Source organism: Micrococcus sp. 63XJN7_6_ISO-PGPR-S23-444, assembly GCF_058072765.1.
This window is the reverse complement of the sequence record NZ_CM176516.1, coordinates 1,698,299-1,754,792: the sequence shown is the minus strand read 5'-3', so window position 1 is coordinate 1,754,792 and position 56,494 is coordinate 1,698,299. Positions and strand designations below refer to the sequence as shown.

At 74.4% G+C, this 56,494-nt stretch carries 52 protein-coding genes and 1 pseudogene (2 of these 53 cut by a window edge); 39 read left to right on the top strand and 14 right to left on the bottom strand.

Going from position 1 to position 56,494, the window contains the following annotated elements; all coding sequences use genetic code 11:
* From AC3RJ9_RS07985 to ppk2, 4 genes and pseudogenes are all read left to right on the top strand, one after another.
* On the top strand, positions 1–107 hold the final stretch of the coding sequence (locus AC3RJ9_RS07985; RefSeq protein WP_044659555.1) for a tRNA pseudouridine synthase A. It extends 787 nt beyond the left edge of the window; the window shows 107 of its 894 coding nt (coding positions 788–894); the start codon falls outside the window, past its left edge; the stop codon is at positions 105–107.
* 277 nt (positions 108–384) lie between these two features.
* Entirely contained in the window at positions 385–828 is a 444-nt protein-coding gene (gene rplM, locus AC3RJ9_RS07980; protein ID WP_002857519.1) for a 50S ribosomal protein L13, read from the top strand.
* 41 nt (positions 829–869) lie between these two features.
* A complete protein-coding gene (gene rpsI / locus AC3RJ9_RS07975; protein WP_036317791.1) occupies positions 870–1,358 on the top strand; it encodes a 30S ribosomal protein S9 in 489 nt (162 codons plus the stop codon).
* Positions 1,359–1,558: 200 nt separating this feature from the next.
* Positions 1,559–2,549: pseudogene (ppk2, locus tag AC3RJ9_RS07970) on the top strand (polyphosphate kinase 2).
* Between the two features lie 68 nt (positions 2,550–2,617).
* Here the strand turns inward: ppk2 and AC3RJ9_RS07965 are convergent.
* Positions 2,618–3,418: a peptidoglycan recognition protein family protein gene (locus AC3RJ9_RS07965; RefSeq protein WP_044659421.1), complete on the bottom strand. Its 801-nt coding sequence runs from the start codon at positions 3,416–3,418 to the stop codon at positions 2,618–2,620.
* A 160-nt stretch (positions 3,419–3,578) separates the two neighbouring features.
* On the opposite strand from AC3RJ9_RS07965, the gene glmM reads away from it, so the two are divergent.
* Entirely contained in the window at positions 3,579–4,934 is a 1,356-nt protein-coding gene (gene glmM, locus AC3RJ9_RS07960) for a phosphoglucosamine mutase (protein WP_180949557.1), read from the top strand.
* Positions 4,935–4,942: 8 nt separating this feature from the next.
* Positions 4,943–5,170, top strand: a complete 228-nt coding sequence (locus AC3RJ9_RS07955; protein WP_010080407.1) for a hypothetical protein — start codon at positions 4,943–4,945, stop codon at positions 5,168–5,170.
* A 94-nt stretch (positions 5,171–5,264) separates the two neighbouring features.
* Here the strand turns inward: AC3RJ9_RS07955 and mscL are convergent, their stop codons facing one another.
* From mscL to coaA, 3 genes are read right to left on the bottom strand one after another with little or no spacing between them, the layout of a single operon-like run.
* Entirely contained in the window at positions 5,265–5,687 is a 423-nt protein-coding gene (gene mscL, locus AC3RJ9_RS07950; protein ID WP_044659423.1) for a large conductance mechanosensitive channel protein MscL, read from the bottom strand.
* A gap of 59 nt (positions 5,688–5,746) precedes the next feature.
* Complete coding sequence (locus AC3RJ9_RS07945; RefSeq protein ID WP_123243874.1) at positions 5,747–6,496, bottom strand: M15 family metallopeptidase; 750 nt, start codon at positions 6,494–6,496, stop codon at positions 5,747–5,749.
* Positions 6,497–6,499: 3 nt separating this feature from the next.
* On the bottom strand, positions 6,500–7,510 hold the full coding sequence (coaA, locus tag AC3RJ9_RS07940) for a type I pantothenate kinase (protein WP_044659424.1): 1,011 nt from the start codon (positions 7,508–7,510) through the stop codon (positions 6,500–6,502).
* 74 nt (positions 7,511–7,584) lie between these two features.
* Here coaA and galE point away from each other — a divergent pair, with 74 nt between their 5' ends.
* From galE to AC3RJ9_RS07880, 12 genes are all read left to right on the top strand, one after another.
* Positions 7,585–8,640 carry a UDP-glucose 4-epimerase GalE gene (galE, locus tag AC3RJ9_RS07935; RefSeq protein WP_044659425.1) on the top strand — a complete coding sequence of 352 codons (1,056 nt, stop codon included), beginning with the start codon at positions 7,585–7,587 and terminating at the stop codon, positions 8,638–8,640.
* 50 nt (positions 8,641–8,690) lie between these two features.
* Entirely contained in the window at positions 8,691–10,562 is a 1,872-nt protein-coding gene (glmS, locus tag AC3RJ9_RS07930) for a glutamine--fructose-6-phosphate transaminase (isomerizing) (protein ID WP_044659426.1), read from the top strand.
* Between the two features lie 157 nt (positions 10,563–10,719).
* Positions 10,720–12,849 carry a glycogen debranching protein GlgX gene (glgX, locus tag AC3RJ9_RS07925; RefSeq protein ID WP_063190075.1) on the top strand — a complete coding sequence of 710 codons (2,130 nt, stop codon included), beginning with the start codon at positions 10,720–10,722 and terminating at the stop codon, positions 12,847–12,849.
* Positions 12,846–13,577 (top strand): hypothetical protein, encoded by a 732-nt coding sequence (locus AC3RJ9_RS07920; RefSeq protein ID WP_101967419.1) that lies wholly within the window; start codon positions 12,846–12,848, stop codon positions 13,575–13,577. Before glgX ends, AC3RJ9_RS07920 begins: the two co-directional genes overlap by 4 nt.
* Entirely contained in the window at positions 13,574–13,954 is a 381-nt protein-coding gene (locus tag AC3RJ9_RS07915; RefSeq protein WP_010080417.1) for a holo-ACP synthase, read from the top strand. The genes AC3RJ9_RS07920 and AC3RJ9_RS07915 overlap by 4 nt, the downstream gene beginning before the upstream one ends.
* Positions 13,951–15,528: an NAD(P)H-hydrate dehydratase gene (locus AC3RJ9_RS07910; RefSeq protein WP_101967420.1), complete on the top strand. Its 1,578-nt coding sequence runs from the start codon at positions 13,951–13,953 to the stop codon at positions 15,526–15,528. Before AC3RJ9_RS07915 ends, AC3RJ9_RS07910 begins: the two co-directional genes overlap by 4 nt.
* On the top strand, positions 15,525–16,730 hold the full coding sequence (gene alr, locus AC3RJ9_RS07905) for an alanine racemase (protein WP_101967421.1): 1,206 nt from the start codon (positions 15,525–15,527) through the stop codon (positions 16,728–16,730). The genes AC3RJ9_RS07910 and alr overlap by 4 nt, the downstream gene beginning before the upstream one ends.
* Positions 16,727–17,353, top strand: coding sequence for a tRNA (adenosine(37)-N6)-threonylcarbamoyltransferase complex ATPase subunit type 1 TsaE (gene tsaE, locus AC3RJ9_RS07900; protein WP_122054536.1), 627 nt, complete (start codon positions 16,727–16,729; stop codon positions 17,351–17,353). The genes alr and tsaE overlap by 4 nt, the downstream gene beginning before the upstream one ends.
* A gap of 10 nt (positions 17,354–17,363) precedes the next feature.
* Complete coding sequence (gene tsaB / locus AC3RJ9_RS07895; RefSeq protein WP_044659434.1) at positions 17,364–18,035, top strand: tRNA (adenosine(37)-N6)-threonylcarbamoyltransferase complex dimerization subunit type 1 TsaB; 672 nt, start codon at positions 17,364–17,366, stop codon at positions 18,033–18,035.
* Positions 18,032–18,619, top strand: coding sequence for a GNAT family N-acetyltransferase (locus tag AC3RJ9_RS07890; RefSeq protein ID WP_123243873.1), 588 nt, complete (start codon positions 18,032–18,034; stop codon positions 18,617–18,619). The genes tsaB and AC3RJ9_RS07890 overlap by 4 nt, the downstream gene beginning before the upstream one ends.
* A 26-nt stretch (positions 18,620–18,645) precedes the next feature.
* Positions 18,646–19,737: a tRNA (adenosine(37)-N6)-threonylcarbamoyltransferase complex transferase subunit TsaD gene (gene tsaD, locus AC3RJ9_RS07885; protein ID WP_049160281.1), complete on the top strand. Its 1,092-nt coding sequence runs from the start codon at positions 18,646–18,648 to the stop codon at positions 19,735–19,737.
* Between the two features lie 50 nt (positions 19,738–19,787).
* Complete coding sequence (locus AC3RJ9_RS07880; protein WP_123243872.1) at positions 19,788–20,318, top strand: hypothetical protein; 531 nt, start codon at positions 19,788–19,790, stop codon at positions 20,316–20,318.
* 8 nt (positions 20,319–20,326) lie between these two features.
* Here AC3RJ9_RS07880 and AC3RJ9_RS07875 read toward each other — a convergent pair whose 3' ends face one another.
* From AC3RJ9_RS07875 to AC3RJ9_RS07855, 5 genes are all read right to left on the bottom strand, one after another.
* Complete coding sequence (locus tag AC3RJ9_RS07875) at positions 20,327–21,358, bottom strand: cation diffusion facilitator family transporter (protein WP_095346372.1); 1,032 nt, start codon at positions 21,356–21,358, stop codon at positions 20,327–20,329.
* On the bottom strand, positions 21,355–21,849 hold the full coding sequence (locus AC3RJ9_RS07870) for a transglycosylase SLT domain-containing protein (RefSeq protein WP_123243871.1): 495 nt from the start codon (positions 21,847–21,849) through the stop codon (positions 21,355–21,357). The genes AC3RJ9_RS07875 and AC3RJ9_RS07870 overlap by 4 nt, the downstream gene beginning before the upstream one ends.
* A 5-nt stretch (positions 21,850–21,854) precedes the next feature.
* Positions 21,855–22,886, bottom strand: coding sequence for an NAD-dependent epimerase/dehydratase family protein (locus AC3RJ9_RS07865; RefSeq protein WP_036315887.1), 1,032 nt, complete (start codon positions 22,884–22,886; stop codon positions 21,855–21,857).
* On the bottom strand, positions 22,883–24,058 hold the full coding sequence (locus AC3RJ9_RS07860) for an alcohol dehydrogenase catalytic domain-containing protein (RefSeq protein WP_489727628.1): 1,176 nt from the start codon (positions 24,056–24,058) through the stop codon (positions 22,883–22,885). The genes AC3RJ9_RS07865 and AC3RJ9_RS07860 overlap by 4 nt, the downstream gene beginning before the upstream one ends.
* 82 nt (positions 24,059–24,140) lie before the next feature.
* Positions 24,141–25,337 (bottom strand): glutamate--cysteine ligase, encoded by a 1,197-nt coding sequence (locus AC3RJ9_RS07855; protein ID WP_123243869.1) that lies wholly within the window; start codon positions 25,335–25,337, stop codon positions 24,141–24,143.
* Between the two features lie 69 nt (positions 25,338–25,406).
* Here AC3RJ9_RS07855 and AC3RJ9_RS07850 point away from each other — a divergent pair, with 69 nt between their 5' ends.
* From AC3RJ9_RS07850 to AC3RJ9_RS07830, 5 genes are all read left to right on the top strand, one after another.
* A complete protein-coding gene (locus AC3RJ9_RS07850; RefSeq protein WP_134377078.1) occupies positions 25,407–26,738 on the top strand; it encodes a THUMP-like domain-containing protein in 1,332 nt (443 codons plus the stop codon).
* Positions 26,739–26,908: 170 nt separating this feature from the next.
* Entirely contained in the window at positions 26,909–27,973 is a 1,065-nt protein-coding gene (locus AC3RJ9_RS07845) for a siderophore ABC transporter substrate-binding protein (protein WP_123244478.1), read from the top strand.
* Positions 27,970–29,028 carry an ABC transporter permease gene (locus AC3RJ9_RS07840; RefSeq protein WP_080981700.1) on the top strand — a complete coding sequence of 353 codons (1,059 nt, stop codon included), beginning with the start codon at positions 27,970–27,972 and terminating at the stop codon, positions 29,026–29,028. Before AC3RJ9_RS07845 ends, AC3RJ9_RS07840 begins: the two co-directional genes overlap by 4 nt.
* Positions 29,021–30,109: an iron chelate uptake ABC transporter family permease subunit gene (locus tag AC3RJ9_RS07835; RefSeq protein ID WP_123244479.1), complete on the top strand. Its 1,089-nt coding sequence runs from the start codon at positions 29,021–29,023 to the stop codon at positions 30,107–30,109. Before AC3RJ9_RS07840 ends, AC3RJ9_RS07835 begins: the two co-directional genes overlap by 8 nt.
* Positions 30,106–30,861 carry an iron ABC transporter ATP-binding protein gene (locus AC3RJ9_RS07830; RefSeq protein WP_123244480.1) on the top strand — a complete coding sequence of 252 codons (756 nt, stop codon included), beginning with the start codon at positions 30,106–30,108 and terminating at the stop codon, positions 30,859–30,861. The genes AC3RJ9_RS07835 and AC3RJ9_RS07830 overlap by 4 nt, the downstream gene beginning before the upstream one ends.
* A 205-nt stretch (positions 30,862–31,066) precedes the next feature.
* Here the strand turns inward: AC3RJ9_RS07830 and AC3RJ9_RS07825 are convergent, their stop codons facing one another.
* Positions 31,067–32,044 (bottom strand): hypothetical protein, encoded by a 978-nt coding sequence (locus AC3RJ9_RS07825; RefSeq protein WP_070708754.1) that lies wholly within the window; start codon positions 32,042–32,044, stop codon positions 31,067–31,069.
* 637 nt (positions 32,045–32,681) lie between these two features.
* Here AC3RJ9_RS07825 and groES point away from each other — a divergent pair.
* From groES to AC3RJ9_RS07810, 3 genes are all read left to right on the top strand, one after another.
* Positions 32,682–32,978, top strand: a complete 297-nt coding sequence (gene groES / locus AC3RJ9_RS07820; protein WP_002857590.1) for a co-chaperone GroES — start codon at positions 32,682–32,684, stop codon at positions 32,976–32,978.
* Positions 32,979–33,086: 108 nt separating this feature from the next.
* Entirely contained in the window at positions 33,087–34,694 is a 1,608-nt protein-coding gene (gene groL / locus AC3RJ9_RS07815) for a chaperonin GroEL (RefSeq protein ID WP_123244326.1), read from the top strand.
* 447 nt (positions 34,695–35,141) lie between these two features.
* Complete coding sequence (locus AC3RJ9_RS07810; RefSeq protein WP_345798939.1) at positions 35,142–36,773, top strand: BCCT family transporter; 1,632 nt, start codon at positions 35,142–35,144, stop codon at positions 36,771–36,773.
* A 1-nt stretch (position 36,774) separates the two neighbouring features.
* On the opposite strand, the gene AC3RJ9_RS07805 is transcribed toward AC3RJ9_RS07810, so the two are convergent.
* Positions 36,775–38,208, bottom strand: coding sequence for a dicarboxylate/amino acid:cation symporter (locus AC3RJ9_RS07805; RefSeq protein ID WP_123244325.1), 1,434 nt, complete (start codon positions 38,206–38,208; stop codon positions 36,775–36,777).
* Between the two features lie 185 nt (positions 38,209–38,393).
* Between AC3RJ9_RS07805 and guaB the strand changes: the two genes are divergently transcribed.
* The 7 genes from guaB (at position 38,394) to AC3RJ9_RS07770 (ending at position 48,453) form a co-directional block, all read left to right on the top strand.
* Positions 38,394–39,938: an IMP dehydrogenase gene (guaB, locus tag AC3RJ9_RS07800; protein ID WP_248086555.1), complete on the top strand. Its 1,545-nt coding sequence runs from the start codon at positions 38,394–38,396 to the stop codon at positions 39,936–39,938.
* 92 nt (positions 39,939–40,030) lie between these two features.
* Positions 40,031–41,167: a GuaB3 family IMP dehydrogenase-related protein gene (locus AC3RJ9_RS07795; RefSeq protein ID WP_036317609.1), complete on the top strand. Its 1,137-nt coding sequence runs from the start codon at positions 40,031–40,033 to the stop codon at positions 41,165–41,167.
* Between the two features lie 47 nt (positions 41,168–41,214).
* On the top strand, positions 41,215–42,180 hold the full coding sequence (locus AC3RJ9_RS07790) for an SURF1 family protein (protein ID WP_163721357.1): 966 nt from the start codon (positions 41,215–41,217) through the stop codon (positions 42,178–42,180).
* The gene (locus tag AC3RJ9_RS07785; protein WP_036340922.1) at positions 42,177–42,725 is read left to right on the top strand and encodes a DUF3817 domain-containing protein; all 549 of its coding nucleotides are present in this window, start codon (positions 42,177–42,179) and stop codon (positions 42,723–42,725) included. Before AC3RJ9_RS07790 ends, AC3RJ9_RS07785 begins: the two co-directional genes overlap by 4 nt.
* 22 nt (positions 42,726–42,747) lie before the next feature.
* Entirely contained in the window at positions 42,748–44,367 is a 1,620-nt protein-coding gene (gene guaA / locus AC3RJ9_RS07780) for a glutamine-hydrolyzing GMP synthase (RefSeq protein WP_345798940.1), read from the top strand.
* Positions 44,368–44,465: 98 nt separating this feature from the next.
* Complete coding sequence (locus AC3RJ9_RS07775; RefSeq protein ID WP_248086556.1) at positions 44,466–48,224, top strand: DUF4011 domain-containing protein; 3,759 nt, start codon at positions 44,466–44,468, stop codon at positions 48,222–48,224.
* The gene (locus AC3RJ9_RS07770; protein ID WP_061867087.1) at positions 48,214–48,453 is read left to right on the top strand and encodes a hypothetical protein; all 240 of its coding nucleotides are present in this window, start codon (positions 48,214–48,216) and stop codon (positions 48,451–48,453) included. The genes AC3RJ9_RS07775 and AC3RJ9_RS07770 overlap by 11 nt, the downstream gene beginning before the upstream one ends.
* Positions 48,454–48,473: 20 nt before the next feature.
* Here the strand turns inward: AC3RJ9_RS07770 and AC3RJ9_RS07765 are convergent, their stop codons facing one another.
* Together AC3RJ9_RS07765 and AC3RJ9_RS07760 are read right to left on the bottom strand one after the other, a co-directional pair.
* Positions 48,474–48,743 carry an FmdB family zinc ribbon protein gene (locus AC3RJ9_RS07765; RefSeq protein WP_061867086.1) on the bottom strand — a complete coding sequence of 90 codons (270 nt, stop codon included), beginning with the start codon at positions 48,741–48,743 and terminating at the stop codon, positions 48,474–48,476.
* A gap of 88 nt (positions 48,744–48,831) precedes the next feature.
* Positions 48,832–49,497: a 5-formyltetrahydrofolate cyclo-ligase gene (locus AC3RJ9_RS07760; RefSeq protein WP_231862062.1), complete on the bottom strand. Its 666-nt coding sequence runs from the start codon at positions 49,495–49,497 to the stop codon at positions 48,832–48,834.
* Between the two features lie 57 nt (positions 49,498–49,554).
* On the opposite strand from AC3RJ9_RS07760, the gene AC3RJ9_RS07755 reads away from it, so the two are divergent.
* The 3 genes from AC3RJ9_RS07755 to AC3RJ9_RS07745 all read left to right on the top strand — a co-directional run bounded on the left by AC3RJ9_RS07755 (position 49,555) and on the right by AC3RJ9_RS07745 (position 52,430).
* Complete coding sequence (locus AC3RJ9_RS07755; protein ID WP_248086557.1) at positions 49,555–50,181, top strand: GNAT family N-acetyltransferase; 627 nt, start codon at positions 49,555–49,557, stop codon at positions 50,179–50,181.
* A gap of 76 nt (positions 50,182–50,257) precedes the next feature.
* Entirely contained in the window at positions 50,258–51,172 is a 915-nt protein-coding gene (locus tag AC3RJ9_RS07750; protein WP_134377069.1) for a hypothetical protein, read from the top strand.
* A gap of 22 nt (positions 51,173–51,194) precedes the next feature.
* Positions 51,195–52,430, top strand: coding sequence for a phosphotransferase (locus tag AC3RJ9_RS07745; protein ID WP_134377068.1), 1,236 nt, complete (start codon positions 51,195–51,197; stop codon positions 52,428–52,430).
* Positions 52,431–52,489: 59 nt separating this feature from the next.
* Here the strand turns inward: AC3RJ9_RS07745 and AC3RJ9_RS07740 are convergent, their stop codons facing one another.
* Positions 52,490–54,325 (bottom strand): hypothetical protein, encoded by a 1,836-nt coding sequence (locus tag AC3RJ9_RS07740; RefSeq protein ID WP_488763997.1) that lies wholly within the window; start codon positions 54,323–54,325, stop codon positions 52,490–52,492.
* A 158-nt stretch (positions 54,326–54,483) separates the two neighbouring features.
* Between AC3RJ9_RS07740 and AC3RJ9_RS07735 the strand changes: the two genes are divergently transcribed.
* The 3 genes from AC3RJ9_RS07735 to AC3RJ9_RS07725 form a co-directional block, all read left to right on the top strand.
* Positions 54,484–54,960 carry an NUDIX hydrolase gene (locus AC3RJ9_RS07735; protein WP_101965826.1) on the top strand — a complete coding sequence of 159 codons (477 nt, stop codon included), beginning with the start codon at positions 54,484–54,486 and terminating at the stop codon, positions 54,958–54,960.
* Positions 54,957–56,105, top strand: a complete 1,149-nt coding sequence (locus tag AC3RJ9_RS07730) for a type 2 periplasmic-binding domain-containing protein (RefSeq protein WP_489727627.1) — start codon at positions 54,957–54,959, stop codon at positions 56,103–56,105. The genes AC3RJ9_RS07735 and AC3RJ9_RS07730 overlap by 4 nt, the downstream gene beginning before the upstream one ends.
* A gap of 83 nt (positions 56,106–56,188) precedes the next feature.
* Positions 56,189–56,494: the start of a pyridoxal phosphate-dependent aminotransferase gene (locus tag AC3RJ9_RS07725; RefSeq protein WP_159833379.1), read on the top strand. 933 nt of this gene lie beyond the right edge of the window; 306 of the gene's 1,239 nt are visible here — the first part of the coding sequence; it begins with the start codon at positions 56,189–56,191; its stop codon lies beyond the right edge, outside the window.

Below are 56,494 nucleotides of genomic sequence, written 5' to 3'. Positions count from 1 at the left end.
GCCTCGCCCCGCCCGGGGGGCTGACGCTGCTCGCCGTCGGCTATCCCGACGAGGCGGAGGAGCTGCACCGGCGCGCCGAGGGCACCCGGGCGAAGCGGACCCTGTGAGCCGGGGTGGCCCGCGGTGGCGGCTTTTGGCTCCGGGGCCCGCGTTCGGTAGGATGGGTGGACGTTGCGCATGCCCGCACCCGGATGCGTCGTGCCGCGAGTGGCTCAGTTGCATGGCCTTCAGCTCGCGCCGCACCCCCGGGGCATCGGGCCCGGACGCCTTCCAGCCCTCACCTGGGGGACCGGCGCGCACGGAGAACTGACAGCGCGAGCGCGCCGGAATCACGACCCGGCGGGCAGGTGCTGTGGACCACCACCGACCCTGAAGGCAGACAACGTGCGTACGTACTCTCCCAAGCCTGGCGACGCCGACCGTCAGTGGCACATCATCGATGCCACCGACGTCGTCCTCGGCCGCCTGGCCTCCCACACCGCCACCCTCCTGCGCGGCAAGCACAAGCCGACGTTCGCCCCCCACATGGACATGGGCGACTACGTCATCATCGTGAACGCCGAGAAGGTCGCCCTCACCGGCGCCAAGCTCGAGAAGAAGCGCGCCTACCGCCACTCGGGCTACCCGGGCGGCCTGAAGTCGCAGTCCTACGCCGAGCTGCTCGAGACCAACCCGGTCCGCGCCGTGGAGAAGGCCGTCAAGGGCATGCTCCCGAAGAACTCGCTGGCCGCCCAGCAGCTCTCCAAGCTGAAGGTGTACAAGGGCGCCGAGCACCCGCACACCGCCCAGCAGCCCCAGACCTTCGAGATCGGCCAGGTCGCCCAGTGACCCCGGCGGGCCACTGACGCAGACCTTCCCTGAGGAGAACCATGAGCATCAACGAGAACGACGACGTGGAGCTGACGAGCTACACCTCTGAGTCCACCGCCGCCGCCGAGGCCCCCGTCGCCTCCGAGCGCCCGGCCCTGACCGTGCCCGGCTCCGCCGTCGGCCGCCGCAAGGAGGCCGTGGCCCGCGTGCGCCTCGTCCCCGGCTCCGGCCAGTGGACCATCAACGGTCGCGCCCTGGAGAACTACTTTCCGAACAAGCTGCACCAGCAGGAGGTCTCCGACCCCTTCACGCTGCTGGAGCTGACCGGCGCCTACGACGTGATCGCCCGCATCCACGGCGGCGGCCCCTCCGGCCAGGCCGGTGCGCTGCGCCTGGGCATCTCCCGCGCCCTCAACGAGATCGACCGCGAGCACAACCGCCCGGCGCTCAAGAAGGCCGGCTTCCTGACCCGCGACGCCCGCGTCATCGAGCGCAAGAAGGCCGGCCTCAAGAAGGCCCGCAAGGCCTCGCAGTTCTCGAAGCGCTGATCCTGCGCCGCACGGTGTCCCCACCGTGCCCCCGCCGACGCCCCGTCCCGCTCCTCACGAGCGGGGCGGGGCGTCCGCCGTCTCCGTGGGCCGGCGGCACCTGACCCAGGGGTAATATGAAGGCGCATGGCGACGACGCCATGACGGGCCGCTCGCCCGTCCGGTGCGCGGTCCGATCGGAGACACCCTCGGGAGCCGCCGTGGCCGAGAACACGAGTCCCACGCCCGACCCCCGCACCCGTGGCGAGCACGGCACGGAGCACGCCGCGCAGGCCCCCTTCGCCGTGACCCGTGACTACGCCGCCGAGGTGGACGAGATCCGGGAGCTGGGCCGCAAGCTCGGCGGGGAGAAGAAGACCCCCCACCCCGGACCCGCAGGCCTGGCGTGAGGGCTACCCGTACAAGACCAAGCTCAGCCGCAAGAGCTACGAACGACGCAAGCGCGAGCTGCAGATCGAGCTGCTGAAGATGCAGCTCTGGGTCAAGGAGACCGGCCAGAAGGTCCTGATCATCTTCGAGGGCCGCGACGCCGCCGACAAGGGCGGCGCCATCAAGCGCTTCAACGAGCACCTCAACCCCCGCGGCGCCCGGACCGTGGCCCTGGAGAAGCCCACGGAGGAGGAGGCCTCGCAGTGGTACTTCCAGCGCTACATCCAGCACCTGCCCTCCGGCGGTGAGATCGTGATGTTCGACCGCTCCTGGTACAACCGGGCCGGCGTCGAGCGCGTCATGGGCTACTGCACGGCGCAGCAGTACCTCGAGTTCATGCGCGAGACCCCTGAGCTGGAGCGCATGCTCGTCAACTCCGGCGTGCACATCATCAAGTTCTGGTTCTCCGTGTCCCAGCGCGAGCAGCTCAACCGCTTCGCCGCGCGGGAGACCGACCCCGTGCGTCGCTGGAAGCTCTCGCCCACCGACCTGGCCTCCCTGGACAAGTGGGACGACTACACGAACGCGAAGGAGGCCATGTTCTTCTACACGCACACGGCCGACGCCCCGTGGACCGTCGTGAAGTCGAACGACAAGAAGCGCGCCCGCCTCGAGGCCATCCGCCATGTGCTGCACACGCTGCCCTACCCGGACAAGGACGAGCGCATCGTCCACCGCCCCGACCCGCAGATCTGCGGCCCGGCCAACGAGCTGGCCGAGTACGGCGAGGTCTCCGGCGGATCGTTCCCGCGCGTGCGCTGACCGGGCCGCGCACGACGGCGCCCCTCACCGTCCGGTGAGGGGCGCCGTCGTGGGGAGCGGGGGCGGGTTCAGCCGCGCTCCTCCTCCACGTACTCCGGGGTGACGTGTGCGTCGTCGAAGAGGTTGTCCGCCCCGAAGCCCTCCGAGACGTGGTACTCGCCCGAGGCCAGGGAGAGGCGGACGTCCTCGCGCAGGATCGGCAGCTTGGCGTAGAACGCGTCGCCGCAGCAGCTGGTGGCGGTGACGTCGCGGTGGCCGATGATGCGGGACGGCGGCAGCTCGTACTGCTGGCAGATGTAGGCGACGAGCGGCACCAGGCCGGCGTAGAGGCTCTGCGGCGGCGGGTTCAGCATGTACAGCCCCTCGCACTCGATGCCGAGCGCATACGCGTTGAACCCGAGCGCGTGGACGCCGAGCATGAACGTCTGTCCGCCCTCGAGCGCGTGCCGGGAGCCGTGGCGGCCCTCCATCGCGAAGCCGCCGCGGGAGACGGTGAAGTGCTGCCCGGTGTCGCCCCAGTCGTTCGCGGGGCTCATGTGCGCGTTCTGGACCACCTGCGCGATGCTCTCCGCCGCCTCCCGGGAGCCGTCCGTGACGTTCGGCGTGGTGGTGTGGTGGATCACCAGGTAGGAGGGGCGCTCGTTCAGGGTCTGCAGGTAGTAGTTGGGCTGCATGGCGCCCCACTGCGCGGTGGTGATGATGTCCGGGGCGGGCAGGCGGGTGGCCTGCTCGTCGCCCTCCGAGCTCTGCTCGGCCTGCTCATCACGCCCGCAGCCGGCCACGCCGGCAGCGATCGCCAGGCCCGTGCCGCCCAGCACGCTGCGGCGCGTCCAGGAATGGGGGAGCGGGGGCGGGGTCACGTCGGGCATGGATCGAGGTCCTTCGGGTTCGGGGCGGGGCCTCCCGGGCGGATGTGAGCGGACGGGCGCGGCCGCGGGGGCTCGACCGGTCCGATGCTACCGCCCCCCGGCCCGTTTCGTGACCCTCCCGTGATGCAGGCCGCAGGGGCGGCCCCTACACTGACTGATCATGTCGAGATTGTTCGGAACCGATGGCGTCCGTGGCCTGGCCAACGAGACCCTCACCGTGGAGTTGTCCGTCCAGCTGGCCCAGGCCGCCTCGCCCGTCCTCGGCGCGGAGGCCTTCGACGCCGGCCGACGCCCGGTCGCCGTCGTGGCCCGGGACCCGCGCATCAGCGGCGAGTTCATCACGGCCGCCGTGCAGGCGGGCCTGGCGTCCTCGGGCGTGGACGTGTGGGACGCCGGCGTGCTGCCGACCCCCGCCGCCGCCTATCTCGTGGGGGACCTGGACGCCGACTTCGGCGTGATGATCTCCGCCTCCCACAACCCGGCCCCGGACAACGGCATCAAGTTCCTCGCGCGCGGCGGCGAGAAGCTGACCGACGCGCAGGAGGACGAGATCATCCGCCACCTCGAGGGCGTGACGCCGCGACGGCCCCAGGGCGCGGACGTGGGCCGCGTGCGCGTCTTCGCGGACGCCGAGGACCGCTACGTCCTCCACCTCCTGCAGACCCTCCCGCACCGGCTGGACGGGCTCAAGGTCGTCCTGGACTGCGCACACGGCGCGGCCGCCGGCTGCTCGCCCGAGGCGTTCCGCGCCGCCGGCGCGGAGGTCGTGGTGATCGGCGCGTCCCCGGACGGGCTCAACATCAACGACGGCTACGGCTCCACCCACCTCGAGAAGCTCCAGGCGGCCGTGCGCGAGCACGGCGCGGACCTCGGCATCGCGCACGACGGCGACGCCGACCGGTGCCTCGCCGTGGACGAGCACGGCGAGGTCGTCGACGGCGACCAGATCATGGGCGTCATGGCCGTGGCCCTCAAGGACCGCGGCGTCCTGCGGGATGACACCCTGGTCGTGACCGTCATGTCCAACCTGGGCCTGAAGCTGGCCATGGGCCGGGAGGGCGTCCAGCTCGTCGAGACCCAGGTGGGCGACCGCTACGTCCTGGCCGGCATGAAGCTCGGCGACTACTCGCTCGGCGGCGAGCAGTCCGGCCACGTGATCTTCTCGGACCACGCCACCACCGGTGACGGTGTCCTCACCGGCCTGCAGCTCGCCTCGCGCGTCGCCGAGACCGGCACCCCGCTCTCCGAGCTGGCCGCGGTGATGGACCGGCTGCCCCAGGTCCTCGTGAACGTGCGCGGCGTGGACAAGTCCCGCGCCGCCGAGGACGAGGCCGTCCAGGCGGCGGTGGCCGAGGCGGAGGCCCGCCTCGGCGAGACCGGCCGCGTGCTGCTGCGCCCGTCGGGCACGGAACCGGTCGTGCGCGTCATGGTCGAGGCCCCGGACGAGGAGACCGCCGGCCGGGAGGCCCAGGTGCTGGCCGACGTCGTGCAGCGCGAGCTGCGCCTGCACGACTGACCGGACCGATGACGTCGGACGCGGCCCCCCGGCCCCGCCGCTGGACCCTGTTCGCGGGGCTGCTCGCGGGGCTGGCGGTCCTGTGGTCGGCCGCGTTCCTCGCCGTGGACGCGCCCGTGTGCGCGCGGCAGAGCGCCCCCGTGGAGTGGTTGCCGTGCCTGGATCCGGACCGGCAGGACTCGGAGGTCGCCCCGGACGCCGGGTCCAGCGCGGACCGGACGACGTCGCGGCCCTGAGGGCACGGCCCCGGTGCCGCCGAGGGCATGAAGGAAGGGCCCGGGGCGACTCGTGTGAGTCGTCCCGGGCCCTTCGGCGTCGGACAGGGGGAGATCAGAGGGTGGTGGTCCCGGAGGTGGGGCCGCCGCGGCGCTCGGCGAGCAGGTCGCGGATCTCGGTGAGCACGGCGACGTCGGCGGCCACCTCCTCCTCGGCGGGGTCGATGCCGAGGCGGCGGTTGCGGGCCTCGATCATCTTGTTCATCGGCATCACGATGGCGAAGTACACGGCCGCGGCGATGAGAAGGAAGTTGACGATCGCGGTGAGCAGCACACCGAACTTCACGTCGTTGCCGTTGACCGTCAGCACGGCGAACGAGTCGAAGTTCGGCGAGCCCACGGCGGCGGCGATGAGCGGCATGAGGACCGCCTCGACGAGCGCGTTCACGATCTTGCCGAAGGCGGCGCCGATGATGACGGCGACGGCAAGGTCGAGGACGTTGCCCTTCATGATGAAGTCTTTGAATCCCTGGAGCATGGGGAGAATCCTACGTGTCACGAAGGCGGCGGGGTACAGGGTCGAGCGAGTCGTGCGTCTCAGTCCGTGTAGTCCGGCGCCGGCGGCAGACCCCACGCGGTCTCGAGGACGCCGCCGGCCGCCTCGACCCGGGCCGCCTCCGCGGACCCGACGTAGCGCAGATGCCAGGGCTCGTGGGCGAAGCCCGTCACGTCCTCGGCCCCGGCGGGGTAGCGGATGACGAACCCGTACTCGGCGGCGTGCGCGGCCACCCAACGGCCCGCGGCGGTGTCGCCGAAGCACGCTTCCAGGTCACACGCGGGGGTCGCGGCGTCGCCCACGTCCCAGGCCAGGCCGGTCTGATGCTCGGAGTACCCCGGACGCGCGGAGACGCGGTCGGCCTCGGCGCGGCCCAGCTCGTCGACCCAGTGGCCGTACGTCCGGACCTGGTAGTCGTACGAGCGGTAGGCGCTCAGGGTGGTGAGGCGGTGGCCCGCCGCCGCGGCGGCATCCAGCAGGTCAGCGGCCGCCGTCGCGGCCTCCGCCCGCAGGGGCAGCTCGCTGCCGGGCACGGCCACCAGATCCGAGGGCGCCCAGTCGGGCGGGGCCACGGGGCGGGTCTTGTTCACGACGACGTCGAGGGTGGCCGGGTCGGCGTGCGTGCCCGACGACGGCGCCGTGCTCGAGGCGGCGCGGGACGACGCGGCCGCGCTCGCGGAGCCGGACGTCGGCGTCGTCGGCGTCGAGGACGGGCCCGCGGCGGGCGTGCCGCAGCCGGCCGCGAGCAGCGCGAGCGCGGCCAGCGCGGCGAGCGGGAGGGGGCGACGCATGGGTCAGACCTTCCTCAGCAGCACGCGGGTCACCTCGTGTTGCGCGTTCTTCGTGAGCACCAGCCGGGCGCGCCCGCGGGTCGGGCGCACGTTCTGCTCGAGGTTCGGGCCGTTGATGGAGTCCCAGATGGACTCGGCCGTCGCCTGAGCCTCGGCGTCCGACAGGGAGGAGTACCGGTGGAAGTAGCTGCGCGGGTCGGCGAAGGCCCCCGAGCGCAGACCCATGAACCGGTCGATGTACCAGGACCGGATCCAGGACGCGCGCGCGTCCACGTACACCGAGAAGTCGAAGAAGTCGGAGACGGAGAGCCCGGCGGTGCCGTCGGCCCGGGTGCGCGGCGGGGCCAGCACGTTGAGTCCCTCCACGATCAGCACGTCGGGACGGTGCACCACCTGTTCCTCGCCCGGCACGATGTCGTAGGTGATGTGCGAGTACACGGGCGCGCGCACCTCCTGCGCCCCGGACTTGACGTCCGCCATGAAGCGCAGCAGCGCGCGGCGGTCGTAGGACTCGGGGAAGCCCTTGCGGGACATGATGCCGCGCTCGTGCAGCACCGCGTTGGGGTGCAGGAAACCGTCCGTGGTGACCAGCTCGACGCGCGGCGTCGTCGGCCAGCGGCGCAGCATCTCCTGGAGCACGCGCGCCGTCGTCGACTTGCCGACGGCGACCGACCCGGCCACCCCGATCACGTACGGGGTGCGCCCCGTCCGCTCGCCGAGGAACGCGTTGGTCGCGCTGCGCAGGGCCGCGGAGGCCTCCACGTTGATGCTCAGCAGGCGCGAGAGCGGAAGGTAGACCTCGGCGACCTCGCGCAGGGACAGATGCTCGCCGAGGCCGCGCAGACGCTCCACGTCCGCCTGGTCGAAGGGCTGCGCCATCTCCGAGGCGAGACGGGCCCAGGTCTGGCGGTCCAGCTCCACGAAGGGGGAGCGCTGGTGGCCGTCGGGCACGGCGTCCGCGGGCTCCTCGGGGCCCACGAGGGGCAGCTCGGAGGTCGGGGGGGTGTAGGTCACCCGATCCATTATGGCCGCGGCCCGCCCGGAGCGGGCCCCCGCGTGACGTCACAGGGCCCGGATAGGATCGGCCCATGCGCGTTCTCGTGACCGGCGGTGCCGGATACCTCGGATCCCACACCGTGCTCACGCTGCTCGAGGCGGGCCACGACGTCCTCGTCCTGGACAGCCTGGTCACGGCGACGACGACGTCGCTCGAGCGCGTCGCCGAGCTCGCCGGAACGCGTCTGGGCGGGTCGCGGCTGCGCCTGCACGTGGCCGACATCCGCCGCCCCGAGGACTACCGCGGGGCGCTCGCGGACTTCGGCCCGGCCGCACTCGTGCACTTCGCCGGGCTGAAGTCGCCCACCGAGTCGATGACCCGCCCCGCCGCCTACTACGACGTGAACGTGGGCGGCACGGCCGCCGTCGCCGAGGCCGCGCTCGCGGCCGGCGTCCGCACGGTCCTGTTCTCCTCCTCCGCGACCGTGTACGGCGACCGCGCGCCGGTGCCGGTCGCCGAGGACGCGGCCACGGACCCGGTCTCGCCCTACGGACACTCCAAGCTCATGGCGGAGCAGGTGCTGCGCGACGTCTGCGCCACGGTCGACGGCGGCGGGCTGGCGATGCTGCGCTACTTCAACCCGGTCGGCGCGCATCCCTCCGGGCGGCTGGGCGAGGACCCGAGCGGGGTGCCGGCGAACCTCATGCCCTTCGTGGCGCGGGTGGCCTCCGGCGCGTACCCCGAGCTGCGGGTGTTCGGCGCGGACTTCGACACGCGCGACGGCAGCGCCGTGCGCGACTTCATCCACGTGATGGACCTCGCGGAGGCGCACGTGGCCGGGCTCGACTGGCTCGCGGCCCGCGTGGCGGCCGGGGGCGGTGCGACGACCCGGGTCTGGAACATCGGCCGGGGCGAGGGCGTCACCGTGTTCGAGATGGTGCGCGCCTTCGAGGCGGTCACGGGCGGCCGCATCCCGTACCGCGTGGTCGAGCGCCGGCCCGGGGACATCGCCGAGTCGTGCGCCGCCGTGGACGCGATCGGCGCCGAGGTGGGCTGGCACGCCCGGCGCGATGTGACCGCGATGGTGCGGGACCTCTGGGCCTGGCAGGAGGCCAACCCCGCGGGGTTCTCGTCCCGGACGGAGTGACCCGGCCCGCCGTGCGCCGAAGTCGGGTCCGGCCCGGTATTCTCGTGCGCATGTGCGGAATCGTCGGATACATCGGCCAGCCCCAGTCGGATCGTGAGCACGGCGCTCTCGACGTCCTGATGGAGGGCCTGCGCCGTCTCGAATACCGCGGATACGACTCCGCCGGTGTGGCCGTGGTGGACGGCGGTCAGCTGTACCACCGGAAGAAGGCGGGCAAGCTCGCCAACCTCGCCGAGGAGCTCGCCGAGCACCCCATCCCCACCGGCCTCGTCGGCATCGGCCACACCCGGTGGGCCACCCACGGCGGCCCCACCGACCGCAACGCCCACCCGCATGTGGCGGACGAGGGCCGCCTGGCGCTGATCCACAACGGCATCATCGAGAACTACGCCGAGCTGCGCGAGGAGCTGCTCGCCAAGGGCGTCGAGTTCCTCTCCGAGACGGACACCGAGGTGGCCGCCCACCTCCTCGCCGACGTCTACCGGAACGCGGCCGGCCAGGACCTGACCCGCGCCATGCAGCTGGCCTCCCAGCGCCTCGAGGGTGCCTTCACCCTGCTGGCCGTGCACGTGGACCACCCGGACCGCGTGGTGGCCTCGCGCCGCAACTCGCCGCTCGTCGTCGGCCTGGGCGAGGGGGAGAACTTCCTCGGCTCGGACGTCTCCGGCTTCATCGACTTCACCCGCGAGGCCATCGAGCTCGAGCAGGACCAGGTCGTGACGATCACGGCCGACGCCGTCGAGATCTCGGACTTCCGGGGCGGCCCCGCCGAGGGCAAGCGCTTCACCGTGGACTGGGACGCCTCGGCCGCGGAGAAGGGCGGCTTCGAGACCTTCATGGAGAAGGAGATCCACGACCAGCCCCAGGCCGTGCAGGACACCCTGCTGGGCCGCACGGACGCCGCCGGCGCCCTGATGCTGGACGAGCTGCGGATCGACCCCGAGGAGCTCAAGGCCGTCGACAAGATCATCGTCCTGGCGTGCGGCACGTCCGCCTACGCGGGCACGGTGGCCAAGTACGCCATCGAGCACTGGTGCCGGATCCCCGTGGAGGTGGAGCTCTCCCACGAGTTCCGCTACCGCGACCCGATCATCGACCCGCACACCCTCGTGGTGTCCATCTCCCAGTCCGGCGAGACCATGGACACCCTCATGGCGGTCCGCTACGCCAAGGAGCAGGGCGCCCGCACCGTGTCCATCTGCAACACCAACGGCTCCACGATCCCGCGCGAGTCGGACGCCGTGCTCTACACGCACGCCGGCCCCGAGATCGCCGTCGCCTCCACCAAGGCGTTCCTGGCGCAGATCACCGCCGCCTACCTGCTGGGCCTGTACCTGGCCCAGCTGAACAAGAAGCTGTTCAGCGGCCAGATCAAGGACATCCTGGCGGACCTCGGGGCGATCCCCGGCAAGATCGAGGAGATCCTCGCCGCCAAGGACCAGGTCAAGGAGCTCGCCCGCTCCATGGCCGACGCCACCTCCGTCCTGTTCCTCGGCCGCAACGTGGGCTACCCGGTGGCCATGGAGGGCGCGCTCAAGCTCAAGGAGCTCGCGTACATCCACGCCGAGGGCTTCGCCGCGGGCGAGCTCAAGCACGGCCCGATCGCCCTGATCGACGACGGCCAGCCGGTCTTCGTGGTCATGCCCTCGCCCATGGACCGTCACTCGCTGCACGCCAAGGTGGTCTCGAACATCCAGGAGGTCCGCGCCCGCGGCGCCCGCACCTTCGCGGTCGCCGAGCGCGGCGACGCGGCCGTGCGCGGCCAGGCCGAGGTCGTCTTCGAGGTCCCCGAGACCCAGCCGATGCTCATGCCGCTGCTGACCACGGTCCCGCTGCAGATCTTCGCCCTCGAGCTCGCCACGGCGAAGGGCTACGACGTGGACCAGCCGCGCAACCTCGCCAAGTCCGTCACGGTGGAGTGATCCGCCGCTGAGGCCACCGAGACCTCTCCTGCCGGGCCCGGCCGCCACACAGCGGCCGGGCCCGCGACGCGTCCGGGACGGTGTCCTCCCGCCCCAGTAGACTCCCCGAGGAGGCCCGCCGCACCCGGCGGGCCGCACGACGAGACCCCGGAGAGCCATGCACACAGTGGAGATCGGCCAGCCGTACCCCCTCGGGGCCACCGTGGACGAGACCGGCACCAACTTCGCCCTCGCGGTCTCCCGCGAGGTGGAGGCGGTCGAGCTGTGCCTCGTCGCCGACGACGGCACGGAGACGCGCATCCCTCTCGAGGAGCGGCACGGCACCACATGGCACGCCCACGTGGCGGGCATCGGCCACGGGCAGCGCTACGGCTACCGCGTGCACGGCCCCTGGGACCCCGCCCGCGGCCTGTGGCACAACCCGGCCAAGATCCTCGTGGACCCGTACGCGCGGGCGTTCACCGGCGACTACGAGTGGGGCCAGCAGCACCACTCGTACGACTTCGACGAGCCGGACCGCATCGACACCTCGGACAACCTGGGCACGAGCATGCTCGGCGTCGTCGTCGCCGAGGACTTCGACTGGGGCGATGACGCCCCACCCGCCGTCGAGCTCACGGACACGGTGATCTACGAGACCCACGTCAAGGGCATGACCAAGCTGCACCCCGCCGTCCCCGAGGAGCTGCGCGGCACCTACGCGGGCATGGCCCACCCGGAGGTGGTCCGCCACCTGACCGAGCTCGGGGTGACCGCCGTCGAGCTGATGCCCGTGCACCAGTTCGTCAACGACGCCACCCTGCAGGAGAAGGGGCTGAGCAACTACTGGGGCTACAACACGCTCGGCTTCTTCGCCCCGCACGCCGCCTACGCCTCCTCCTCGGAGGTGGGCGGCCAGGTCCGCGAGTTCAAGCAGATGGTGAAGGACCTGCACGCCGCTGGTCTCGAGGTGATCCTCGACGTGGTCTACAACCACACGGCCGAGGGCAACGACAAGGGCCCCATGCTCAGCCTGCGCGGGCTGGACAACGCCGGCTACTACCACCTCGTCGAGGGCGACGAGCGGCACTACATGGACTACACGGGCACCGGGAACTCGGTGGACCTCTCCAGCCCCAAGGCCCTCCAGCTGGTCATGGACTCCCTGCGCTACTGGGTCACCGAGATGCACGTGGACGGCTTCCGGTTCGACCTGGCCACCACCCTCACCCGGGTGGAGGGGGAGCAGGGCCCGGACATGTTCTCCGGGTTCTTCGACGTGGTCCGCCAGGACCCGGTGCTGCGCACCGTCAAGCTCATCGCCGAGCCGTGGGACGTGGGCTGGGGCGGCTACCAGGTGGGCAACTTCCCCGGCCTCTGGTCCGAGTGGAACGGCATGTACCGGGACACGGTGCGCGACTTCTGGCGCGGCGAGCCCGGCACCCTCGGCGAGTTCGCCACCCGCCTGACCGGCTCGGCCGACCTCTATGAGGGGGACGGGCGCGGCCCCGGTGCGTCCGTGAACTTCGTCACGGCCCACGACGGCTTCACGCTGCGCGACCTCGTCTCCTACAACGAGAAGCACAACGAGGCCAACGGCGAGGACAACAACGACGGTGAGGCGCACAACCGCTCGTGGAACTGCGGCGTGGAGGGGGAGACCGACGACCCCGAGGTCGTGACGCTCCGCGCCCGCCAGCGCCGCAACTTCCTGGCCACCCTGCTGATCAGCCAGGGCGTGCCCATGATCAGCCACGGCGACGAGCTGGGCCGCACCCAGGGCGGCAACAACAACGTCTACTGCCAGGACAACGAGATCTCGTGGATCGACTGGTCCGCCATGGACGACTCGCTCGTGGCGTTCACCCGCGACCTGATCGCGCTGCGCCGTGACCACGCGGTGTTCCGCCGTCGCCACCACTTCGACGGTCGCCCCGCGGCCCGCGACGTCGAGGCGCCCCTGCCGGACATCGTGTGGCTCGAGCCGGACGCGACCGCCAAGACGGAGGACGACTGGGGCGCCGAGGCCCGGTCGATCGGCTTCTACCTCAACGGGCACATGCTCACCCGCGGGGACGAGGAAGGGGAGGAGCCCTACCGGGACTTCTACGTCCTCATGAACGCGTGGTGGGAGCCCGTGCCGTACACCCTGCCCGGGCCCACGTTCCCGGCGGAGTGGGAGGTCGTCGTGGACACCTCGTCCCACGTCGCCCCGGACGGCACCCGCCCCCGCGTGCGTGCCGGGGACGTGCTTGAGCTCCCGGCCCGCTCCACCGTCGTGCTGCGGCAGGTGCCCGAGGGCGCATGAACGAGCGGGTCGACCGGGGGCGCGTCCGCCGTGGCCTGCCGCGGTGGGCGCGGGCCCTCTGCGCCACCGTGGCCACCCTGGCGGCGCTGGCACTGGCCTTCGGCGCGGGGTGGGCCACGCACGCCGTGACGGACCCGCACCCGGACGACGCACCGCGTGTGGACGCCCTCCTCGTCCTCTACAGCCAGCCCCGCGTCTACGACGCCGCGATCGAGCTCGCCGCGTCCGGCCTCACCGACCGGCTCTTCGTCTCCGCGTACCTGGGGCCGGACGGGCACGAGAAGCTGTGCGGCGGCCCGGAGGAGCGCGACCCGCGGCTGGCCGGCGTCACCGTCGAGTGCTTCGCGCCCGATCCGGTGACCACCCAGGGCGAGGTCATCCACGCGGGCGACCGCATGCGCGAGCTCGGCCTGCACCACCTGGGCGTGCTCACCTTCCACCAGCACGTGGAGCGCGCGCGGCTGCTGGCGGAGCGGTGCTTCACCCCCGAGGAGGGCCGTGTGTCCCTGTACGCGTTCGACGCCGGCTTCGACCGGCTCGGCCGCCTGCAGCACGGCGTCTACGGCGTGCTGGCCTACGGGAAGGCGATGCTCACGCCGGGCTGTGACCAGCAGCTGCCCGGCGTGCTGCAGTGGCCGCTGGACCTGGCCAAGCGACTGCGCGGGCAGCCCGTCGGGGACGAGGCCGGCGCCGTCGTCGTGGGCGCTCGGCGGGCGGGGGCGACGTGATCGTCGGCGTGGGGGTGGACGTGGTGGACGTCCCGCGGTTCCGGGCGCAGCTCGAGCGCACGCCGGCGCTGCGCGCACGCCTGTTCACCGAGGACGAGCGGGACCTGCCGCTGCGCTCGCTGGCCGCGCGCTTCGCCGCCAAGGAGGCGATCGCCAAGGCCATGGGCGCCCCGCCCGGGATGATGTGGCACCACTGCTGGATCCCGCGCCCGGACCACGGCGACGGCCGCCCCACCGTGCACCTGACCGGCACCGTCCAGGCCCAGGCCGAGGCCCTGGGCATCACCCACTGGCACCTCTCCCTCAGTCATGACGGGGACGTCGCCACCGCCTACGTGGTCGCCGAACGCCGCGCGGCCGAGGAGGAGTCCGCATGACCGCCGATGACCTGACCCGCATCGCCGTGACCGGCTCGGCCGTGCGCACGGCCGAGGAGCCCCTGCTCACGGCCGGCCGCGGCCCGGAGCTGATGCGCGCCGCCGCCTGGGCCCTGGCCGAGCACGCCGCCGCCCTGCTGCGTGAGCGCGGCCCGGTGGCCGGGGCGACCGTGGCCGCCCTCGTCGGGCCCGGCAACAACGGCGGGGACGCGCTGTTCGCCCTCGCCTTCCTGCGCGGCCGGGGCGTGGCCGCGGTCGCCGTGCCCGTCCGCCGGGACGACGACGGCGCCCCGCGCTGGCACGCCGAGGGCTGGGCTGCGCTGCGAGCGGCCGGGGGACGCCGCGCCGACGCGGTGCCGCCCGAGGCCGCGCTCGTGGTGGACGGCGTGCTCGGCACGGGCTTCACCGGCGAGTATGAGCTGCCCGCTGCGGCGCGCGCGCTGCCGGCGGAGGCGCTCGTGCTGGCGTGCGACGTGCCCTCCGGCGTGGACGCGGACACCGGCGAGGTGCGGGGGGAGGCCCTCCGCGCGGACACGACCGTGACGTTCGGCGCCCTCAAGTCCGGTCTCGTCCTCGGGGAGGGGGCGGCGCGCGCGGGCACCGTGCACGTGGTGGACATCGGGCTGGGACCGCACCTGCCGACGTCGCCGGCCGCGCGGCTGGGCGTGATGGACGAGGCCGCCGCACGGACCGCCCACCCGGCCCCCGCGGCCGAGGCCCACAAGTACACGCGCGGCGTGGTGGCCGTCGTCGCCGGATCGGAGCGCTACCCGGGGGCCGCCGTGCTCGCGAGCGCGGGCGCGCTGCACACGGGCGCGGGCATGGTGCACCACGCCGGGCCGCAGACCACCCGGGACCTGGTGCTCGCCGCCCACCCCGAGGCGCTGGTCTCGGCGGAGGGGCCCGAGCCGTCGCGCGCGGACGCCTGGGTGGCCGGCCCCGGCCTGGACACCGAGCACGACGCGCGGCGGCGCTGGGCCGGCGTCCTCGCCGCGCTCGAGGAGCGGCCGGAGGCGGCCCTGGTCGCCGACGCCTCGGCCCTGGACCTGGTCACCGCCGCCGAGCTGCGGTCGCTGCGCGCGGCCGGCACGCCCGTGGTCCTGACGCCGCACGCCGGGGAGTGGTCCCGCCTGCGCGAGCGCGTCCCCGCGGACGGTGCCGACGCCGCCGACCCGCTCGCCGCGCTGCGGGCGTGGACGTCCGAACACGGCGCCACGGTCCTGTTCAAGGGCCCGCGCACCCTCGTGGTCGCCCCGGACGGCGAGGCGTGGGTCGTGACCGGCGGCGGGCCCGACCTCGCGATGGGCGGCACCGGCGACGTGCTCTCCGGGGCGATCGGTGCCGTCCTGGCCGCGGACGTGGCGCGGCGCTCGCGGGCGCGCCGGGCCGGGGAGGATCCCGGCCCGGCGCCCACGGCCCGGCTCGCGGCCGCCGCCGCCTGGCTGCACGCCCGGGCCGGGGCCGACCAGGCCCGCGCCGGGCGGATCACCACGGCCACGCTGCCGACCGCGCTGGGCGCGCGCGTCGCGCACCTGTGGTGGCCGGACGACGCCGAGCCGGAGGCCGTCCGATGAGCCGCGCCGACGTCAACCCGGCGGACACCGAGCGCGCCGCACGCATCGACCTGGCGGCCGTCCGGCACAACGTGGGCGTGCTGCGGGAGCGGATCCGGCGCCCCGACGGCGGCCGGCCGCTGCTGACCGCCGTCGTCAAGGCCGACGCCTACGGCCACGGCGCGGTGGCCGTCGCCCGCGCCGCCGCGGCCGCCGGCGCGGACCGGCTCGGGGTGGCCCACGTGCGCGAGGCCCTGGCCCTGCGCGCGGCGGGGGTGCCCCTGCCCGTGCTCGCGTGGCTGCACACCGGGGCCACGGACTTCGCCGCCGCGGTGGAGGCGGAGGTGACCCTCGGCGTCTCGGGCTGGGACCTCGACGCCGTCGCCGACGCCGTCCGCGGGCTGCGGGCCCGTGGCGGGGCCGGACCCGAGGCCCGCGCGGTCCTGCATCTGAAGGCGGACACCGGCCTGGGCCGCCACGGCTGCACGCCCGAGCGGTGGCCCGCGCTCGTCGCGCGCGCCGCCGAGCTCGAGGCCGCGGGCCTCGTGCGGGTGGAGGGCGTGTTCTCCCACCTCGGCGTGGCGGACGAGCCGGACCGGGCCGCCGAGACCACGGCGCAGCTGCTGCGGTTCGAACGGATGGCCGCCGAGGCCGCCGAGACGCTCGGCCACCCGCTGCTGCGCCACCTGGCCAACACGCCCGCCGCCCTCGCCCGGCCGGACACGCACCTGGACATGGTGCGCGTCGGCCTGGGCCTGTACGGGCTCTCCCCGTTCGCGGACGTCACCGCGGCCGAGTTCGGACTGCGCCCGGCCATGTCCTTCGTCACCGTCCTGGCCAACGTCAAGGCCGTCCCCGCCGGGCAGGGCGTGTCCTACGGGTTCCGCCACGTTACGGCGGAGCCCACCACCCTCGGGCTCGTGCCCCTCGGCTACGCCGACGGCGTCCCGCGCGTCGTCGAGGGCACGCGCGTCCACGTCGGCGGCCGGACCGTCCCCGTGGTGGGCCGCATCGCGATGGACCAGTTCGTGGTGGACCTCGGCCCGGACGCCGCGGACGCGCCCGGCGACGCCGTCGAGCTGTTCGGACCGGCCTCCGGCATTCCGGTGGAGGAGTGGGCCGCGGCCGCCGGGACGATCAACTACGAGCTGGTGACCCGCATCGGAGGCCGCGTGGACCGGCAGCACGTGGACCCCACGCCGACCCAGGAGGCCCGCCCATGAGCGACCACGCGATCCCCGCCCCCGGCGCGACCCTGCCCGAGCCCGTGCTGACGGCGACGGTCCCGCTCGAGGGCGCCGACGGCACCCGGGCGTTCGGCCGCGCCCTCGCCGGGGTGCTCCGCGCCGGCGACGTGCTGATCCTCACGGGCGACCTCGGCGCGGGCAAGACGACCTTCACCCAGGGGCTGGCCAGCGGATTCGGCGTGGCCTCCGGCGTGGTCTCGCCGACGTTCGTCCTCTCCCGCGTCCACCCCGCCCCGGCCGACGCCCCGGCGGGCACCCCGGACCTCGTGCACGTGGACGCGTACCGGCTGCGCTCGGCGGGGGAGCTCACGGACCTCGACCTCGACGCGAGCGTGGACCGCTCCGTGACCGTCGTCGAGTGGGGCCGGGGCATGGCCGAGTCCCTCGCCGGGTTCCCCGAGGACCCGGACGCCTCGTGGCTGGACATCGAGATCGTCCGGGCCCGCGGGGGTGAGGACGCCCCCGCGGCCCCGGCGGGGGAGGGCGAGGACGGCATCGTCACCGACTTCTCCGACGAGGACGGGGGCCAGGCCGAGGAGCTGCGTTCGGCCGTCGTGACCGGCCGCGGCCCGCGCTGGGTCGGCGTCGTGCTTCCGTAGACTGGCGGCCATGGCCCTGCTCCTCGCGATCGACTCCTCCGCCGCCGCCTCCGTCGCCGTCCTGCGGGACGGTGAGGAGCTCGCGCACTGGGCCACGGACGACACCCACGCCCACGCCGAGGTGCTCGCCCCCGCGGTGCAGACCGTGCTCGGCGAGGCCGGCGTCACCGGCACCGCGCTGGACGCGCTCGCGGTCGGCGTCGGCCCCGGACCCTTCACGGGGCTGCGCGCGGGTCTGGCGACCGCGGCCGCCCTCGGCCTGGCGTGGGACGTGCCCGTGCACGGGGTCCGCAGCCTCGACGCGCTCGCCCACGCGGCCGGCGTCGACGCCTTCCGCCACGGGATCGAGGAGTTCGTGGTCGCCACGGACGCCCGCCGCCGCGAGGTCTACTGGGCCCACTACGCGCAGGTCGGCGGGCAGCCGACGCTGCTGCACGGCCCCTTCGTCTCGCCGGCGGACGAGGTCACCCCGCTGCCCGTCTACGGCGCGGGGGCCGGGCTCTACCCCGAGGCGCTGCGCGCGGTGCCGGACTGGGAGACGGCCACGCCGTCCGCCGTCGGGGTGGGGCAGGTGGCCGAGCTCGCCCTGCGGCGCGGCCGCGGCCTCGTGCCCGCCGAGCCGCTCTACCTGCGCGAGTCCGACGCCAAGGTCCCCGGCCCCCGCAAGCGGGCAGGCGCGTGAGCCCGGCCGAGCCGGCCCCGACCGACGACGGGCGCCCCGCCGAGGACGAGCACGGGCTGCCGCCCGGATACCTGCTGCGCCCCATGACCGTGTGGGACATCCCCGAGGTGCTCGCCCACGAGGCCACCCTCTTCCCGCTCGACGCCTGGCCCGCGCACTTCTACGAGGAGGAGCTCGCCCAGACCGGCCCCGCCGGCGGACGGGACGCGCACGGCCGCCCGCCCACCCGGGACTACCGCGTGGTCGTCCGCGACGTGCCCGCGCCCGGCTCCGCGGACGACGACGGCCCCGCCCCCGGCGAGATCGTCGGCTACGGCGGGATCATGGTGGTCGGCGACGTCGCCGACGTGCAGACCGTGGGCACGGTCGCGGCGGCGCAGGGGCGGGGGATCGGGGCGGCCCAGCTGCGCTGGATGGCCGCGGAGGCCGCGGCGCGCGGTGCGAGCTCGCTCATGCTCGAGGTCCGGGCCTCCAACGCCGCCGCCCGGCGACTCTACGCGCGCCACGGATTCGAGGAGCTGCATGTGCGCCGCCGCTACTACCCGGGCGGCGAGGACGCCGTGATCATGCGCAAGGCCCTGTGACCGGGCCGCTCACTAGACTGGAGCCCATGCCCACCGCCACCGCAGCCCCCCTCGTGCTCGGCATCGAGTCCTCCTGCGACGAGACCGGCGTCGGCGTCGTCCGCGGCACCGCCCTGCTGGCCCACGAGGTCGCCTCCTCCGTGGAGGAGCACGTGCGCTTCGGCGGCGTGATCCCGGAGATCGCCGCCCGCGCCCACCTCGAGGCCCTCGTGCCCACGATCCGCCGCGCGCTGGACACCGCCGACGTCACCCTCGCGGACCTCGACGCGATCGCCGTCACCTCCGGCCCGGGTCTGGCGGGCGCGCTCATGGTGGGGGTCGCGGGGGCGAAGGCGCTGGCCACGGCCCTCGGCACGCCCCTCTACGGCATCAACCACCTCGTGGCGCACGTGGGCGTCGGCATGCTGGACGGCGTGCGGCCCGCGCAGTGGGACGACCTGCCCGCGGACCTGGGCGCGCTGCTCGTCTCCGGCGGGCACACCGAGATCCTGCGCGTGGGCCGGATCAGCTCCGAGGTCGAGCTGCTGGGCTCGACCATCGACGACGCGGCCGGCGAGGCGTACGACAAGGTCGCCCGGCTCATCGGGGCGGGCTACCCCGGGGGCCCCGTGATCGACCGGCTCGCCGCCCAGGGCGACCCGACGGCCTTCCGCTTCCCTCGCGGGCTCACCGCGGGCAAGTTCGTCGGCAGCGCCGAGGAGCCCGGCCCGCACCGGCACGACTGGTCCTTCTCCGGGCTGAAGACCGCCGTCTCCCGCGCCGTGGAGCAGTTCGAGGCCCGCGGCCTCGAGGTGCCGCGCGCGGACATCGCCGCCTCCTTCCAGGAGGCCGTCGCGGACGTGATCACCGCCAAGGCCGTCCGCGCCTGCCGCGAGCACGGGCTCACCCACCTGATGCTCGGCGGCGGCGTCGCGGCGAACTCGCGCCTGCGCGCCCTGCTCGCCGACCGGTGCCGCTCCGCCGGCATCGAGCTCACCGTCCCGCCCGTGAACCTGTGCACCGACAACGGGGCGATGGTCGCCGCGCTCGGCGCACGCCTGGTGCGCGACGGCGTCGCCCCCTCCGACGCGTGGTTCGGCGCGGACCCGGGACAGCCGGTCGAGGTCGTCAGCGTCTGAGCGCGCCCGGCCTCTTGCCGCCACGCCCACGCGTTCCGTAGGCAGGGCCCATGACCGGTCATGATCACCCCCGCCCCGAGTCCATCTCCGCCGCCGTGGACGAGCAGATGCTGGAGGACTTCCTCAATCAGCACCTGCTCGGCTCCCGCTCCGGTGTGAAGGCGTTCCGCGCCGCCGAGCAGACCTGGGCCGGCACCTCGCAGGAGGCCGCGCTGCGCCGCCTCGGCGACGCCGTCCAGGACGACCAGGACCGCCTCGAGGCGCTCATCGGCGAACTGGGTCTCCGCACCCCGCTGGTGGACCGGGCCGCCGGCGCGGCGGCCGAGGTCGGCGGACGCCTCAACCCCGTGAACGCGCTGCGCACGCGCGGCTCCGGCTGGACGCAGATCGAACTGGACCTGCTGCAGGGCATGCTCCAGGCCAAGCTCGCCATGTGGCGCGTCCTCGAGCAGCTGGCGCCGCACCTGCCGGCGATCGACGCGGAGGAGATGCGCGGGCTGTGTGAGAAGACCGCGGAGCAGCGGCGTGGGGTCGAGCGCATCACCTCCGCCACCCTCGAGGGACGGTTCCTGGCCGGCTGAGGCCCGGGCTACTCCTCGCCCGTCTGATGCTCCCCGGACCGACCGCCGTGCACCTCGGCGGGCAGCTCGTCCACCGGCGCGACGACGACGTCCTGCAGCTTCCAGTCCAGCGCGGCGATCGCGTCCCGCAGCGCGCAGCAGCGGGCCACCGTCACGTCCGCCCCCTCGTGCGGCACCACGAACATCTCCACGTGGAACACGTGGCCCTCATCCCGGACGCGGGCGCCCGCATGGCGCACCCACGGCTCCGCCCAGGCGACCCGCTCGGCACGGTCGATGAGCGGGTGCGGCCGGGCGCCGTCGATCGTGGCGGCGCGGCGATCCGCCAGGTTCGTGACGGCCTCCTTGAGGTTCTTCCAGCCGTCCAGCACGATGCTCACGCCCACGAAGATCGCCGCAGCGGAGTCCGCCCACCACCAGCCCAGGCCGATGCCGGCCACGCCGACGATGGTCGCCACGCCCGTCTGCCAGTCCGCCTTGTTCATGTCCGCGTCCGCGTACAGCACGCGGTCGTGGAGCTGCTCGGCCAGCTTGAGCTTCTTGTGGCCGAGGATCATGGGCCCGGGCACGGACAGGGCCATCACGGCCATCATGAACCAGCCCTGCCACACGGTGTGCCCGAACAGGTCGAACGTGCCGATGGGCGGGTGCTCCGCCGTCACCAGGCCCAGCACGGAGTCGCCGACGAGGACCACGCCCATCACGGACAGGGCGACGGCGGCCACGAGGTGCCCCACCCCGACGGACCGGTGAGAGCCGTAGGGCCGGGCCCGCGTCGGGGCCATGCGGGCCACGCGCAGGGCGACGAGGAACACGATCGGTGGGATCAGGGAGAGCAGGTCCTCGATCCACGCGGCCCGCATGGCCTGCGAGGAGCCCATCACGATCGCCACGAGGACGATCGTGACCACGATCACCCCCAGCGTCGCCCATTCGAGCCGCTTGGCCTGCTGGACCACGCGCTCGATCTCCGGGGGCAGCTCCGTGGCGCCGAACCGGCGCCCGCTCGGCCCCGTCTCCCGGGTGTCCCGCCGCGTCATCGGGCCTCCTCCGCTGCGCGCTGGTCGAAGTACGCCTCGAGGGCCGTGAGCATCTGATTCTCACCCAGGGGCACGGCCATCACGAGCTTCACCGGCTCGCCGTCCGGGCCCTCCGCCTCGGCGTAGTCGCGGGTGATGCTCGCGTGCGACGTCCACGGGGACGCCGACGTCAGGCCGCCGGCCACCAGGTCCACGTCGCCCTTCTCCAGCGCGGTCATGAGCGCCTCCTCCCCGGCCACGGTCCACTCGACGCGTGCGTCGTGCGCCGCCGCGAACCCGCGGATCAGGTCGGGCTCGGGGCCGACGGGCTCGGCGCCCGAGGCGTCCACGTGGGGCGGGTGGTGCACGACGCCGGCGCGCAGCACCCCGCCCGTGACGCGGTCCAGGGTGCCGTCCGGGTCGGCGGGGTAGCCGGAGGAGGTGCAGGCGGTGAACCCGAGGGCGGCGCCCCCGAGCAGGCCCGTCAGGGCGGCCCGGCGGGTGAAGGTCATCGCCCTCATTCCGTGGGCGAGTGCGAGCGGTGCCCGGCGTTGCCCAGACCTTCGGCACCGTCGAGATGGTCGAGCACGAGGCGGACCGCCTCCCGGGCGTCGGTGGTCTCGGACCAACCGGTCGCGGCGCGCAGGGCCGTGGTGTCCATGATGGGCACCGCTGCGGCCATGTCCACCCACCCCGGGTCGGTGGGCTGCAGCCGTGCCCGGTAGCTCAGCGCCGCGGCCGCGCGGAATAGGCCCACGGGCAGCTCCAGGATGCGGCGCGCCCCGAGGACGGTGCCCATGGTGTGCGCGTCCAGCACGGGGTCGGCGGCCACATTGAAGGCGCCGCCCGCCCGGTGGACGATCACGCGCCAGTACGCGTCCGCCACGTCCTGGGCCGTGAGCGCCTGGAATCGCAGGCCCCGCGGGAACGGGAGCACCGGAGTGCGCAGGCGGGCGACCAGCCGGGCGGGGACGAGGTCGCCCAGGAAGTAGTCCTTGATCTCGGGCCCGGCGGCGGACTGGAAGATCAGCCCGGGGCGCAGCCGGGTCACGAGCAGCTCGGGGTGCTCGGCCTGCACGCGGTCGAGGATCGACTCGACCTCGGCCTTCTGCGCGGCGTAGTGCGAGGTGGGGACCCCGGTGGTGGGATGGGACTCGGGCACGGCGCGGCCCTTCGGCCCGGGCCCGTACGCGCCCACCGAGGACGCGTAGACCAGGTGGGGCACGCCCGCCTCGGCCACGGCCCGGAACACCCGCTCGTTGCCGGCCACGTTGACGGCGCGCAGGTGGTCGCGGTCGCGGTTGGGGCGGATCACCCACACCAGGTCGACGACGGCGTCGGCGCCGGCCACGATCTCGCGCAGCCGCCCCGCCGCCGTGGGCTCCGCCACGTCCAGGCGGTGCCACTCGACGCCGTCGTAGGGCGCTCCGGCCCGGTCCGGGCCGCGCCGGCTCACGCCCACGATCGAGCTCACCTCGTCCGCGGCCTGGAGGCGGTGCAGGACAGCGGTGCCGACGTTGCCCGTCGCGCCCAGGACGACGATCCTCACGGCTTCAGGACCACCTTGATGCAGCCGTTCTCCTTCTTCTGGAACGTCTCATAGAGGGCGGGCGCGTCCTCGAGCGGGGCGGTGTGCGTGGTCAGGTCGAGCACGCCGAGGGGGTCGGACGGGTCGTCGAGCAGGGGCAGCAGGTCGTCCACCCAGCGACGGACGTTGCACTGGCCCATCGTCAGGGTGACCTGCTTGTCGAACAGGGTGAGCATCGGCATCGGGTCCTTCATGCCGCCGTAGACCCCGGAGAGCGACACCGTGCCGCCACGCCGGACCGCGTCGATCGCGGTGTGGAGGGCGCTCAGGCGGTCGACGCCGGCGGTCTTCATGGCCGCCCGGCCGAGCGCGTCGGGCAGCAGGCCCACGGCGGTGTGGGCCGCATGCCCCGCCGGGGAGGCGTGCGCCTCCATGCCGACCGCGTCCACGACCCCGTCGGGGCCGCGGCCGCCGGTGCGCTCGCGGAGCACCTCGGCCTCGCCGCCGTCGGCGTCCAGGACCTCGATGCCGTGCCGGGCCGCCATCGCGCGGCGCTCGGGGACCGGGTCGACGCCGATCACCCGGTACCCCAGGTGCACGCCGATGCGTGCCGCCAGCTGGCCGATGGGGCCGAGGCCGAGCACCGCGAGCGTGCCGCCGTCGGGGACGTTCGCGTACTGGACCCCCTGCCAGGCGGTGGGGACGACGTCCGAGAGGAACAGCCACTGCTCATCCGGGCCGGTGTGCGGCACCTTCACGGGGCCGTAGTCCGCGTGGGGCACGCGCAGCAGCTCGGCCTGCCCGCCGGGGACGGAGCCGTAGAGCCGGGAGTAGCCGAAGAGTGCGGCGCCGGAGCCCTGCTCCCGCACCTGGGTGGTCTCGCACTGGGACTGCAGCCCGCGCTGACACATCCAGCACCGCCCGCAGGAGATGGTGAAGGGCACGACCACCCGGTCACCGGGCCGGATGTGGGTGACCTCGGACCCGACCTCGCGGACGATGCCCATCGGCTCGTGGCCGATCACGTCCCCCGCGTCCATGAACGGCCCCAGGACCTCGTACAGATGCAGGTCCGACCCGCAGATGCCGGTCGAGGTGACCTCGATGATCGCGTCCGTCGGCTCCTGGATCCGCGGATCCGGGACGTCCTCGACGGCGACGTTGCGCTTTCCCTGCCATGTGAGTGCTCGCATGGTGCGACCGTAGACGCGCCGGACGGGCCGGGGGAAGCATGGAGACGCGGCAGGGCCGCCACCTCGCCGGGGGAGCGGCCGCTCAGCCGGTGCGGCCGTCCAGCGACGCGCGGGTGCGGGCGGCGGCGTCCAGCACGACCGCGCGCAACGGGGCCACCGCGTCATCCGTGTCCTCACCCGCGGCCGGCGGGCCGGCCAGGGCCTGTGCCTCCACGCGACGCTGACGCGCGGCGCCACCGTCGTCGATCATCGCCTGGACGCCGGCGAGCTCCGCCGCGCAGCCCAGCCGCTCGGCGACCGGGGTCAGTCGCTCGATCTCCGCCGGCAGGTGCTCCGCCAGCGGGACCTGGGTGCCCCGGGCGTCCACGATCACGGTGGCGTCCATGCCGTACCGGGCGGCGCGCCACTTGTTCTCCTGCACGTGCCACGGCGGCAGGACCTCGACCGTCTCACCGCGCTCCAGGCTCGCGGACAGGTCATCCACGAGGCACTGCGTGTAGGCGGTCACGGCGGCGATCTCCTCGAGCGTGGCCAGGCCGTCGCACGCGCGCATCTCCACCGTGCCCAGGCGGGGCACGGCCCGCACGTCCCAGCGGCACTCGGTGACGTCCGCGATCATGCCCACCTGCTCCATCTGGGCCACGCAGCGCTCGAAGCCCTCCCACTCCTGGAACTGGAACGGCAGGCCGGCCGTGGGCAGCTGCTGGAACAGGAGGGTGCGCTGGGACTGGTAGCCCGTGTCCGTGCCCGCCCAGAAGGGGGACGAGGCCGAGAGTGCGAGCAGGTGCGGCACGCGGTTGACCAGGCCGTTCACCACCGGCATGGCCTTGGAGACGTCGTCCAGGCCCACGTGCACGTGCACGCCGAAGATCAGCAGCTGCCGACCCCAGTACTGGGTGAGATCCAGCATGCGGTCGTAGCGCTCACTGGGCGTCGAGGGCTGCGCGATCGCTTCCGCGAACGGGTGCGTGCCCTGGCAGAACAGGGAGATGCCCCGCGCAGCCGCGGCGTCGGCCACGCGCGCGGCGATCCGGCCGAGGTCCGCCGTCGCGGCGTCGACGCGCTCGTGCACGCCCGTGACGAGCTCCACCGTGTTCTGCAGGAGCTCGCTGGTCATGTGCGGGTTCACGTCGTCTTCGGCGAGGCCCTCGGCCGCATGCAGGGTGCGCAGCAGGTCCGGGGCCTCGGAGCGCAGCTCGCCGGACACGGCATCCACGAGCGCGAGCTCCCACTCGATTCCGAGAGTGGACTGCGCGGAGTCGGCGAAGGGCAGAGTCATGCCGCCCATCCTAGAAGCCCCGGCCCGGTCTGTGCCCGGTGTCCACGCTTCGGACCTAGGGTGGGGCGCATGGCCCGCCCCCGCCCCGCCTCCCGCCCGCCGCGCCCCACGGCCGCCGCCTCGGAGGCGGACGCCACCGCCCTGGCCCCCGTCCTCGAGCCGGGGGGCCGCGCGCTGCTCGACTCCCTCGCCGGGTACCGCGAGGCCGACGCGCTCGCGGTCTCCTCCCGCCTGCGTGCGGCCGGGCATCCTCCGGAGCGCGTGGCCGCCGCGCTGACCCAGGCCGCGCTGCGGTCCCGGGCGGAGGCCCGCCTCGGGCGGCAGGCGCGCCGGATGCTGTTCACCCGCGACGGCCTGGAGCAGGCCACCCGCCCGCTGGTCGCGGGCCTGCACGCGGACCGGCTGGCGGCCGCGGGGGCCCGGCGCGTCGCCGACCTCGGCTGCGGTCTCGGCCTGGACGCGCGCGCCTTCGCCGACCGGGGCCTGGACGTCGTGGCGGTGGAGCGGGACGCCGTCGTCGCCGCGGCCGCCGAGGTGAACCTCGCCGGCCACCGCGGTGCGCGTGTGGTGCACGGCGACGCCGTGGCCTGGGCCCGCGCCCACGTGCCCGCCGAGGCGGACGCGGTGTGGCTGGACCCCGCCCGCCGTCAGGTCGGCGGGGGCGGGTCCGCGCGCGTGTTCGACCCCGAGGCGTTCTCCCCGCCCCTGAGCGTCGTGACGGACATCGCCGCGACGGGCGTGCCGGTCGGGGTCAAGCTCGGCCCGGGGCTTCCGCACGAGGCCGTGCCGGAGGGCGCCGAGGCCGAGTGGGTGAGCATCGACGGCGACGTCGTGGAGGCCGCCCTGTGGTTCAACGCGGCGGCCCGCCCCGGGGTGCGGCGGGCGGCGCGCGTCATGACCGTCCGGGGTGGGGAGACGACGACGGCGCAGCTCGTCTCCGGCGCGGACTTCGGCGACTCGCCCGAGGTCGAGGCCGTGGGGGAGGAGGGCATGGCAGGGCTCGTCGGCGCGGTCCTGCACGAGCCGGACGGCGCGGTCATCCGGGCCGGACTCGTGACGGACCTGGCCGTGTCCTGGCCCGTGCCGACGCGGCAGCTGGACCCCCACCTGGCCTACCTCGTCGCGCCCGAGCCCGTGCACGACGGCCTGGCCCGCGCCCATCGGATCGAGGCGGTGCACGGCTTCCACCTGGCCTCCCTGCGGCGCTGGGCGAAGGAGACCGGGGTGGGCCGGCTGGACGTGAAGAAGCGGGGCATCCGCGAGACGCCCGAGGAGGTGCGTCGCGCCGTCCTCGGCGGGGCGAAGCCGGGCCGGCGTGGCGGGGCCGGACGGCACGCCACCCTCGTGCTGGCGCGCGTGGGTCGGTCGCGGTTCGCCCTCGAGGTGACGCCGTTGGACTGACGGGGCTCGAGGCCGCGGGCCCCGGGCGGCGGGAGCCGTCGAACCCCCGTTGGGGGATTACGGCACCCTCGTGTACGGTATTCGACTGAGGCAAGGCTCACCTCCACGGGAGCGCGCCCACCACCCCGACTGCTCATCCCGGGGCAGCCCCGCCGCCCAGAAGGAGAACCATGCCGCGTTCCGTCAGCGCCCCCCGCCTCGCCCGTTTCGCCCTGACCTCGGTGGCGGCCCTCGCCCTCGTCGGCTGCTCCGCCGGCGGCGCGGCCACGGGCTCGTCCTCCGCGAGCGCCTCCGGCGAGTCATCGGCCTCCGCGAGCGCCGCCGGCGGCTCCTCGGCCGCCTCGGGCGGCATCGCGACCGGGGTCACCGTCACCGACATGTCCGGCGCCGAGGTCACCCTGCCGGAGGAGGTCGACTCCGTCATCGCCACGGACAACCGCATCTTCCGCACCCTGGACGACTGGGGCGTCGAGCTGTCTGCCGCGCCGAAGCAGATCATGTACAAGGGCGAGGGCGGGCCCTCCTACCTCCAGGACGACTCGGTCGCCGACATCGGCAACCACCGGGAGCCGGACATGGAGCTGTTCGTCACGGCCGAGCCGGACGTCGTGTTCAACGGCCAGCGGTTCAACGAGCGCAAGGCCGAGATCGACGAGCTGACCGGCGACGCCGCCGTCGTGGACACGGACTTCGACGTCACGCAGACCCCCATGGACGAGGGCCTGAAGGAGCTGACCACCCTGCTGGGCGAGGCCACCGGCCACGAGGCCGATGCCGAGAAGCTCATCGCCGACTTCGACGCCGCCACCCAGCGCGCCAAGGACGCCTACAACCCCGAGCAGACCGTCATGGGCCTCATCGCCTCGGGCGGCGAGCTGTCGTACGTCGCGCCCAGCACCGGTCGCGCCATCGGCCCGTTCTTCGACATGCTGGGCCTGACCCCGGCCCTCGAGCAGTCGGGCACCGACAACCACCAGGGCGACGACATTTCCGTCGAGGCCATCGCGAAGTCGAACCCGGACTGGCTGATCGTCATGGACCGCGACGCCGCCATCGGCGAGGAGAACGCCACCGCCGCCGAGCTGATCGAGCGCTCCGAGGCCCTCCAGGACGTGACCGCGGTGAAGGAGGGCAACATCGTCTACCTGCCCGCCGACTTCTACGTCGCCGAGGACATCCAGAACCACACCACCGTCATGGAGGACCTCGCGAAGGCCTTCGAAGGCGCGCAGTGATCCTCGACGTGCGTCACCACGTCGCCGACGCCCCGCCCCGGCTCGAGGAGCCGGGGCGGGGCGACCGCGTGTGCTGGGTCCCGCCCGCCGTCCTGCGGCCCGAGCGCACCCGCTGGCAGCGCACCTGGCCGCTGCTGGTCGGCGTCGTGGTGACCGCGGCCCTCGTCGTGGTCTCGCTGTTCGTGGGCGTGTACGACGTCGGCGCGGAGGGCGGACGCGAGATGTTCGCCATCACGCGCGTGCCGCGCACGGTCGCCCTCGTGCTGGCCGGCGCCTCGATGGCGATGTGCGGGCTGATCATGCAGCTCATGACGCAGAACCGCTTCGTGGAGCCCAGCACCACGGGCACCACCGAGTGGGCCGGTCTCGGCCTGCTGGTGACCATGGTGCTCGTGCCGGGGGCGGGCCTGGTGACCCGGATGGCCGGGGCCATCCTCTTCGCCTTCGTCGGCACCCTCGTGTTCTTCCTCTTCCTGCGGCGTGTGCGCCTGCAGTCCTCCCTCATCGTGCCGATCGTGGGCATCATGCTCGGCGCCGTCGTGGGCGCCGCCTCGACGTTCCTCGCCCTCCAGACGGACATGCTGCAGCAGGTGGGCGCGTGGTTCGCGGGCTCGTTCACCTCCGTGGTCCGCGGCCGGTATGAGCTGCTCTTCCTCGTGCTGATCGTGTGCGTGGCGGTCTTCGTCATCGCGGACCGCTTCACCGTGGCCGGCCTCGGCAAGGACGTCGCCACGAACGTCGGCCTCAACTACGACGCCGTGATCCTCACCGGCGTGGCCATGGTGGCCGTGGCCACCGGGGTGGTCACCGTGGTGATCGGGGCCCTCCCGTTCCTGGGGCTCGTGGTCCCCAACCTCGTGTCCATGGTCCGTGGCGACAACCTGCGCACGAACCTGCCCTGGGTGGTCATGGTCGGCGTGTGGATCGTGATCGTCTGCGACCTGATCGGGCGCACCGTGATCGCCCCGTTCGAGGTGCCCATCTCGCTGATCCTGGGCCTCGTGGGCGCGATCGTGTTCCTCGCCCTGCTGCTGAGGCAGGCCAAGCATGGTTGAGCCGCTCGCGACCGCCCCGGGTCGCATCCCCGCCCCGCCCGGCGGCGCCACCGCGGCCGGGCCCGTCGACGCCGACGCCCCGCGCCGGTCCGGCGCGTTCGTCACCGCCGCCGACCGCCGGAGGTATGCGGTCGTCGTCGCGGTGCTGGCCGTCGTCGCCGTGCTCTCCACCGCCGGGGTCCTGCTCTGGGGCAACGGGGCCGAACCCGGTTCGCGCGCGTTCTGGATGATCGCGCGGATGCGCGTGGAGTCCCTGGGCGTGATCGGCATCGTGGCGCTGTGCCACTCCTTCGCGACCGTCAGCTTCCACACGGTGACGGGCAACCGCATCATCACGCCCTCGATCATGGGGTTCGAGGCGCTCTACACCGCCGTGTCGACCGCCGCCGTGTACGTGCTGGGGGCCGCGGGCGTCGCGGTGCTGACCGGGGTGGGGCCGTTCCTCGCCCAGGCCGCGCTCATGGTGGCGCTGGCGACGGCCCTGTACTCGTGGCTGCTCTCCCGGCCCTACGGCAGCGTCCATCTGATGCTGCTCGTGGGCGTGGTGCTGGGCGGCGGGCTGGCCGCGCTGAGCACGTTCATGCAGCGACTGCTGGACCCGAACTCGTTCGACCTGCTGAGCGCGCGGCTCTTCGGCAACATCTCGAACGCCCGGACCGAGTACGTGGCGATCGCCGCGCCCATCGCCGTCGTCGTGTGCGCGCTGCTGTGGCTGCGCTCCCGCCGCCTGAACACGGTGGCGCTCGGCGCCGACGCCGCGACCAACCTGGGCCTGCACCACCGGCGCGAGCTCATGGTGACGCTGCTGCTGGTCTCCGTGCTGATGGCCATGACCACCGCGCTCGTGGGCCCGATGACGTTCCTCGGCTTCCTCGTGGCGACGCTGGCGTACAGCCTCGTCGACACCCACGACCACCGGTTCATCCTCCCGGTGGCGGCGCTGGCCGGGTACGCGGTGCTCACGAGCGCCTACTTCGTGCTGCGGCACGTGTTCTACGCGGGAGGTGCGGTCACGGTGGTCATCGAGCTGATCGGCGGCATCACCTTCCTGATCGTCGTGATGAGAAAGGGACGTCTGTGATCGAGCTGCGCGGCGTGGTGAAGCGCCACAGCGACGAGGTGTGCATCGGACCCGTGGACCTGGACATCCAGGCCGGGGGAGTGACCGCGCTCGTGGGGCCCAACGGGGCGGGCAAGTCCACGCTGCTGACGATGATCGGCCGGCTGCAGGACGCCGACGCCGGGACGATCGCCGTGGGTGGGCACGACATCACCACGACGCCGTCCCGGAGGATCGCGCAGACCCTGTCCATCCTGCGGCAGGAGAACCACTTCGTGACGCGGCTGACCGTGCGACAGCTCGTGGGGTTCGGGCGCTACCCGTACACGCGCGGGCGGCTGACCCTGGAGGACGAGCGGCACGTGTCCGACGCGATCGACTTCCTCAACCTCGGCCCGTTCGAGAACCGGTACCTCGACCAGCTCTCGGGCGGCCAGCGGCAGCGCGCGTACGTGGCGATGGTGCTGGCGCAGAACACCGAGTACGTGCTGCTGGACGAGCCGCTGAACAACCTGGACATGCAGCACTCGGTGCAGATGATGCAGCAGCTGCGTCGGGCCGCCGACGAGCTGGGCCGGACCGTGGTGATCGTGCTGCACGACATCAACTTCGCCGCCCACTACGCCGACCGGATCGTGGCCATGGGCGACGGCCAGGTGGTGGAGACCGGCCCCCCGGCCGAGATCCTGCGCCCTGAGGTGCTGGAGCGGATCTTCAAGACCCCCTGCAGCGTGGTGGACGGACCGCACGGGCCGCTGGCCGTGTACTACTGAGCGGGGCGACGGTGAGGCCGGCCCGGGTCGGTCCGGGCGGGGGTCGGGTGCCCGGCCGACGCGAGCGTTCCGTGGGCAGAACCCGCCGGGTCTCGCCTTCCGGGGGCAGAACCCGCGTGTTTCCAGGTTCCGTGGGCAGAAGCACCCTCGCTTCTGCCCACGGAACCCCTGCGCATGGACGGCAGGGCCATACGCGACGACGACGTCAGGCATCCCAGCCGTTCGAGACCTGTGCCCGTCGTCTGAGGACGGCCTCGATCACCCGCGCGTATCCCTCGCCGACGTCCCGGCCCGTGACGTGCAGGGTCATCTGCCCACGCTCCGCGTAGTACTGGTCTCGCCGGGCGTCCCGGGCGTGTTGCTCGGCACTCCGGTGCACCTCGCCGTCGTACTGGAGGACGAGCCGGCAGTCCTCGAACCACAGATCGGCCTCGGGGGCGTCCCGCCGCCCGGGGTCGAACACGTGCTGCAGCGTCGGCTCGCCCAGCCCCGCCTCGACGAGCGCCAGCCTCAGCCGGGTCTCCTGCGGCGAGTCGGCACCCACCCGTACGCGCTCGAGCGCCGCCGTCGCCCGCGGTCTTCCGACGAACCGCCCGAGCGGCCGCATCGCCTCGTGCAGCGCGGTGACCGTGGTGATGGGAGGCCGCCGGCCGCGCGGGGACCAGGGGTGACGGACCAGGTGGTCACCCGCCGACACGAGGGATGCCTCGTCCCAGGGGTGGCCGATCGAGCACAGATCGAGCCAGGTCCGTTCCGGCGTCGTCACCCGTAGCCCGAGCACGGAGGTGACGTGGCCGGCGGGCAGGGGTCTGCGGTGCTCCATGACGCCGGGGATCCGCGCCCGTGCGGTGCCGCGGTGCAACGTGATCTCGACGGCGGCGCGTCGCGTGGCCCCGCCCGGGGGAAGCGGGAGGCCGTGGAGGTGCGCCGCCGTCTCGTGGGAGAGAACGGCGTCGGGACGGGACCGCAGGAGGGCGGTCAGCAGGTCGAGGCCGACCCCGTGGTGCGGCGGCGGGAGCCCGGCAGACTCCCAGGTGCGCAGCGGCATGTCACGGCGACGGTGGATGCCGCGGGCGAGGCGGAGGACGTCGGACCGCCGCACCCGGCTGGGCGGCAGACCGCGTTCGAGCACGTCGCGGGTGGTGAAGACGGGGACGAGGGGGAGATCGGGGGCGAAGGACATGGGTCGACCTTGACGCGGTCGGCCTGACGACGGCCGGGCGGGCCGCGTGTCTGTGCACACCAGCGCAGGGTGGGCCGGCTGTGCAGGACTCGGCGGCGGCCGGTTGTCCCGCCGGGACGACGTCGTCATGGCTCGGTGGGCAGAACTGCGAGGAGTTCCGCCCACGCAACATCCGTGGGCAGAAGAGAGGGCGCTTCTGCCCACGGAGATCGAAAACCTGCGGATGCTGCCCACGCGACGGGCGGGGGTGCGGTTTCTGCCCACGGAGGGTGGCGAGGGGGGAGGGTGGGGAGTGGGGGAGGGACAGGTTGCGGGCCGCAGTCGTGACCACTCCGCGTGCTCTTGGGCTCGGAACCCGCCCCGCCCGCCGCCCCACGGCATCCCACCGCACCGCGCCCCGCGCCCTCCGCCCACGGCGGACGGCGGGGACACGGCTGGCACTCATGTTGAAGGAGTGCCAGAACCCGGAGTAGAGTGGGCACTGGCACTCGGGGGTACCGGGTGCCAATGCCCGAGGTGGACCGTCCGGCACCGCGACGACGGAGGGTCTGACGCCCGTGGCGCACCCGCAGACCACAGCATCAGCGGTCCGGCGAGCCCGCCGGAGCCGCACGTCGACGAAGAAGGAGTGTGCAGCATGTCTGTCTCCATCAAGCCCCTTGAGGATCGCATCGTTGTCCGCCCCCTGGAGGCCGAGCAGACCACCGCGTCGGGCCTCGTGATCCCGGACACCGCCAAGGAGAAGCCGCAGGAGGGCCAGGTCGTGGCCGTGGGCCCGGGCCGGGTCGCCGAGAACGGCAACCGCGTGCCGGTCGACGTCGCCGAGGGTGACGTGGTGCTGTACTCCAAGTACGGCGGCACCGAGGTCAAGGTCGGCGGCGAGGAGTACCTGGTGCTCTCCGCCCGCGACGTGCTGGCCGTCGTCACCAAGTGACCCCGCCGCGACGGGCCCGGTGAGCGGCGCGCACCGCACCGGTGCGCGCGCCCCGGGCCCCTCGCGTCCCCGCACCCCCTGACTCCCTGAACGAAAGGAGCGTCCGTCATGGCCAAGCAGCTGGCTTTCAACGACGACGCACGCCGCGCCCTCCAGGCCGGCATCGACAAGCTCGCGGACACCGTCAAGGTCACCCTCGGCCCCAAGGGTCGCAACGTGGTGCTCGACAAGGCGTGGGGCGCCCCCACCATCACCAACGACGGCGTCACGATCGCCCGTGAGGTGGAGCTGGAGGACCCGTACGAGAACATGGGCGCCCAGCTCGCCAAGGAGGTCGCCACCAAGACCAACGACATCGCGGGCGACGGCACCACCACCGCCACCGTGCTGGCCCAGGCCCTCGTGAACGAGGGTATGCGCCAGGTCGCCGCCGGCGCCGCGCCGGGCGAGGTCAAGAAGGGCATCGAGGTGGCCGTGGCCGCCGTCGAGCGGCGCCTGCAGGAGAACGCCCGCCCGGTCGAGGGCCAGGAGGTGGCCCACGTGGCCGCCATCTCGGCCCAGAACGACGAGGTCGGCGAGCTGCTGGCCCGCGCGTTCGACACGGTCGGCACCGACGGCGTCATCACCATCGAGGAGTCCTCCACGACCTCCACCGAGCTGGACGTCACCGAGGGCATGCAGTTCGACAAGGGCTTCCTGTCCCCGTACATGGTCACCGACGCCGAGCGTCAGGAGGCCGTGCTCGAGGACGCCTACGTCCTGATCAACTCGGGCAAGATCTCCAACGTGCAGGAGCTGCTGCCCCTGCTGGAGAAGGTCCTGCAGGCCAACAAGCCGCTGTTCGTGATCGCCGAGGACGTCGAGGGCGAGGCCCTGTCCACCCTCGTGGTCAACAAGATCCGCGGCACCCTGAACGTCGTGGCCGTCAAGGCCCCGGGCTTCGGCGACCGCCGCAAGGCCATGATGCAGGACATCGCGATCCTCACCGGCGCCCAGGTCGTCTCCCCGGACCTCGGCATGAAGCTCGAGCAGGCCGACCTGGACGTGCTCGGCTCCGCCCGCCGCATCACCGTCACCAAGGACGAGACCACCATCGTCGACGGCGGCGGTGCGGCCGAGGACGTCGAGGCCCGGGTCGCCCAGATCAAGGCCGAGGCCGCCGCGACCGACTCCGACTGGGACCGCGAGAAGCTCCAGGAGCGCCTCGCCAAGCTCTCCGGCGGCATCGGCGTGATCCGCGTGGGCGCCGCCACCGAGGTGGAGCTCAAGGAGCGCAAGCACCGCATCGAGGACGCCGTGTCCTCGACCCGCGCCGCCCTCGAGGAGGGCATCGTGGCCGGCGGCGGCACCGCGCTCATCAACGCGCTGACCGCGCTCGACACCGACGCCGACGTCCAGGCCCTGACCGGCGACGCCGCCGTGGGCGTGGACATCGTCCGCAAGGCCCTGAAGCAGCCGCTGCGCTGGATCGCCCAGAACGCGGGCGAGGACGGCTACGTGGTGGTCTCCAAGGTCGCCGAGCTGGAGCCGAACCACGGCTTCAACGCGAAGACCGGCGTCTACGGCGACCTGATCGCCGACGGCGTGATCGACCCGGTCAAGGTGACCCGCTCCGCGCTGGCCAACGCCGCCTCCATCGCGGCCCTCGTGCTGACCACCGAGACCCTCGTGGCGGACAAGCCCGCCGAGGAGGACGAGGCCGACCACCAGCATTGACCCCTGAGTCGGCCCTGACGCGGCCGGTCGACGACGACGGCCCCTCGCCCGCCCGGGTGAGGGGCCGTCGTCGTGCGGGCGGGAGACGACCGCCGTCCGGGGCGCCCCCTAGGGTGTGCCCATGGACACACCCACGCCGCCCCGTCCCACCGGGTCCCACCCGACCCGGACCCCGGCCCGGCCACGGCTGCGCCGCTTCGTCCGGGAGTTCTCCTATCCGCACGGCATCCACCCGGCCCTCGTGCCGGGCGTGTCCGTGGAGGACCGCCGGGTGCGCTACGGCGTGGACCGGGCGATCCTCACCGTCGTCGGCCTGCTGGTGGTCGGCTTCGTGGTGTGGGGCGTGCTGCAGCCGGACGCCGTCCTGGCCGTCTCGAGCGCGGCCCTCGACTGGGTGATGCTCCACGCCGGCTGGCTGTTCGCCCTGCTGGCCATCGGGATGGTGTGGTGTTCCTGCTGGCCCTGGCGTTCTCCCGGTACGGCGAGATCCCGCTGGGCCTGGACGGGGAGAAGCCGGAGTACTCCACGGCGAGCTGGTCGGCCATGCTCTTCGCGGCCGGCATCGGCATCGGCATCATCTTCTTCGGCCCGTACGAGCCGCTGACCTACTACCTGGCCCCGCGCCCGGGGGCGTATGAGGCGGGGAGCGAGGAGGCGGTGACGGGCGCGCTGGCCCAGGACGCGCTGCACTGGGGCGTGAACGCGTGGGCGATCTACGCGATCGTCGGCCTGTCGGTCGGCTACGTGTCCTACCGCCGGGGTCGGGTGCCGCTGATGAGCTCGATCATCGCGCCGCTGTTCGGCGACTCCCAGCGCAGCGACTCGGTCGGCGCGCGCCTGATCGACGGGCTCGCGATCATCGCCACCCTGTTCGGCACGGCGGCGTCGCTGGGCATCGGCGCCCTGCAGATCGGCCGCGGCGTGCAGATCGTCTCGGGCTGGTCCGCGCCGGGGAACACGGTGGCGCTGGGGATCATCGTGGTGCTCACGATCGGCACCATCTTCTCGGCGGTGTCCGGTGTGGCCCGCGGCATCCGGTGGCTGTCCAACATCAACATGCTGCTCGCCCTCGGCCTGGCGCTGTTCTTCTTCGTCGTCGGCCCGACGGCGTTCCTGCTGAACATCGTGCCCGGCGTCCTGATGGACTACGTCTCCTCCGCCCCGGACGCCCTCGGCGCCTCGATGGCCGAGGGGGAGGACATGCAGGAGTTCCTCTCCAGCTGGACGATCTTCTACTGGGCGTGGTGGGTCAGCTGGGCCCCGTTCGTGGGCGTGTTCATGGCGAAGATCTCGAAGGGCCGGACCATCCGCCAGTACGTCCTCGGCGCCCTGTTCATCCCGGCCGCGGTGATCGTCGGCGCGTTCACGATCATCGGCGGCACCACCATCTGGCTGCAGCGGACGCAGGGCTCCGTGGCGCCGGACGGCACGGCCGCGTCGCTGCCCGCGCCGGCGGAGATCTTCTGGGTGGTCCTGGACCAGCTGCCCGGCGGCGGGCTGGTGGCCCCGGTCGTGATCGTCATGCTGGCGGTCTTCTTCATCACGACGGCGGACTCCGCCTCGATCGTGAACTCGCAGCTCTCGCAGCGCGGCGCCCCGGCCCCGCGCCGCACGATCACGGTGTTCTGGGCACTGTGCATGGCGGGCATCGCCGTCGTGATGCTGCTGACCGGCGGCGACACCGCGCTCACCGGCCTGCAGAACCTCATCACCATCACGGCGCTGCCGTTCACCGTGGTGCTCATCCTCATGGCGGTCGCGCTCCAGCGCGAACTGGCCAACGACCCTTTCGCGATCCGTGACCGGTACCAGCGGGCCGCCGTCGAGAAGGCGACGGTGCGGGGCCTGGTGGAGTACGGGGACGACTTCGCGTTCACGGTGGAGCGCACCCCGCCGGGCAGCTGGTACGCGGCCGGCGAGGGGTTCGACTCCACCGCCGCGGAGATCACCGACTGGTACCGCCGCACGGACGAGGACGGGAACCCCGTGGACGACGACTACGTGCTGGGCGAGTACCTGGACGAGGGGGACGGGGGCGACGCGGACGGGCCCGCCGGAGTGGGCCCGTCCGATCGGTGACTCAGGCGCGCGGCTCCGGGGTGCCGACGAGCTCGGCGCGGGAGTCGGCGGTCGCGTGGGCGCGGGCTTCGACGATCTCCTCCTCGTCCTCGCCGAAGATGTCGCCGCGCGGGGCGTCGTAGCGGTCCCGGTCGAGGATGCCCTCCTGGGAGGCCACGAGGGCGGGGATGAGGGCCTGGCCGGTCACGTTGAGGGCGGTGCGGCCCATGTCCACGATCGGGTCGACGGCCAGGAGCAGGGCCATGCCCTCGAGGGGCAGCCCGGCGGTGGACAGCGTGAGCGTGAGCATCACGGTGGCGCCGGTGGTGCCGGCGGTCGCGGCCGAGCCCAGCACGGACACGAGCGCCACGAGGGCGTACTGGCTCAGGCTCATGTCGATCCCGTAGAACTGGGCGATGAACACCGCGGCCACGGCCGGGTAGATCGCGGCGCAGCCGTCCATCTTGGTGGTGGCGCCCAGCGGGACGGCGAAGGAGGCGTAGCCGGTGGGCACGCCGAAGTTGCGCTCGGCCACCCGCTGGGTGACGGGCAGCGTGCCGAGGGAGGAGCGGGAGACGAAGCCGAGCTGGAACGCCGGCCACACGCCGGTGAAGAACTGCTTGACGGAGAGTCCGTGCAGGCGCGCCAGCAGCGGGTACACCACGAGCATCACGAGGGCCAGGCCCACGTAGATCGCCACCACGAACTTGGCCAGCGTGCCCATCGTGGACCAGCCGTAGGAGGCCACGGCGTTGCCCAGCAGGCCGATGGTGCCGATCGGGGCCAGGCGGATGATCCACCACAGCAGCTTCTGGATGATCGCGAGCACCGAGCGGGAGAACGTGAGGAACGGGGCGGCCTTCTCGCCGACCTTGAGCGCGGCCACGCCCACGACGATCGCGATCACGAGGATCTGCAGCACGTTGAACGTGGGGGAGGAGGCGAGCGCGCCGTCCTCGCCCGCCGTCGTCTTGACGGTCAGGCCGAGGAAGTTCGCCGGCACCAGGGAGGTCAGGAAGTCGAGCCAGCCGACGTCCTTGGCCTGGTAGGACGCCGGCGCGGTCTGGCCGGTGCCCACGCCCGGCTGCAGCGCGACGCCGACGGCGAGGCCGATGAGCACCGCGATCAGGCTCGTGATGGCGAACCACAGCAGGGTCTTGGCGGCCAGGCGGGCCGCGTTGGTCACCTGGGCCAGGTTGGCGATGGAGGCGACGACGGCGAAGAAGACCAGCGGGACGACCGTGGCCTTCAGCAGGCTGATGTAGATGCTGCCGACGGTGGCCAGCGTCTCGCCGAGCCAGGTCGGGTGCTCGGAGGTGTGCCCCGTGGCGCGGGCGATCAGGCCCAGGACGAGGCCGAGGACGAGGGCGGCGGCGATCTGCCAGCCGAAGTTCGACGTCCAGGCGGGGAGCCGGCGTCGGGGCGCCGGTGCGGGGGAGGACTGTGCGGTGCTCATCCGGGGAGATTAGGCGGACCAATATCACGACGCCGAACCGGATTGCGCCATGTGACGTCGTGGTGACGTCCGTCTCGCCCCCGCGTGGCCCAGCGCGGGGGCCCTGTGACGTGGCCCGCACCCGGGTCGCCGGTTTGACCCCCGGGCATAGAATCGCGGAAACACCCGTCCCGAAAGGCGCCTTCGTGACCAACACCAGCACCGGTCCCAGCCCCGAGCCCGTCCACTCCTCCTCGGATCCCTTCGGCTTCTTCGGCCTCACCTATGACGACGTCCTGCTGCTGCCCAACGCCACCGACGTGATCCCCGCGGACGCGGACACGGGCACCCGGCTGACCCGCAACATCCGCTTGAACATCCCCATCGTCTCCGCGGCGATGGACACCGTGACCGAGGCTCCCCTGGCCATCGCCATGGCCCGTCAGGGCGGCATGGGCATCATCCACCGCAACCTGTCCATCGAGGACCAGGTCCGCCACGTGGACACCGTGAAGCGCTCCGAGTCGGGGATGATCAAGGACCCCGTGACCATCGGCCCCGACGCCACGCTCGCGGACCTGGACGAGCTGTGCGCCCAGTACCGCGTCTCGGGCCTGCCGGTGGTGGCCGAGGACATGACGCTGCTGGGCATCATCACCAACCGCGACACCCGCTTCATCCCGCGCGAGGAGTGGGCCACCCGCACGGTGGACACCGCCATGACCCGCATGCCGCTGGTCACCGCGCAGGAGGGCGTCTCGCGCGCCGAGACCATCCACCTGTTCTCCCAGAACCGCGTGGAGAAGCTGCCGCTCGTGGACGATGCGGGCCGCCTGACCGGCCTGATCACCATCAAGGACTTCGACAAGGCGGAGCAGTACCCGGACGCCGCGAAGGACGACGAGGGCCGACTGCTCGTCGGCGGCGCCGTCGGGTTCTTCGGCGACGGCTGGGAGCGAGCCATGGCGCTCGTGGAGGCAGGCGTGGACGCCCTCGTGGTGGACACCGCGAACGGCCACACGCACGGCGTGCTGGACATGATCGCGCGCCTGAAGAAGGAGAAGGCGGCCGCGCACGTTGATGTCATCGGCGGTCAGGCCGCGACCTACGCGGGCGCCAAGGCGATCGTCGACGCCGGCGCGGACGCCGTGAAGGTGGGCGTGGGCCCGGGCTCGATCTGCACGACCCGTGTGGTGGCCGGCGTCGGCGTCCCGCAGATCACCGCCATCTACGAGGCGGCCAAGGCCACGCGCCCCGCGGGCGTCCCGCTGATCGCCGACGGCGGCCTGCAGCACTCCGGTGACATCGGCAAGGCCCTCGTGGCCGGCGCCGACTCGGTGATGCTCGGCTCCCTGCTGGCCGGCACGGCCGAGTCCCCGGGCGACCTCGTGTTCTACCAGGGCAAGCAGTTCAAGACCTACCGCGGCATGGGCTCCCTGGGCGCCATGCAGACCCGCAACGGCACGCGCTCCTTCTCCAAGGACCGCTACTTCCAGGCGGACGTGCCGGACGAGGACAAGCTGATCCCCGAGGGCATCGAGGGCCAGGTGCCCTTCCGGGGCCCGATCGCCTCGGTGGTCCACCAGCTCGTGGGCGGCCTGCGCCAGACGATGTTCTACACGGGCGCGTCCACGGTGGCCGATCTCAAGGAGAACGGTCGCTTCGTGCGCATCACCGCGGCGGGCCTGAAGGAGTCCCACCCGCACGACATCATGATGACCGTCGAGGCCCCGAACTACCGTTCGCGCTGACCCGCACGTCGGGTCCGGGGGAGCCCCCGGACGGGGCGGCGCCGACGACACGGTCGGCGCCGCCCCCGTGGCGCCTGGGCTAGGCTGGTCCGGTGACGAACCAGATTGAGATCGGCCGCGGCAAGCGCGGTCGCCGGGCCTTCTCCCTCGACGACGTGTCCGTGGTGCCCGCGCGGCGCACCCGGGATCCCCAGGACGTCAGCCTCACGTGGCGCATCGACGCCTACACGTTCGACATGCCCGTGATCGGTGCGCCCATGGACTCCGTGATGAGCCCGGAGACCGCCATCGCGATGGGGCGGCTGGGCGGTCTCGGCGTCCTCAACCTCGAGGGCCTGTGGACCCGCCACGAGGACCCGCGCCCGCTGCTCGAGGAGATCGCCGCCCTCGAGGCCGGCCCGGCCGGGACCGAGGCCACCCGCATGCTGCAGGAGGCCTACGCGGCCCCCATCCGCCCCGATCTGATCACCGAGCGCCTCGCACAGATCCGCGAGGCCGGCGTCGTCGTCGCGGGCTCGCTGACCCCGCAGAACACGCAGGAGTTCTACCGCACCGTCGTGGCGGCGGGCGTGGACCTGTTCGTCATCCGCGGCACCACCGTCTCGGCCGAGCACGTCTCCTCCACCCAGGAGCCGCTGGACCTCAAGCAGTTCATCTACGAGCTGGACGTGCCCGTGATCGTGGGCGGGGCGGCCGGCTACACGCCGGCCCTGCACCTGATGCGCACCGGCGCGGCCGGCGTGCTCGTCGGCTTCGGCGGCGGCGCGTCCACCACCACGCGCCGCGCCATGGGCATCCGCGTGCCGATGGCCACGGCGATCTCGGACATCGCCGAGGCGCGCCGCGACTACATGGACGAGTCCGGCGGCCGCTACGTGCACGTGATCGCCGACGGCGGCGTCTCCACCTCGGGGGAGATCGTCAAGGCGATCGCCATGGGCGCGGACGCGGTCGTCCTGGGCGCCGCCCTGGCCCGCGCCACCGACGCCCCCGGCGGCGGCTGGCACTGGGGCCTCGAGGCCGTCCACCCGGAGCTGCCGCGCGGGCACCGCACCCACGTGGGCCAGGTGGCTCCGCTCGAGGAGGTCCTGTGGGGGCCCGGCCGCCACGCGGACGGCACGTCCAACCTGATGGGCGGTCTGAAGCGTGCCATGGCCACCTGCGGCTACACCGAGCTCAAGGACTTCCAGAAGGTGGAGGTCCTCGTGACCCCCACCCAGACCGTCTGATCCCCGCCGCCGCGTGGCGGCACCCCGACCGGAAGAGTTGATACGGCGTGCTGCGCACCGCCCTCAAGCCCGTCTGGCTGGCCACCCTGGTGCTGGCCCTCGTGGCGGCCGCGGTCTTCGTGGCGCTGTCCAAGTGGCAGTTCGAGTCCGCGGAGACGAATGCGCCGCCGCCGCGCACCCAGACCGAGAACGCCGTGCCGTTCCTGGAGCACGTGCGCCCCTACGAGGCCCTGCTGGGCTCGCAGGCCGACCAGGTGGTCACGGTCGAGGGGGAGTTCGTGCCCGGCACGGACGTCCTGGTCGGCCCGCGCCTGCTGAACGGCCGCGACGGCTACTGGACGGTCACGGCCCTGCGGGTGGCCGGCGCCCCGGACGGCGAGGTCGTCCCGGTGGTCCGCGGCTGGTCGGCCGGCGCCGACGTCGTGGACCCCGCGCCCGCCGGGCAGGTCACCGTCACCGGGCGCCTGCTGCCCCCGGACGGGCCGCTGCCGCGTGAGGCCGCGGCCGAGGACACCGCCGACCGGCTCCTGTACCGCAGCCTGGCCCCGGCCCAGCTGGTGAACGTGTGGGACGAGCCGTCCTACGCGGCGTACGTCGCGGCGTTCGAGATGGTCGACGCCGCGGGCGCCGAGACGGGCGCGGCCGGCCCCGGCGGGCTCGAGCCGGTGTGGGTGGCCCCGCAGCCGGAGGAGACCCAGATCATCTGGCTCAACGTCTTCTACGCCGTGGAATGGATGCTCTTCGCCGGCTTCGCCCTGTTCCTGTGGTGGCGGTTCGTCCGCGACGACCACGTCCGGGACGAGCACGAGCGCCGGCTCGACGAGGAGTGGGCCGCGCAGTGGCGCGCCGAGGAGCTCGAGCGGCGCCGGGCGGCCGCGCGCGAGGCCAAGGAGCGGGCCGTCGCGGCACAGTCCGCGGCGCACCCACGCCAGGACCACGACGACGACGGGGCCGCGCGCCCCGACCCCCGCGACCCGGGCCCCCGTGGGCCCCGAGAGGAGCAGAGCCGATGAGCACCCAGCACCCCGGCCCCCAGCCGGTGGACCCGGCGAGCCTGCCGGATCCCGAGGACATCACGGAGGCCGACCTGCCCGAGCCGCCCCCGCGGCCAGGCCGGGAGCATCGCCGTTTCGCCGGCACCCAGCAGCAGATCCGCTCCGCCACCCGCCTCTACGTGGTGTGCGCGTGGATCACCGGCATCATGCTCCTGCTGCTCGTGGCGGAGATGGTGCTGAAGTACGGCATGCACGTGGAGCTCTACGCGGGCGGCACCACCCTGGACGGAGAGGCCAACGGCCTGGGGCTGCACCCCACGGACAGCGTGACCGGGGGAGTGAACCTGTCCCTGTTCATCCTCATCGCCCACGGCTGGATGTACGTGGTGTACCTGCTCGCCTCGTTCCGCCTGTGGTCCCTGATGCGCTGGGAGCCGCTGCGCCTGCTGGCGATGGCCGGCGGCGGCGTCGTGCCGTTCCTGTCCTTCGTGGTGGAGAAGCGCATGACCCGCGTGGTCCGGGACGAGCTGCACCGCTTCCCGGACGCCGCGCGGCGCTACTGAGCGCCTCGACTATCCTGGACGGGTGACGCAGAATGCCCCCCACCCCGACACCCCCGCCCCGCTCAGCGACGTGATGCCCACGGTGCTGGTGCTGGACTTCGGCGCCCAGTACGCACAGCTCATCGCGCGTCGTGTGCGCGAGGCCAACGTCTACTCCGAGGTCGTGCCCGCCTCCACCCCGGCGGCGCAGATCCTGGAGCGCAAGCCCGCGGCGCTGATCCTCTCGGGCGGGCCGTCGTCGGTGTACGAGCCCGGCGCCCCGCAGCTGGATCCGGCGCTGCTCGAGGCCGGGGTGCCCGTGCTGGGCCTGTGCTACGGCTTCCAGTCGATTGCGCACGCCCTCGGCGGCACCGTGGCCAAGACCGGCACCCGGGAGTACGGCTCCACCCGCCTGGACTCGGTGGACGCCGACTCCGTGCTGTTCGCGGGCCAGGACCTCGAGCAGGTCGTGTGGATGTCCCACGGGGACGCCGTGACGCAGGCGCCCGAGGGCTTCGCCGTGACGGCCTCCACCGCGGGCGCCCCCGTCGCCGCGTTCGAGGACCGCGAGCGCCGCATCTTCGGCGTGCAGTGGCATCCCGAGGTGGGCCACTCCTCCCGCGGCCAGCGGGTGCTCGAGCAGTTCCTGCACGTGGGTGCGGGCCTGGGCTCGGACTGGACGGCCAGCGGGGTGATCGAGGAGCAGGTCGAGCGCATCCGCGAGCAGATCGGGGACAAGCGGGCCATCTGCGGCCTGTCCGGCGGCGTGGACTCCGCCGTGGCCGCGGCCCTCGTGCAGCGCGCCATCGGCGACCGCCTCACCTGCGTCTACGTGGACCACGGCCTCATGCGCGAGGGCGAGTCCGCCGAGATCGAGCAGGCCTTCGGCGAGGCCCACGGCGGCGCCCGCCTCGTGATGGTGGACGCGCGCGAGGACTTCCTGTCCGCGCTGGCCGGCGTCACCGACCCCGAGGCCAAGCGCAAGATCATCGGCGAGCGGTTCATCCGCACCTTCGAGAAGGCGCAAGCGGACATCGTCCTCGAGTCCGAGCACGACCCGGACGCCACCGAGGTCCGCTTCCTCGTGCAGGGCACGCTCTACCCGGACGTCGTCGAGTCCGGCGGCGGGGACGGGGCGGCCAACATCAAGTCCCACCACAACGTGGGCGGCCTGCCGGACGACATCGAGTTCGAGCTGTGCGAGCCGCTGCGCGAGCTGTTCAAGGACGAGGTCCGCGCCGTGGGCGCCGAGCTCGGCCTGCCTGAGGGCATCGTGCACCGCCAGCCGTTCCCGGGCCCGGGTCTGGGCATCCGCATCATCGGCGAGGTCACCCAGGAGCGCCTGGATCTGCTGCGCTGCGCGGACGCGATCGTGCGCGCCGAGCTCACCGCGGCCGGGCTGGACCGCCAGATCTGGCAGTGCCCGGTGGTGCTGCTCGCGGACGTGCGCTCCGTGGGCGTACAGGGTGACGGCCGCACCTACGGCCACCCGGTCGTCCTGCGCCCCGTCACCAGCGAGGACGCCATGACGGCGGACTGGGCCCGGATCCCGGACGACGTCCTGTCCCGCATCTCGAACCGCATCACCAACGAGGTCGACGGCGTCAACCGCGTCGTGCTCGACGTGACCAGCAAGCCGCCGGGCACCATCGAGTGGGAGTGAGCGGCGCGTCCGGCGCCGCATCCGGCCGCCCCTGACCGGGGCGGCCGTCCGCACGAAGACCGCCTGGACCCAGGCGACGGAGGAAGGACCGCACGCACGTGACCGAGCAGGAGTTCCCGCGCCTGGCCCGCGCCCGCGCCGCCGCACGCCCCGACGAGGGGCAGACCCGCCCCGACCCGGCCGCCTGGGTGTCCTCCCTGGGCTCGGGCGCCGAGAACGACACGATGCTGCGGTTCGCGCCCTCGGCGGCCAACAGCATCGACCTCACGGAGGCGAACTCCTCCGGTGTCTCGCAGCTGCTGCTGGGGCGGCGCACCCGCCTGTCCACCCTGCTGCCGGCCGGCCCGGTGCTGGACGCGGCGCACGAGGTCTCCCTCGGCCTGCGCGCCAAGGTCCGCGAGCTGGCGGAGGAGCGCGGCATCGACGTCGGCGCGCTCGCCGTGGGCGTGGCCACGTGGACGGCCGAGGAGGACGGCCGGCGGGAGCGCCGCTCCGCCCCCGTGCTGCTGGCCCGCGTGGCCCTGACGGTGCGCCGCGGCGCCCGGGGCCGGGACGAGCTGGAGGTCCAGATCACCGAGCCGGCCCGCCTGAACCCGGCGCTCGTGCGGAACCTGCGCCGGCACCACGGCATCGCCCTGGACCCCGAGGCGTACCAGCAGGCCGCCTACGCCACGGCGCGCCTCGAGCCCGCCCCCGCGTTCGCCCGCCTGCGCGAGGAGACCGCCGCGATCGCGGACCTGCACATCGAGGACCGCCTGCTCGTCTCCACGTTCGCGGACCTCGGCGAGACCGCCTCGCTGCCCGCCTCCCTCGAGGACCTGCCCGTCGTGCAGGCCCTGTACGACGCCGGCACCGGCATGGTGCCGCGCCCGGCGGCGCTGCAGCCCACGGGCGCGCCCGCGGAGGACGACGTCGCCCCGGCCGACGAGCGCCTCGTCGTCGACGTCGACGCCGCCCAGGCGCGCGTGCTCGAGCACGCCGCGGCGGGGGAGTCCCTCGTGGTGGCGGCCGCCCCCGGCACCGGGCAGACCCAGACCGCCGCCGCCCTGGCCGCACGACTGGCCTGGGAGGGCCGGCGCGTGCTGGTCGTGGCCGAGCGCTCCGCCGCCCTGGCCGACGTGCTCGACCGCCTCGAGGAGGCGGACCTGCGCTCGATCGCGCTGGATGTGCCCGCCAACGCGGACCCCGAGCTGCTCCGCCGCCAGCTCGTGCAGGCCGTCCTGCGCTCCGAGCGGGCCGTGGACCCCGACACCGCCCGGGACGAGGCCGCCCTGACCGAACGACGGCGCCGGCTGCAGGAGCACGTCGGCTCACTGCACCACGTCCGCCCCCGCTGGGGCTGCTCGCCGTTCCAGGCGATGCAGGCCCTGGCCGCCCTGACCGGGCTCGAGACGCCGCCGGCCACCACCGTGCGCCTCAAGCGCTCCGTGCTGGACTCCACCGTGAACCGGCAGGCCGTGGGCGAGCAGCTCGTGCGCGCCGGGGAGCTCGGCGCGTTCTCGGCCGCCGCCACCGAGAGCCGCTGGTTCGGCGCCCGCGTGCGCAACGTGCAGGAGACCGAGGCCGCCTCGGAGCTGGCCGACGAGCTGGCGGCCGCCCTGCACACCACCCGGCGTGCCGTGGACACCGCCGCCGCCCAGGCCGGCCTGCGCCCTGAGCGCACGGTGGCCGGCTGGGCGGAGCAGGCGGACCTCTACCGCCGTGTGGCCCGCACCCTCACCGAGTTCACCCCCGAGGTGTTCTCCCTCGACGTGCCCCAGCTGGTCGCGGCGACCGCCACCAGCTCGTGGCGGCGCCTCCACCTGGTCGAGATGTCCTCGGTGACCCGGTCCCGCCTGCGCCGCGCGGCGAAGGACGCGGTCCGCCCGGGCGTGCAGCCCACGGACCTGCACGGCGCCCTCGTGGACGCCGCCGCCGTCCTGGAGGACTGGAACCGCCACGCCGCCGAGCCGGGCACGCCCCCGCAGGTGCCGGACCAGGGCGAGCACGTGATGGGCCAGGTCGGCCAGGTGCGCGAGCGCCTGCGCCGGCTCGAGGACGTCCTCGCCCCGGAGGCCGTGGCCGAGGCGCCCTTGGAGGAGCGGGACGTGGACGACCTCGTGGCCGCCGTCGACGGGCTCGTGGCGGACCGCGACACCCTGGCCACGCTGCCCGAGCGCACCCTCGTGCTGGACAGCCTGCGCGACCACGGCCTGGCGGAGCTGCTCGACGACCTGCGCGACCGCGAGGTGCCCACCGAGGCCCTGACCGCCGAGCTCGAGCTGGCGTGGTGGCAGTCCGCGCTCGAGGCCATGATCTCCGGGGACGACTTCCTGGCCATGATGAGCGGCACGGACCTGGCCGAGGTCGAGCGCGGGTTCCGCGACCTGGACCGCGCCCATCTCGAGCGCGGCGGCGCCCGGCTCTCCGCCGCGTTGGCCGCGCGCTGGCGGGAGGCGCTGCGCACCTATCGCGCGGACGCGGCCGTGCTGCGCACCCTGCTCAAGCAGGGCAGCCCCACGGTCGAGTCCCTGGCCACGATCACCCCCGAGCTCCTGCAGCCGCTCGTGCCGGTGGTCACCACCTCGCCCATGGCCCTGTCCGAGTTCCCCCCGGAGTGGCGCGCCGACGTCGTCGTGCTGCTGGAGGCCGACGCGACCGCCCTGGCCACCGCGATGGGCGCGCTCACCCGCGCCCCCCAGGTGGTGGCCTTCGGCGACCCGGTGATCGGGCGCCCGCAGTCGTTCCAGGTGTCCGTGGACCCGACGGCGACCGCCGGGCCCCTGCGCCCGCTGCGCTCGGCCTACGACGCGCTGGACGAGGTGCTGCCCACCCTGCCGCTGCGCACCGTGCACCGCCCCCTCGAGCGGCGCCTGGTGCGCCTGCTCTCCGCGCTCGCCTATGACGGCGCCCTGGACGCGCTGCCCACCGCGGGCGAGGCCACCGGCCGGGATCGTGCCGTCACGGCCGAGTACCTGCCCGAGGGCACCGGCATCCCGATGACCGGCGGCGACGTGGTCGAGTCCACGAACGCCGAGGTCGCCCGCACCGTGGAGCGCGTGTTCGAGCACATCCGCGACCGGCCCGAGCAGTCCCTGGCCGTGGTCACGGTGTCCGAGCAGCACGCCCGCAGGGTGGCCGCCGCCGTGCAGGCCACGGCCGCGCAGGCGCCGTGGGCCCACGAGTTCCTCGCCCGCGGCCGCGGCGAGGACGCCGCCGACGCCGAGCCGTTCGTGATCGTGCCGGTCGTGCGCGCCGCCTCCGTGGTGCGTGACGCCGTGATCCTCACCCCCGGCTACGGCCGCACCCCGCACGGCCGCGTGGTGCACCACTTCGGCGCCTTCTCCGACCCGGACGGCGAGCGCATGGTCACGGTCGCGCTCACCCGGGCACGCCGCCGCCTGCACCTCATCTCCGCGCTGCGCGCCGCGGACCTGGACGAGGACCGGCTCGACGGCGGCGCCCTCTGGTTCCTGCGGCTGCTCGAGGCCTACCTGGGCGACGACGCCGCGGACCCGGTGGGCACGGTGGGCGATCCGCTGCTGGCCGATCTGCGCGACCGGCTCGAGGAGCACGGCGCCCGCGTCCTGCCCCGCTACGCCGGCGTCATGGACCTGGCCGTGCTCGATCCGCGCGCGGACGAGGCGCCCCGTCCGCTGGCCCTGGCCGGCGACGGCGGCGAGGTGTACCGCGCCCTCACGGTGCGGCAGCGCTCGCGGACCCTGCCCGAGGGGCTCGAGGCCCGCGGCTGGGAGCCCCGGACCCTGTGGGCGATCGACGTGTTCGCGGACCCGGAGTCCGTGGCCCGCGAGCTGGCCGACCGGCTGGGCGTGGAGCCGGCGGACGAGACGGACGAGACCGACGACGATGTCCGCTGACGGCGCGCCGCGCCGCCGCGGCCCGCGCCGGGCGGACGCCCCGGGCACCGGCCCGGCAGCCGCCGACGGCCGCGAGCCGCGCCTGCCCGGGATGCCCCGGCTGACCGGGCAGGCCGAGACGTCGCCGGCGACCACGCCGACCGGCCAGGAGGCCGGGGTCGAGACCGGCCCGGTCGAGGCCGAGCGCGACCGCTGGCTGCGCGAGCAGCGCCCGCCCCACTGGGGCTGAGCCGGCCCGATGCGGCCGGGTCAGTCCGCGGCGGCGGAAGCCGAGGACGACGTCGAGGACGTCGAGGACCCGGCGGCCGAGTCCGAGGTCGATCCGCCGGCCGAGCCGGTGCCGGAGCGCGAGTCGGTCCGGTAGAACCCGGAGCCCTTGAAGCTCACGCCGACCGAGCCGTACTGCTTGCGCAGGACGCCGCCGCACGCGGGGCACTCGGTGAGGGCGTCGTCGGTGAAGGCCTGGACGACGTCGAAGGCGTGGCCGCAGTCCTTGCAGCGGTAGGCGTAGGTGGGCATGCTCAGCTCCAGCTCGCTCGGGGCGCGCCGGGGCGCGCGGTTCTGGGGGGATCCGACCCCCGATGCTACTCCGCGCCGCGGGCCGGGCTCAGACCCAGCGCAGCCCGGCCGCGGTGACGACGCCGTCCACGGGCCGGTCCGTGGGCTCGGCGGGGATGGCGCCCGCCGGCAGCAGCTCGTCCTCGAACACGAGGGCCACGGTCGGCACGCTCCGCGGCAGCTCGGCGAGGAAGCGATCGTAGTAGCCCCCGCCCTGGCCCAGGCGCATCCCGTCCTCGGCCACCGCGAGCGCCGGCATGACCACCGCGGTCGCCGCCGCCAGCGCGTCGGTCCCGAGTCGTTCGCCCACGGGCTCGTCCACGGGGGCGTTCGCCGCGCGCGCCGTTGCGACGTCCGGGTGCCACGGAGCCCAGCTCAGGCGGCGTTCCGGCTCGATCACGGGGACGAGCACCCGCGCCCCCGCGGCCAGCAGGCGGGTGCGCAGCCCACCGGTGTCCGGCTCGGTGGCCATCGGCAGCACGGTGGCCACCACCGGGGCGGTCCCGTCCGCGGTCGCCGCGGCCACGCGCGGACCCAGCCACGCCCACAGGTGCTCGACGGCGGCCGCGGACTCGGCGGCGCGGCGCGCGGGGGAGCGGTCGCGGCGGGCGGTGCGCAGGCGCGCACGCAGGGCGGCCTTGGCGTCCACGACGTCGTCGACGCCGGCGACGGGGCCCGTGGCGGCGGGCTCGGGCACGGGAGGGGGAGTGCGCATGTCCCCATGATGCCCGCCGCACCGGTGCCGCGCCCGGCCGCGCATAGGATCGACGCCATGTCCTGGCAGCGTTCCCCCTGGCCCGTGACCCTGCGGCACAGCACCCTCGCCCTGCGGCCGCTGCGGCGGCGGGACCGGGAGGCGTGGGAGGAGCAGCGGGCGCACAACCGGGAGTGGCTGACGCCGTGGGATGCCACGAGCCCCGTGCCGGGCGCGGGCCCGGCGTCGTTCGGGCAGATGGTCCGCTGGCACGGCCGCCAGGGCCGGGACGGCAGCGCCTACACGTGGGGCATGGTCCTCGACGACGACCGCCCGGACCGGGACCGTCTGGTGGGGCTGCTGTCCCTGGGCGGGATCCAGTACGGCTCGGTGCTCTCCGGCTCGATCGGCTACTGGATCGACCGTCGCCAGGCCGGCCGGGGGCTGACCCCGACGGCCGTGGCCATGGCGACGGACTGGGCGTTCCGCAGCGCCGGTCTGCACCGGGTCGAGGTCAACATCCGCCCGGAGAACGCGGCCAGCCTGCGGGTCGTGGCGAAGCTCGGCCTGCGCGACGAGGGCCTGCGGCGCGCGTACCTGCACGTGGACGGCGCCTGGCGGGACCACCGGACGTTCGCGGTGACCGCCGAGGAGGTCCCCGACGGCCTGCTGGCCCGGTGGCTGGCCACCCGGCCGCGCCCCTGAACGGCCGACGGGACACGCCGCGTGCGGACACGCCCCGATGGCCGGACTGGTCCGCCCCCGGCGCTAGGCTGACCGCATGGACGAGACCACCGCGCCGACAAGGGCCGTGCAGGCCGCGCTCGACGCGCTGGCCGACGCCCGGGTGAGCGCGTCGCTGGTCATCGTGGCCCTCGTGGCCTTCCTGGCCTGGCGGCTCGTGCTGCGCCGCCATCGTCTCGCGTCCGCCCCCGCCCGCCCGTCGATGCCGAGGTCCTTCATGCACCGCCTGCAGAGCTCGCCCGCCGTCCGTGCCCTGACCGCCCGGTTCTCGGGCCGCCTGGGCGCCGCCGCCGACGCGGCGCGCGCCGCCCGCGGCCGGACCGGCCTGCACATCCGGTGGGGGCGCACGGCGCTGTTCCTCGCCGCCCTCGTGGCCCTGCTCGTGTTCCTCGTGGCCGGGCTGGCCGCCGCGTTCGGCGCGGGCACGCTCGCCCTGGCAGGCTGGTCGCTCCTGTTCGCCGTGGCCGGGCTGGCCGGCCTGCGGGCCCTCGCGGTCCGCGACCGCACCCGTCGCGCCCGGCCCGCCGCCGCCGTCGTCGTCCCGGAGTGCCCCACCGCCCCGGCGGCCGAGGAGCGGCAGGCCCCGCCCGCGGACCCCGAGCGGGACCGCCGCGTGCTGGAGACCGTGCTGGCCTTCGAGACCGAGGCGCCGCGTCCGGCCGCCGCGCCCGCCGCGCCCCGGGTCGAGCCCGTGGTGGTGACCGCCTCCGCCGCCGCCCCCGCAGCGGACCGTGCGGTGACCATCCCCACGGTGCCGCGCCCCACCTACCTGGACGCTCCGGAGATGGCCCGCCCCCTGCCGGCGCCGCTCGAGGCCCCCGCCCCCACCGGCGCGGACGCCCGGCTCCAGGACGCCGCGCGCACGGCGGACGATCAGATCAGCGCCGCCGCCGAGCAGGACATCGCCGCCCTGGACCTGGACAACGTCCTGGCGCGGCGCCGGGCCTGCTGAGCCCCGCCGGGCGGGAGCGCCCGTGAGCATCGACCGAGCCGCCGCGCGCCAGGCCGTCCGCGCGTCGGGCCAGCGCTGGCTGCGCACCCGAGCCGACGCCCTGCACCTGCAGCGGGGACGTCGGCTCGCGCGGGTCCTGGACCTGGACGTGATGACCGGACGCGCCGGCGAGGCTCGCGTGCGATCCCGCACCCTCGTCCTCGCCCGCGACCCCCGACACCTCGCCGCCCCTGCCGCGGCGTGCCCGCCCGTCCCGGGCGAGCGCGGGATCCTGGAGGACGGCACCCTGTGGTGGTGGGCCCCCGCCGACCCCGTCCTGCCGGGCCTCACGCTGACCGCCGATCCGGACGCGCTCGCGGCCCTGATCGGCACGGCGCCGGGCCGGGCCCGCCTCACGTGGCGCGGCTACCGGCCGCGGGACCGGGCGGTCCTGGCCGTCGAGGCGACCGGCGACGACGGCGTCGTGGGCCGCACGTTCCTGAAGGTGCTCCCGCCCGCGCGCGCCGCACGGGTTGCCCGGCGCATGGCCGCGGCGGGGGCGGCCGGGGTGCCGGTGCCCGCCGTCCTCGCGGCGCCGGAGCGCGGGGTGCTCCCGCTCGCGAGCGTGCCGGGCCTGCCCTGGCGGGCGTTGCTGGCCGGGCCCGAGGCCGCCGCGCTCGACCCCGCGCGGGTCGCCGCGCTGCTGGACCGGCTGCCGCCGGTGCCCGAGGAGCCCCCCGGCCCGGCCAGCCCCACGGCCGGGGCGGCCGGGGGCGCCGACGCGGACGACGGCGGACCCGCCGTCCTGCTCGAGCACGCCACGTGGGCCGCCGTCGTGCTGGACCCCGAGGCCCAGGACGAGGCCGCCGCCCGGGCGGACCGGATCCGCGCGGCGCTCGCGGCCGGGGACCCCGGCCCGCGCGTGCCCGTGCACGGCGACCTGCACCCGGGGAACCTGCACGTGGACGCCGCGGGGGAGCGGATCACCGGCGTGCTGGACGCCGACGACCTGGGCACGGGACACCGCGTGGACGACTGGGCCGTCCTGATCGCCCATCTCGAGGCGGGCGCCGCGGACCTCGGCGCCGGCGGCGCCGCGCTGCGCGCCGTGGCCGCACGGTTTCGGCGCCACGCCCGCAGCGAGGTCGACGAGGTGGCGCTGGCCGCCCGCGTCGCGACCGTGCTCGCCGCCCTCGCGGCGCAGCCGACCGCACCCCGCGCGGTGCGGTCCGCCCGCCGTGCCGCCGCCGACGCTGCCCTGGCCCGCGTCGGCCTCTGACCCGCGACGGCGGCCGCCGCAGTCGGGCCGGGCCGCCGGGCCGCCGCCTCGAGCGGCGGTCAGTCCGCGCCGAGCCCCTCGCGGAGCGCGTCGAGCTCGTCCCGGACGCGCGCGGCGCCGTCGTGGTCCCCGAGGGCGGACAGGCACTGGTGCAGGCCCGTGAGCGCGCCGAGGCGCACGAGCGTGGAGTCGGTGGAGTCGCACACCAGGCGGAAGAGCGTCGCGGCCTGCTCGGGGCTGCCGTCCTCGGCCACCACGTAGGCGGCGAAGAGCTCGGCCTGCGCGGCGCCCTCGCGGTCCCCGGCGGCGGTGAACAGGTCGGCGGCCTGCAGCGCGGTGGCGATCGCCTCCGGCCCCCGCTCGAGCGACCACAGGGCCCGGGCGCGGGTGTCCGTGTAGTCGGCCACCTGCCAGTCGGCGCCGGCGTACCGCACGAGGGCGAGCGCCTCCTCGAGGAGGTCGAGGCCCTCCGCCTGGCCGGACTCGCACAGCAGGTACCCGTGCGCGTGCAGCGCGGCCGGCAGTACCGCCGGGTCCTCGTCCACCGCCTGGCGCGCGGCCGCGACCGCCCGCTCGAACAGGTCGAGGGCGGAGGGCCGGGTGCGTTCGTCGCGCTCGCGGTTCACGAGGGCGCCGGCGGCCAGGAGCGTGCGCGCGGCGTCCTCCCACTGGCCGTGGGCCTCGAACAGGCCGGCCGCCTCCCGCCACAGGGGCAGCGCGTTCTCGGCGCGGTCCTGGTCGTGGTGGGCGTGGCCGAGGTCCACGAGGGCGCGGGCCTGCTCGACGTCCCGGCCGTGGGTGGCCTCGCGGCGCACCAACCGGGCGAGCAGGGGCTCGGCCTCGTCGGCGCGGCCGGCGAGCACGAGCTGGTGCGCCCACCAGTAGCTCAGGCTCGAGGCCTCCGGCGCCTCGGCCTTCTCCGCGTGCACGGAGGCCAGCTCCCACGCGGCCACGGCGACCTCCTCGTACCCGTCGAGGTCGCCGGCCACGCGCCCGGCCAGGGCCGCCGCGGAGGCCGCGCCGCGCCGCAGACCGACCGAGGCCATCCGCTCCGCCGCCTCGAGCGCCAGGTCGAGGGCCGCCGTCGGACGGTCCAGCTCATGGGCGGCGATCGCCCGCACCGTGGTGGCGGAGGCCAGGACGGCCCGGGCGGCGGGCAGCGCGGTGACGACGGCGGCCGCCGCGTCCGCCTCGGCGTGCTCGCCCCGCCACAGGTGCAGGCGGGCGAGCAGCAGGTGCGCGCTGGACCACGAGCCGGTGGGCAGCAGGGCACCGGCCGCGCGCAGCCCGCCCAGGACGGCGATGACGCGGCGGGCCAGCTCGAGCGCGGCGTCCAGGTCCCCGGTGTGCACGCGGTGCACGGCCAGGGCCAGGGCGGCCTCGGGCAGGACGGTGTCCCCGGGGTCCTCGCCGGGAGCGCCCGGCTCGTCCTCCACGACGCCGGCCAGCACCGCCGCCTCGACCGTGTCCGGATCGCGCACGAGGGCGGCGCCGAGCTGGGACTCGAGCCCGGCCTGCCGGGGCCGGCCGAGGTGGCGCAGCAGCGCCGCCCGGGCCTCCACCCAGCGGGTCAGGGCGGCCTCGTCCCCGACCTGGCCCGCGGCGACGGCGAGCGCCCGCAGCAGGGCGAGGCGGACGTCGTCCTGGCCGGGCACGAGCGCGGCCAGGCCGGAGTCGGCGAGGCGGGCGGACTCCCGGGGCTCGTCGCGCAGCGCGGCCTCGAGGGAGAGCTCCCACCAGCCGCGGGCGTCCAGGGCCGTCGGGGCGTCGGGCGCCGCGGTGACGCGGGCCTGCCGGAGCAGGGCGTGCACCCGGTCCAGGGCGGCGTCGACGGCCGGCTCCACGGGGCCGCCTGAGGGGTCGTCCCGGCGGGGCGGGTCCTGCGGGGTGTCCACGGGCGCTGCTCCTTCCGGGGGTGGGACGGGTGGTCCTCCAGCCTAGGGCGCGGGTCGGTGGACCGTGCCGCTGTTCGCGGTGGGCGGTGCTCGTAGACTGGCCGGGCCCCGGCGTCGCCCGCCGCGGGCCGTCCCACTGCCGCCAGGAGTCCGCAGCCATGAGCACCACCCCCGCCGCCCCGGACGCCGCCGGAGCACACCCCGCCGGCCCGTTCCAGACGCGCGCCGGCGCCTACGCCCTGATCGTGGACGGCGGCCGCGTCCTGCTCAGCTCGTGGCAGGGGCCCGAGTTCCTGCAGTGGACGCTGCCCGGCGGCGGCATCGAGCTCGGCGAGAGCCCGGAGGAGGCGTGCCTGCGCGAGGTGTGGGAGGAGACCGGCCACACCGCCGAGCTCACGGGCCTGCTGGGCGTCACGACCGGGACGATCCCGGTGGAGAAGCGCCTGCGGGGCGAGCCGCTGCCCCTGCTCACCGTGCAGGTCCTCTACACCGCCCGCATCACGGGCGGCGTCCTGCGCCCTGAGGTCGGCGGATCCTCGACGGACGCACGCTGGTTCGACCTCGCGGAGCTCAGCGGGCTGCGCACCGCCTCCTGGGTCACCGAGGCGCTCGCCCGTGCCGGGGTGGCCACGTGAGCCGCCCCGCCCACCGCCGCCCGACGGCCCTCGCCGCCTCCGCCCTCGCGCTGTCGCTGGCGCTGGGGGCGTGCGCGCGGCAGGCGGACGCCCCGCCGACGCCCTCCGCGTCAGGCGCACCGATCACGGTCGTGCACGGCGGCGAGGGCCTGGAGGCCGCCGTCGCGGCGGTCCTGGCCCGTCACCTGCGCCTGCACGGCCACGCCGTGGGGGACGAGGACGGCGTCGCCGTGGAGCAGCCCGCGTGGTCCGCCGCCGGCGGGGACACGGTCGCCGTCGTGGACACCCTGGCCCTGGCCGCCGCGGCCGACCCCGCAGCGGCGCTGCCGTCCCCGCCGACGCCGACGTCGACCCCGTCGTCGACGCCGACCGGGACGGAGGCCGGCACGTCCGCGGACGCCGTGCCCACCCCCTCGGCCACCGCCTCGACCGCCGCCCCGAGCCCCACCGCGCTGCCCGTCGGCGACCCCGCGGCCGACGCCCCGGCGGCCGGGCGCGTCCTGGAGACGCTGCTCTCCGAGGAGACGGCCGCGGCGGGGACACCGCAGGACGAGGCCCCGGCGGTGCTGTCCTCGTCGGCGGGCGTGCTGCGCCTGACCGCGGTCGTCACCCAGACCACCGCGGCCCGGCTCGAGCTCGAGTCGATCACGGACCTCAACGGCCGGTGCGAGTCGCTCACCGCCGTCGCACCCCCGACCCTGACCGCCGCGGCGGACCCGGAGGCAGACGCGGCCCTGCGCACCCGCCTGGACCGGCTCGCCGGCTGCCGGCCCGAGACCTGGCTGGCCGACACCGAGGACCCGACCGCCGCCGTCGTCGCGGACGAGGCCCAGGTCGCGCTGCTGACCGGGACGGATCCGGAGATCGACGCGAACACGCTCATCCCGCTCGAGGACGACGGCCGCGTGCTCCCGGAGGGGCGCCTGACCGCCGTCGGCTCCGCCCCGACGCTGGACGACGACGCCGAACGGCGCATCGCCGAGGTGATGTCCGCCCTCGACGGCGACGGCCTGCGCGAGCTCGAACGGCTCACCACGGGCGACGACCCGCTTCCGGTCGCCGAGGCCGCGCAGTACTGGCTGGTGGACCACGGCCTGGAGGACGCGCCCGAGGACTGGTTCGTGCCCCGCGGCTCCTGGTTCTGAGCCCGCACGGGGGAGGGGTGCCGGCCCGCGTCGCACGACCGCGACTGTGATGCACACCGCCCGGGGGGTGCCATGATGGGGGCATGCCGACCCCGCATCCCCGCCAGATCCGCCAGTCCGCCAAGCTGCTGAACGTCCGCTACGACGTGCGCGGCCCCATTCTGGAGGAGGCGCAGCGGATGGAGGCCGCGGGCCACCGGATCATGAGGCTGAACATCGGCAATCCGGCCCCGTTCGGCTTCGAGGCGCCGGACGCCGTCCTGGCGGCGATGCACCAGCACCTACCGCACGCGCAGGGCTACTCGGACTCCAAGGGCATCTACTCGGCGCGCACCGCCGTCTCGCAGTACTACGAGTCCCGGGGCATCCGGGACATCGGCGTGGACGAC

Coding starts and splice junctions, on each gene's coding strand:
- alr (WP_101967421.1), top strand. CDS start 15,525: ATGAGCCGCGCCGACGTCAACCCGGCGGACACCGAGCGCGCCGCACGC.
- AC3RJ9_RS07880 (WP_123243872.1), top strand. CDS start 19,788: ATGACCGGTCATGATCACCCCCGCCCCGAGTCCATCTCCGCCGCCGTG.
- galE (WP_044659425.1), top strand. CDS start 7,585: ATGCGCGTTCTCGTGACCGGCGGTGCCGGATACCTCGGATCCCACACC.
- tsaB (WP_044659434.1), top strand. CDS start 17,364: ATGGCCCTGCTCCTCGCGATCGACTCCTCCGCCGCCGCCTCCGTCGCC.
- AC3RJ9_RS07855 (WP_123243869.1), bottom strand. CDS start 25,337: ATGACTCTGCCCTTCGCCGACTCCGCGCAGTCCACTCTCGGAATCGAG.
- glmS (WP_044659426.1), top strand. CDS start 8,691: ATGTGCGGAATCGTCGGATACATCGGCCAGCCCCAGTCGGATCGTGAG.
- AC3RJ9_RS07825 (WP_070708754.1), bottom strand. CDS start 32,044: ATGTCCTTCGCCCCCGATCTCCCCCTCGTCCCCGTCTTCACCACCCGC.
- AC3RJ9_RS07920 (WP_101967419.1), top strand. CDS start 12,846: ATGAACGAGCGGGTCGACCGGGGGCGCGTCCGCCGTGGCCTGCCGCGG.
- tsaD (WP_049160281.1), top strand. CDS start 18,646: ATGCCCACCGCCACCGCAGCCCCCCTCGTGCTCGGCATCGAGTCCTCC.
- AC3RJ9_RS07965 (WP_044659421.1), bottom strand. CDS start 3,418: ATGCCCGACGTGACCCCGCCCCCGCTCCCCCATTCCTGGACGCGCCGC.
- AC3RJ9_RS07750 (WP_134377069.1), top strand. CDS start 50,258: ATGGACGAGACCACCGCGCCGACAAGGGCCGTGCAGGCCGCGCTCGAC.
- AC3RJ9_RS07760 (WP_231862062.1), bottom strand. CDS start 49,497: ATGCGCACTCCCCCTCCCGTGCCCGAGCCCGCCGCCACGGGCCCCGTC.
- AC3RJ9_RS07845 (WP_123244478.1), top strand. CDS start 26,909: ATGCCGCGTTCCGTCAGCGCCCCCCGCCTCGCCCGTTTCGCCCTGACC.
- groL (WP_123244326.1), top strand. CDS start 33,087: ATGGCCAAGCAGCTGGCTTTCAACGACGACGCACGCCGCGCCCTCCAG.
- rpsI (WP_036317791.1), top strand. CDS start 870: ATGAGCATCAACGAGAACGACGACGTGGAGCTGACGAGCTACACCTCT.
- AC3RJ9_RS07945 (WP_123243874.1), bottom strand. CDS start 6,496: ATGCGTCGCCCCCTCCCGCTCGCCGCGCTGGCCGCGCTCGCGCTGCTC.
- glmM (WP_180949557.1), top strand. CDS start 3,579: ATGTCGAGATTGTTCGGAACCGATGGCGTCCGTGGCCTGGCCAACGAG.
- tsaE (WP_122054536.1), top strand. CDS start 16,727: ATGAGCGACCACGCGATCCCCGCCCCCGGCGCGACCCTGCCCGAGCCC.
- AC3RJ9_RS07765 (WP_061867086.1), bottom strand. CDS start 48,743: ATGCCCACCTACGCCTACCGCTGCAAGGACTGCGGCCACGCCTTCGAC.
- AC3RJ9_RS07770 (WP_061867087.1), top strand. CDS start 48,214: ATGTCCGCTGACGGCGCGCCGCGCCGCCGCGGCCCGCGCCGGGCGGAC.
- AC3RJ9_RS07875 (WP_095346372.1), bottom strand. CDS start 21,358: ATGACGCGGCGGGACACCCGGGAGACGGGGCCGAGCGGGCGCCGGTTC.
- AC3RJ9_RS07785 (WP_036340922.1), top strand. CDS start 42,177: ATGAGCACCCAGCACCCCGGCCCCCAGCCGGTGGACCCGGCGAGCCTG.
- AC3RJ9_RS07910 (WP_101967420.1), top strand. CDS start 13,951: ATGACCGCCGATGACCTGACCCGCATCGCCGTGACCGGCTCGGCCGTG.
- AC3RJ9_RS07850 (WP_134377078.1), top strand. CDS start 25,407: ATGGCCCGCCCCCGCCCCGCCTCCCGCCCGCCGCGCCCCACGGCCGCC.
- glgX (WP_063190075.1), top strand. CDS start 10,720: ATGCACACAGTGGAGATCGGCCAGCCGTACCCCCTCGGGGCCACCGTG.
- AC3RJ9_RS07860 (WP_489727628.1), bottom strand. CDS start 24,058: ATGCGAGCACTCACATGGCAGGGAAAGCGCAACGTCGCCGTCGAGGAC.
- AC3RJ9_RS07955 (WP_010080407.1), top strand. CDS start 4,943: ATGACGTCGGACGCGGCCCCCCGGCCCCGCCGCTGGACCCTGTTCGCG.
- AC3RJ9_RS07870 (WP_123243871.1), bottom strand. CDS start 21,849: ATGACCTTCACCCGCCGGGCCGCCCTGACGGGCCTGCTCGGGGGCGCC.
- AC3RJ9_RS07755 (WP_248086557.1), top strand. CDS start 49,555: ATGTCCTGGCAGCGTTCCCCCTGGCCCGTGACCCTGCGGCACAGCACC.
- groES (WP_002857590.1), top strand. CDS start 32,682: ATGTCTGTCTCCATCAAGCCCCTTGAGGATCGCATCGTTGTCCGCCCC.
- AC3RJ9_RS07835 (WP_123244479.1), top strand. CDS start 29,021: ATGGTTGAGCCGCTCGCGACCGCCCCGGGTCGCATCCCCGCCCCGCCC.
- AC3RJ9_RS07805 (WP_123244325.1), bottom strand. CDS start 38,208: ATGAGCACCGCACAGTCCTCCCCCGCACCGGCGCCCCGACGCCGGCTC.
- mscL (WP_044659423.1), bottom strand. CDS start 5,687: ATGCTCCAGGGATTCAAAGACTTCATCATGAAGGGCAACGTCCTCGAC.
- AC3RJ9_RS07735 (WP_101965826.1), top strand. CDS start 54,484: ATGAGCACCACCCCCGCCGCCCCGGACGCCGCCGGAGCACACCCCGCC.